At 39.9% G+C, this 57,671-nt stretch carries 50 protein-coding genes and 1 pseudogene (2 of these 51 cut by a window edge); 19 read left to right on the forward strand and 32 right to left on the reverse strand.

The genetic code is table 11. From position 1 onward, the window contains the following. The 5 genes from M472_RS39780 to M472_RS44655 all read left to right on the forward strand — a co-directional run. Positions 1-829: the final stretch of a DEAD/DEAH box helicase gene (locus tag M472_RS39780; protein ID WP_021071589.1), read on the forward strand. Its footprint begins 1,388 nt before the window's first position; only the last 829 of its 2,217 coding nucleotides appear in the window; its start codon lies beyond the left edge, outside the window; the stop codon is at positions 827-829. Between the two features lie 213 nt (positions 830-1,042). Beyond that, positions 1,043-1,888, forward strand: coding sequence for an AAA family ATPase (locus M472_RS39785; RefSeq protein WP_021071590.1), 846 nt, complete (start codon positions 1,043-1,045; stop codon positions 1,886-1,888). Between the two features lie 4 nt (positions 1,889-1,892). Then, positions 1,893-2,915: a DUF3871 family protein gene (locus tag M472_RS39790; RefSeq protein ID WP_021071591.1), complete on the forward strand. Its 1,023-nt coding sequence runs from the start codon at positions 1,893-1,895 to the stop codon at positions 2,913-2,915. A 207-nt stretch (positions 2,916-3,122) separates the two neighbouring features. Then, complete coding sequence (locus M472_RS39795) at positions 3,123-3,482, forward strand: hypothetical protein (RefSeq protein ID WP_021071592.1); 360 nt, start codon at positions 3,123-3,125, stop codon at positions 3,480-3,482. A gap of 253 nt (positions 3,483-3,735) precedes the next feature. After that, on the forward strand, positions 3,736-4,800 hold the full coding sequence (locus tag M472_RS44655; RefSeq protein WP_021071593.1) for a hypothetical protein: 1,065 nt from the start codon (positions 3,736-3,738) through the stop codon (positions 4,798-4,800). Positions 4,801-4,869: 69 nt separating this feature from the next. Here the strand turns inward: M472_RS44655 and M472_RS46010 are convergent, their stop codons facing one another. Next, positions 4,870-5,091, reverse strand: a complete 222-nt coding sequence (locus M472_RS46010; protein WP_021071594.1) for a helix-turn-helix domain-containing protein — start codon at positions 5,089-5,091, stop codon at positions 4,870-4,872. 255 nt (positions 5,092-5,346) lie between these two features. Between M472_RS46010 and M472_RS39805 the strand changes: the two genes are divergently transcribed. After that, positions 5,347-5,742 carry a hypothetical protein gene (locus M472_RS39805; protein WP_021071595.1) on the forward strand — a complete coding sequence of 132 codons (396 nt, stop codon included), beginning with the start codon at positions 5,347-5,349 and terminating at the stop codon, positions 5,740-5,742. A 421-nt stretch (positions 5,743-6,163) separates the two neighbouring features. Here M472_RS39805 and M472_RS0123015 read toward each other — a convergent pair whose 3' ends face one another. Then, positions 6,164-6,775, reverse strand: coding sequence for a hypothetical protein (locus M472_RS0123015; RefSeq protein WP_021071597.1), 612 nt, complete (start codon positions 6,773-6,775; stop codon positions 6,164-6,166). A 242-nt stretch (positions 6,776-7,017) separates the two neighbouring features. On the opposite strand from M472_RS0123015, the gene M472_RS39810 reads away from it, so the two are divergent. After that, the gene (locus M472_RS39810; protein ID WP_021071599.1) at positions 7,018-7,521 is read left to right on the forward strand and encodes an SRPBCC family protein; all 504 of its coding nucleotides are present in this window, start codon (positions 7,018-7,020) and stop codon (positions 7,519-7,521) included. Positions 7,522-7,633: 112 nt separating this feature from the next. Continuing rightward, entirely contained in the window at positions 7,634-8,167 is a 534-nt protein-coding gene (locus M472_RS39815) for a hypothetical protein (RefSeq protein WP_021071600.1), read from the forward strand. Positions 8,168-8,177: 10 nt separating this feature from the next. Here M472_RS39815 and M472_RS39820 read toward each other — a convergent pair whose 3' ends face one another. The 6 genes from M472_RS39820 to M472_RS39845 form a co-directional block, all read right to left on the reverse strand. Next, positions 8,178-8,873, reverse strand: a complete 696-nt coding sequence (locus M472_RS39820) for a hypothetical protein (RefSeq protein ID WP_144062764.1) — start codon at positions 8,871-8,873, stop codon at positions 8,178-8,180. 199 nt (positions 8,874-9,072) lie between these two features. Further along, positions 9,073-9,819, reverse strand: coding sequence for a 6-phosphogluconolactonase (locus tag M472_RS39825; RefSeq protein WP_021071602.1), 747 nt, complete (start codon positions 9,817-9,819; stop codon positions 9,073-9,075). A gap of 55 nt (positions 9,820-9,874) precedes the next feature. After that, positions 9,875-10,621 carry a glycoside hydrolase family 16 protein gene (locus tag M472_RS39830; protein ID WP_021071603.1) on the reverse strand — a complete coding sequence of 249 codons (747 nt, stop codon included), beginning with the start codon at positions 10,619-10,621 and terminating at the stop codon, positions 9,875-9,877. 1 nt (position 10,622) lies between these two features. After that, the gene (locus tag M472_RS39835) at positions 10,623-12,065 is read right to left on the reverse strand and encodes a CBM96 family carbohydrate-binding protein (RefSeq protein WP_235049526.1); all 1,443 of its coding nucleotides are present in this window, start codon (positions 12,063-12,065) and stop codon (positions 10,623-10,625) included. 4 nt (positions 12,066-12,069) lie between these two features. Beyond that, positions 12,070-13,437: a RagB/SusD family nutrient uptake outer membrane protein gene (locus M472_RS39840; protein ID WP_021071605.1), complete on the reverse strand. Its 1,368-nt coding sequence runs from the start codon at positions 13,435-13,437 to the stop codon at positions 12,070-12,072. A gap of 9 nt (positions 13,438-13,446) precedes the next feature. Beyond that, entirely contained in the window at positions 13,447-16,542 is a 3,096-nt protein-coding gene (locus M472_RS39845) for a SusC/RagA family TonB-linked outer membrane protein (RefSeq protein ID WP_031301933.1), read from the reverse strand. A 224-nt stretch (positions 16,543-16,766) separates the two neighbouring features. On the opposite strand from M472_RS39845, the gene M472_RS39850 reads away from it, so the two are divergent. After that, the gene (locus M472_RS39850) at positions 16,767-17,804 is read left to right on the forward strand and encodes a LacI family DNA-binding transcriptional regulator (RefSeq protein WP_021071607.1); all 1,038 of its coding nucleotides are present in this window, start codon (positions 16,767-16,769) and stop codon (positions 17,802-17,804) included. A gap of 94 nt (positions 17,805-17,898) precedes the next feature. Here M472_RS39850 and M472_RS39855 read toward each other — a convergent pair whose 3' ends face one another. The 6 genes from M472_RS39855 to M472_RS39880 all read right to left on the reverse strand — a co-directional run bounded on the left by M472_RS39855 (position 17,899) and on the right by M472_RS39880 (position 26,854). Then, the gene (locus M472_RS39855) at positions 17,899-20,448 is read right to left on the reverse strand and encodes a family 20 glycosylhydrolase (protein WP_021071608.1); all 2,550 of its coding nucleotides are present in this window, start codon (positions 20,446-20,448) and stop codon (positions 17,899-17,901) included. Between the two features lie 24 nt (positions 20,449-20,472). Next, positions 20,473-22,011, reverse strand: a complete 1,539-nt coding sequence (locus M472_RS39860; RefSeq protein ID WP_021071609.1) for a beta-N-acetylhexosaminidase — start codon at positions 22,009-22,011, stop codon at positions 20,473-20,475. Between the two features lie 52 nt (positions 22,012-22,063). Further along, on the reverse strand, positions 22,064-23,260 hold the full coding sequence (nagA, locus tag M472_RS39865; RefSeq protein ID WP_021071610.1) for an N-acetylglucosamine-6-phosphate deacetylase: 1,197 nt from the start codon (positions 23,258-23,260) through the stop codon (positions 22,064-22,066). 265 nt (positions 23,261-23,525) lie between these two features. Continuing rightward, positions 23,526-24,746 (reverse strand): TCR/Tet family MFS transporter, encoded by a 1,221-nt coding sequence (locus M472_RS39870; protein ID WP_021071611.1) that lies wholly within the window; start codon positions 24,744-24,746, stop codon positions 23,526-23,528. Between the two features lie 319 nt (positions 24,747-25,065). Then, a complete protein-coding gene (locus M472_RS39875) occupies positions 25,066-25,941 on the reverse strand; it encodes an ATP-grasp domain-containing protein (protein ID WP_021071612.1) in 876 nt (291 codons plus the stop codon). Positions 25,942-25,963: 22 nt separating this feature from the next. Then, on the reverse strand, positions 25,964-26,854 hold the full coding sequence (locus tag M472_RS39880) for a DMT family transporter (protein WP_051146154.1): 891 nt from the start codon (positions 26,852-26,854) through the stop codon (positions 25,964-25,966). A gap of 95 nt (positions 26,855-26,949) precedes the next feature. Here M472_RS39880 and M472_RS39885 point away from each other — a divergent pair, with 95 nt between their 5' ends. Then, on the forward strand, positions 26,950-28,386 hold the full coding sequence (locus M472_RS39885) for an aminotransferase-like domain-containing protein (protein ID WP_021071614.1): 1,437 nt from the start codon (positions 26,950-26,952) through the stop codon (positions 28,384-28,386). On the opposite strand, the gene M472_RS39890 is transcribed toward M472_RS39885, so the two are convergent. Beyond that, a complete protein-coding gene (locus tag M472_RS39890; RefSeq protein WP_021071615.1) occupies positions 28,370-29,563 on the reverse strand; it encodes a CynX/NimT family MFS transporter in 1,194 nt (397 codons plus the stop codon). The two genes, M472_RS39885 and M472_RS39890, sit on opposite strands and share 17 nt — an antisense overlap. A gap of 119 nt (positions 29,564-29,682) precedes the next feature. Here M472_RS39890 and M472_RS39895 point away from each other — a divergent pair, with 119 nt between their 5' ends. Beyond that, complete coding sequence (locus M472_RS39895) at positions 29,683-30,456, forward strand: helix-turn-helix transcriptional regulator (RefSeq protein WP_021071616.1); 774 nt, start codon at positions 29,683-29,685, stop codon at positions 30,454-30,456. A 444-nt stretch (positions 30,457-30,900) separates the two neighbouring features. On the opposite strand, the pseudogene M472_RS45025 reads toward M472_RS39895, so the two are convergent. Then, positions 30,901-31,083: pseudogene (locus tag M472_RS45025) on the reverse strand (CatA-like O-acetyltransferase); the annotation flags it as partial. 200 nt (positions 31,084-31,283) lie between these two features. Here M472_RS45025 and M472_RS39900 point away from each other — a divergent pair. The 4 genes from M472_RS39900 to M472_RS39910 all read left to right on the forward strand — a co-directional run bounded on the left by M472_RS39900 (position 31,284) and on the right by M472_RS39910 (position 33,937). Further along, complete coding sequence (locus tag M472_RS39900; protein WP_021071617.1) at positions 31,284-31,511, forward strand: DUF6965 family protein; 228 nt, start codon at positions 31,284-31,286, stop codon at positions 31,509-31,511. A gap of 122 nt (positions 31,512-31,633) precedes the next feature. Continuing rightward, entirely contained in the window at positions 31,634-32,488 is an 855-nt protein-coding gene (locus tag M472_RS44660; RefSeq protein ID WP_021071618.1) for a hypothetical protein, read from the forward strand. Positions 32,489-32,543: 55 nt separating this feature from the next. Next, complete coding sequence (locus M472_RS39905) at positions 32,544-33,242, forward strand: porin family protein (RefSeq protein WP_144062765.1); 699 nt, start codon at positions 32,544-32,546, stop codon at positions 33,240-33,242. A 5-nt stretch (positions 33,243-33,247) separates the two neighbouring features. Next, complete coding sequence (locus M472_RS39910; RefSeq protein ID WP_021071620.1) at positions 33,248-33,937, forward strand: outer membrane beta-barrel protein; 690 nt, start codon at positions 33,248-33,250, stop codon at positions 33,935-33,937. Positions 33,938-33,944: 7 nt separating this feature from the next. Here M472_RS39910 and M472_RS39915 read toward each other — a convergent pair whose 3' ends face one another. The 5 genes from M472_RS39915 to M472_RS39935 form a co-directional block, all read right to left on the reverse strand. Then, positions 33,945-35,183 carry a TolC family protein gene (locus M472_RS39915; protein WP_158499930.1) on the reverse strand — a complete coding sequence of 413 codons (1,239 nt, stop codon included), beginning with the start codon at positions 35,181-35,183 and terminating at the stop codon, positions 33,945-33,947. Between the two features lie 31 nt (positions 35,184-35,214). Then, positions 35,215-36,348 (reverse strand): ABC transporter permease, encoded by a 1,134-nt coding sequence (locus M472_RS39920; RefSeq protein ID WP_021071622.1) that lies wholly within the window; start codon positions 36,346-36,348, stop codon positions 35,215-35,217. Continuing rightward, positions 36,348-37,304 (reverse strand): HlyD family secretion protein, encoded by a 957-nt coding sequence (locus M472_RS39925; RefSeq protein ID WP_021071623.1) that lies wholly within the window; start codon positions 37,302-37,304, stop codon positions 36,348-36,350. Before M472_RS39925 ends, M472_RS39920 begins: the two co-directional genes overlap by 1 nt. Then, the gene (locus M472_RS39930) at positions 37,285-37,986 is read right to left on the reverse strand and encodes an ABC transporter ATP-binding protein (protein ID WP_021071624.1); all 702 of its coding nucleotides are present in this window, start codon (positions 37,984-37,986) and stop codon (positions 37,285-37,287) included. Before M472_RS39930 ends, M472_RS39925 begins: the two co-directional genes overlap by 20 nt. A gap of 145 nt (positions 37,987-38,131) precedes the next feature. Continuing rightward, a complete protein-coding gene (locus M472_RS39935; protein ID WP_021071625.1) occupies positions 38,132-39,391 on the reverse strand; it encodes a hypothetical protein in 1,260 nt (419 codons plus the stop codon). A gap of 264 nt (positions 39,392-39,655) precedes the next feature. On the opposite strand from M472_RS39935, the gene M472_RS39940 reads away from it, so the two are divergent. From M472_RS39940 to M472_RS39950, 3 genes are all read left to right on the forward strand, one after another. Further along, on the forward strand, positions 39,656-40,303 hold the full coding sequence (locus tag M472_RS39940; RefSeq protein ID WP_021071626.1) for a hypothetical protein: 648 nt from the start codon (positions 39,656-39,658) through the stop codon (positions 40,301-40,303). A 138-nt stretch (positions 40,304-40,441) separates the two neighbouring features. Beyond that, positions 40,442-41,839 carry a DUF1800 domain-containing protein gene (locus M472_RS39945; protein ID WP_021071627.1) on the forward strand — a complete coding sequence of 466 codons (1,398 nt, stop codon included), beginning with the start codon at positions 40,442-40,444 and terminating at the stop codon, positions 41,837-41,839. Positions 41,840-41,850: 11 nt separating this feature from the next. Then, complete coding sequence (locus M472_RS39950; protein ID WP_022829428.1) at positions 41,851-43,044, forward strand: DUF1501 domain-containing protein; 1,194 nt, start codon at positions 41,851-41,853, stop codon at positions 43,042-43,044. Positions 43,045-43,123: 79 nt separating this feature from the next. Here the strand turns inward: M472_RS39950 and aspA are convergent, their stop codons facing one another. Together aspA and M472_RS39960 are read right to left on the reverse strand one after the other, a co-directional pair. Next, entirely contained in the window at positions 43,124-44,533 is a 1,410-nt protein-coding gene (gene aspA, locus M472_RS39955) for an aspartate ammonia-lyase (protein ID WP_022829429.1), read from the reverse strand. A 527-nt stretch (positions 44,534-45,060) separates the two neighbouring features. Continuing rightward, the gene (locus M472_RS39960) at positions 45,061-45,264 is read right to left on the reverse strand and encodes a Sec-independent protein translocase subunit TatA/TatB (protein WP_021071630.1); all 204 of its coding nucleotides are present in this window, start codon (positions 45,262-45,264) and stop codon (positions 45,061-45,063) included. A gap of 278 nt (positions 45,265-45,542) precedes the next feature. Here M472_RS39960 and M472_RS39965 point away from each other — a divergent pair, with 278 nt between their 5' ends. Continuing rightward, positions 45,543-45,968, forward strand: a complete 426-nt coding sequence (locus M472_RS39965) for a nuclear transport factor 2 family protein (RefSeq protein ID WP_021071631.1) — start codon at positions 45,543-45,545, stop codon at positions 45,966-45,968. A 123-nt stretch (positions 45,969-46,091) separates the two neighbouring features. Here M472_RS39965 and M472_RS44665 read toward each other — a convergent pair whose 3' ends face one another. The 9 genes from M472_RS44665 to M472_RS40000 form a co-directional block, all read right to left on the reverse strand. Continuing rightward, on the reverse strand, positions 46,092-47,246 hold the full coding sequence (locus M472_RS44665) for a TlpA family protein disulfide reductase (RefSeq protein WP_021071632.1): 1,155 nt from the start codon (positions 47,244-47,246) through the stop codon (positions 46,092-46,094). Beyond that, positions 47,236-48,333, reverse strand: a complete 1,098-nt coding sequence (locus tag M472_RS44670) for a TlpA disulfide reductase family protein (protein WP_021071633.1) — start codon at positions 48,331-48,333, stop codon at positions 47,236-47,238. Before M472_RS44670 ends, M472_RS44665 begins: the two co-directional genes overlap by 11 nt. Positions 48,334-48,399: 66 nt before the next feature. After that, entirely contained in the window at positions 48,400-49,773 is a 1,374-nt protein-coding gene (locus M472_RS39975; RefSeq protein WP_021071634.1) for a RagB/SusD family nutrient uptake outer membrane protein, read from the reverse strand. 10 nt (positions 49,774-49,783) lie between these two features. After that, positions 49,784-53,284, reverse strand: coding sequence for a SusC/RagA family TonB-linked outer membrane protein (locus M472_RS39980; protein WP_021071635.1), 3,501 nt, complete (start codon positions 53,282-53,284; stop codon positions 49,784-49,786). A gap of 26 nt (positions 53,285-53,310) precedes the next feature. Beyond that, positions 53,311-54,468 carry a FecR family protein gene (locus M472_RS44675; RefSeq protein ID WP_021071636.1) on the reverse strand — a complete coding sequence of 386 codons (1,158 nt, stop codon included), beginning with the start codon at positions 54,466-54,468 and terminating at the stop codon, positions 53,311-53,313. Positions 54,469-54,542: 74 nt separating this feature from the next. Further along, positions 54,543-55,112: an RNA polymerase sigma factor gene (locus M472_RS39985; RefSeq protein ID WP_021071637.1), complete on the reverse strand. Its 570-nt coding sequence runs from the start codon at positions 55,110-55,112 to the stop codon at positions 54,543-54,545. Positions 55,113-55,243: 131 nt separating this feature from the next. Next, entirely contained in the window at positions 55,244-56,368 is a 1,125-nt protein-coding gene (locus tag M472_RS39990; protein ID WP_021071638.1) for a discoidin domain-containing protein, read from the reverse strand. 1 nt (position 56,369) lies between these two features. Then, the gene (locus M472_RS39995) at positions 56,370-57,482 is read right to left on the reverse strand and encodes a SusE domain-containing protein (RefSeq protein WP_158499931.1); all 1,113 of its coding nucleotides are present in this window, start codon (positions 57,480-57,482) and stop codon (positions 56,370-56,372) included. Positions 57,483-57,498: 16 nt separating this feature from the next. Continuing rightward, positions 57,499-57,671, reverse strand: partial view of an endonuclease/exonuclease/phosphatase family protein gene (locus M472_RS40000; RefSeq protein WP_022829430.1) — the end only. 739 nt of this gene lie beyond the right edge of the window; the window shows 173 of its 912 coding nt (coding positions 740-912); its start codon lies off the right edge, out of view; the stop codon is at positions 57,499-57,501.

Below are 57,671 nucleotides of genomic sequence, written 5' to 3' on the forward strand. Positions count from 1 at the left end.
AGACGTCGTTCATTTTGAGAAATTCTCATTTGAATACGGAGACAAATATTTACAGGATAATTTTTTTTGTGGTAGCATTGGAACATTTGTTTTATGGGCTGCTCTTTTTAATCAGTTTACCACATGTAGTTTAGTTGACATCAACACATATGAACAAATCTACAGAGGCTTAAAGTCCCCATCTGATATTCAAAAGTGTATTCAGATATCGATAGATAAAGTTAAAACACAAAACTCAGGCAAAGTTTTAAGTGATAAAGAACTAGTTGAAAAAACAAAGTTAGCCCTTTGTGATACTTCATTTTATATAGAGGATAAAAAATTATCTACAACGAAGCTGAACAATTTAATTGAAGATTGTATTGCTAATTCAACTTTAAACTTATCAAAGCCAAAACTAAAAGAGCTAATAAAAAACAATATAGCAAAGGATCTGCAAGACTCTAAAACACGTAAAATAGAGATGGTAACGGGAGAAGATCAGGATAATTCACTGGTAAAAGAGTTTGAAGAGCAGGAAAAAGGTAAAAAAATTCTACTAGAACTAGAGAAAATGTTATTGGCAACATCAGAAGTGTGGGATAAAGGATTGAACTCACTTGATATTATACAACAAAAAGTTATTAATGAACCACATATTTCATCATTTATAAATAACAACTTAAGTGTAATAAAGAAATATCTATTAGGCCAAGAGCCAAGAGTTAATCGACTAGATGATACCCAACTTCCAAAGCTCATAATAGAACTTCTTCTAGTAGACAAGAATGGCTTTAAAAAAGATGAAATCGGAGCAAAAAAAAACCAAGTTTACTCCAGAAGAAGGTGAGAAAAAATAAATACTACTATAAGGTAAATAAAAAAAAATCTCACCTCATACAATCCCTACATATCCTGTGTAGGGATTTTTTATTTTATCAAACTAACCAAGAAGACGAGAATTATTAGATTATTATAACTCCATTTCACTCCTGGTACATCTAGATCTACGAACTAGTACATCTTAAAAAATCTAAACATTTATATTAAAAAAAATTAAGTTATGATGATAAGAAAAGCAGAAAGGAAATCAACCAAAATAAAACTTGCTTTACAAGGTACTGCAGGTAGTGGCAAAACATTTTCAAGTATCTTAATTGCAAAAGGTCTATCACAAAACAACCTGTCTAAAGTATGCATCATTGATACAGAAAATGGGAGTGCAGACTTATACTCCCATCTTGGTGACTACAATGTTATATCTTTATCTCCTCCGTTCACACCTGAAAAATACATAGAAGCTATAAAAGTTTGTGAGCATTCAGACCAAGAGGTGATAATTATTGATAGTATATCCCCTTGTTGGGATGAATTATTAGAATTTCACGCTACATTACTTGGCAACTCTTTCACAAATTGGAATAAAGTAACTCCAAGACATAAAAAATTTATTGATTATATATTACAATCTCCTACTCACATCATAGTTACCATGAGAACTAAACAGGACTATGTGATCAATCAAAAAGATGGAAAAAACATACCTGAAAAAATTGGATTAAAAGCTATCCAAAGAGAAGGAATAGACTACGAGTTCACGATTGTGTTAGAACTTAACTCCAACCATAGAGCAACAGCCAGTAAAGATAGAACAGGATTATTTAATGATAAATCAAACCTATTATTAGATGCATCAATTGGTAACAAAATAATAGAATGGTGTTGTATTAATACAGGTATTAAAACAGAGAATATAGCTTTACAGGATTTATACAATCAGATTCAAAGTTGCAGTAGTATACAAAATTTATACGAGCTGTATAAAACTTACCCAAATACATCACAAGATTTACTAGCAGACTATGAAATCAGAAAGAAACAACTAACTAAAAACACTATAATCAATTAATAGTATGAATTTATTACAAAATAGAGTGATAGAACAGAGTTTTCTACCCACAATAGCATCATTAGACAATAACTTCAACCAAAATCAACTCGACGTAAGAATTAAATCAAATCATAAGCCATTTATTGAAGCTAACACCATAGAGATAGCTATGGATCACCTACAAAATGAATGTATCATCCCTGTATTTTCAAAAGACAATGAGAGATTGATCTCACATAGTGAATTTATTGATACAACATTTGACGTAATATCAAGGTGTTTTGGAAATTTAAGCATTAATGATCCTGAAATAAGGGTATCCCACGAAATAAAAGGAAGAACACCAGATGCAATTCACAAGAACACCAAAGATTTATTAAATCACGAAAAAACCATCTACTATGAAAGAATGGCATTTATTATAAACATTCCCGATGTTAAAGAGGTTATCAATGGTAACGAAATTCAACTATCAATTGGGGGAGTTAGGAATTATAGTAGCGAAAACCTACACAGCAAGAAAACTCTTCAAAAGTTTAAAATATTTATTGGCTTTCAAAACAAAGTATGTTGCAACATGTGTGTCTCATCTGATGGATTTATAAACGAGTTAAAAATCAATAATCTGTTTGAGCTAGAGGCCTCCATAATGAAAATGATAGATAATTATGATGCTTTTAGACATTTCAATTCCATGAAAAACCTATTAGATGATTATTTAACAGAGCACCAGTTCTCAACTTTAATTGGTAGAAGTAAATTATACCAATATTTACCAAGAGAAGAAAAAAGAGAATTACCAGACCTTCTAATCAACGACAATATAATAAACTCTATTTCAAAAGATTACTACAAAGATGAAAGTTTTTGCAAAGATTCCAATGGCAATATAAATTTATGGAATGTCTATAATCTACTTACCCAAGCTAATAAAAGCAACTATATAGACACTTTCTTTGACAGAAACTTAAACTCATTTGATTTTATTCAGGGAGTACAACAGGCACTAAATGGTAATAGCAAATATCATTGGTTTTTGAGTTAAAAAAGCCCTCCTGAAATGGAGGGCAACTATTTTTCTTAAAAAAATTTTTACGTCAATCACCTAGAACAAGTACCCCCACCCATTAAAAAAAGAAAACATCCCCCCTTTCTTCAGATTACGAAAATAAATTTCCGGCCTCCATAGTAAATATTGATGAATTCTATTGGAGTATCATATATAAATTTTTCAAACTCAAAAACTAAAAAAATGGTAACAATTATCAACTACAAAAAACTTACAACTGACACAGGCAAAGACTTTTGTTTGTTAGAAATCCAAGGTGGGATTGAAATGGTAAGAAGTCAATCTACAGGATTATTTTATGCCACTGCAAAGAAATGCTTCATCTCATCCACTTTTGATGAATTAACCTCCCAAGCACTAGTAGGTTCTCAACTCAATGGTTCTGTTGTAAAAATTGACTGTGAAGAATATGAATACACTATCAAAGAGACAGGAGAAATAGTTACACTTGCTCACAAATATGTTTATACAGAAGAAGAAATTCCTACTGGCAAACAATTTGCCAATATCATAGAAAATCAAATTCAAGCAAGCTCCTATTAGCTAGATAAAGGTGAATAATTCATATCAAAGACTTATTCACCTATTATAAAATTATTTGCTCTTGGTGAATTTTGATATTAAAAATATCAAGAAGAGGAATGCTCACCAATGCATCTAATATCTGAAACAGTATTTTTTAAATATTTACTAGCTTATTCATTAAGTAAATAGCCTTTATCACAACAAATGCAACCTTGCAAAGAACAATTATCGTCAATTTTAATATTGATTTTTGTATTTTGCATTATACATCATGTTGAATATAAAAGAAAGGCTAGAAAAAGCACCAATATTTGATTATCCTGTAACAAACATAGTTGATGATCATCTATTGTATTTTGGAGAAAGTACTTGGGTCAAAGAGAATGCTAATAATATAAGGTTATTAGCTAAGAAAGCTAATTTAAAATTCATACTGCTAAATAGTGATTACGAATTGGATCCTGACATAAGATCATATTATTTTCCAAATACAGCTAATTTTCAATCTCACTACACATCATTTTTAGATACAATCCTTCTTTACTTTAACCTACCTTTGCATCTAAAAAGTGGGTTCATTGCAGTCAAAAAGAAATATTCAGAAGAGGAAGTTTGTTATTTTAGTGAAGATCACGATTTTGAATTCTTATCTAATTTTCTACTAAGCTATTCGGAAAAAAAATCTCTATTATTTGCAAAGACAACACTAGAGTGCATTTATCTAAGTGAAACTAGATCTCAAATACTTTATTCCCCAAGAATAGTTAATAACCACGATGATACACCTTTAGAACATGAAACAGAAGAGCATATAAAGGTAATTAATGAAAAACTACTTTTACTTCAAGAGCAAGGTAAACTCTTTACTATCCTTCCATTGTTACAACAATATATACAAATCAACAATGGTTTCGAAATTGTTAGTAGGTTGGAAATCCAACATGACAACAGAATAGTGTTGACAGACTTTAATAATACTGAAATCAAGCTAAGTCATCTAACAAAATCCATCTACTTTCTATTCCTATTACATCCAGAAGGCATTGAGCTAAACAATATAAATAAATATGAAACTGAACTTCTAGGCATTTATAAAAATATTTCTAATCAAAACAATTGGGATAAAATAAGAGAGACAGTTCTACAAGTTGTTAATAACAAAGATGCTCTGTATGTTCACTTTTCAAGAATAAAATCAACCTTTTATAAGCATTTTCACAAGTCCATTGCTGAGCAATATTGTGTTACAGGCCTGAAAAATGAGAAAAAGCTGATCTCTCTTGATAGGAATCAAACTAACATTAAGGATTTTAAAATTAAGCTATTTATAGAATAAAAAAACAAGTTGCAAGGTTGCAGCTTTAGAATTTACATTGATTGATACCATAAATTTGATAAAAAAAAATCAAATGTTTAGGTCAATTAACTCAATCAGTGGCACATTTAAGTTTTCAGCTATTATATATAGTGTAAAAATAGTAGGGTTAGTATTTCCAGCTTCTAACCTATTCATATTAGATTTTTCAAAATTGCACAATGAAGCTAACTCAATCTGGGACATATTCTTAGATTCCCGCAATTGTTTTATACGTTTTCCAATAAGTATTTGAAGCTCATTTTTGTCCATTGCACACACCAATGAACAAAGGTTACCATATTTGACAACTACTTGGTTATCATAAAAGATAACTTCCTATATTTGCACAATATATATAAACTTGTCATGATTCAAACATTGCTGAACAACAAAACATGATTTACTGACAACATGAAAAACAAGTAAATCACATTGAATGATATATGAAGCAGTAAGGACAACAGCTTCACATTATTGCCTTATGTTTATAATTTTTATTTATTTTACACCAACTAATATTTAATCATGTATTTAATCCTTACCTTAATTTCACTTTGGACAGTAACAGCAAGTATAAATGGCCTAACACAAGGATATTATATCCTTAAACACACAAACTTAAAATCTACTTCATTTGATGAAGTAAATAGAGGTCATTTGCAAATGATAAAATTCTTATTTATTATTTGCACTATTCTCTTGTTTTCAGTGACTTTCTTTGGGGTTTCAATTTATTGGTGGGCAAGATTAGGCTTATTTATAATACTAATCATTCTAGGAGTTTCAAGTGGTATATATAAAATTAAATCAGACATATACAACAAAAAAGTTCAGTGGAATACTAAAGTTGATGATTACTATCCAATTGGATTCATCATAGTTTCATTGACAACACTTATTGTAGCATTATTTTTAAAATAGCTGATTATCAAATGTAATCAGGATAACAATCAAATTTTCAAAATCTTACTTACTTCCTGGTCATTAATAAACCCAGATGGCATCTTTTCATTCATTGAATTTATCAATATAGGCTGTATAGAAAAAAAGGCTCTAGTGGATATTTGTTTCTTTACTCCAGACTGGACTTCTATAGTAGAAAAGGCATACAAATAGGTGTACATTTTTTGAAAACAAAAATATAACACTGATAATAAAGAGGTTAAATATAGGGTTCGAATCCCACTCTCTCCGCAAAGACCGAAAAAGTTCAACGAAAGTTGGACTTTTTTTCGTTTATAGCAATGCCGTCGAATACAGCTCTTACTATACTTATTTCGTAGGACCAAGGGATGAGAACCCACAACGCCCCCCCTTCTACATTAAGAATGTAAAAACAATTTTACAGGGGTTTAAGCCTTCCAGTCTCCAGCACCAAAAATACGTTCTCTTCATGCGTAGGCACTTCATTCATATAGTTCCAGCTTTGAACGCTGATCCGGTCTTTCTCAAACTTACCGACTTTGCTAAACGCAGATTCGGCAACCTCGTCATAAGCAATATCCAACTGATCAATAATATGCCCATCTTTATCTAAGGTGACTAAGGTCGTAATGAGTTCATGCTCCCCATCCCTATAGGTAATAACGATGGCGCTGAAATTTTTGGAAAAAGGCACGCTATATCTTATTCTGAAATGCGCAGCACTGCTATTGGACGTTTGGAACTTTATCTTTTTGATAAAAGCATCGTCCGAGACACCTTCTTCCTGATAATTATCAAAATTAGTTGAATCAATGATAACAAAATTTTTCACCGGGAGACTCTTGATGATGTTGGCCTCTTCGACTCTATGGTGTCCACTTACGGTCGGCTCCTGAATTCCTTCGTCAGTTTCGGTTCTGCCTATCTTTTCGCTCACTTCTTTTGTCGCGACAGCTTGTTTTCCGGTATTGCTACAGGATAAAGTGACTACGCCACCTATTATCGTCAATAGTATTAATATTACTTTCATACGTAAATTGTGATTCATATTACTTTCTGTGGTGAATTATGGCGCCCATTGTTCCCCACTTTTGATGATCTGTATAGCAATTCCTATACCAAGGTATAGGCTGGGCATCCCTACTGCTACCATTTGGAATCTTGTCCTAAGACAAGTAATTCTCTCTAATTTGCAAAGCATGACGATGGCACTTAACTTTATTACGAGAATGGAACCTGATGAAGGTGGGCAATTTATTAAACAGTAGAAACATGAAAAACAACTTACTATTTGACTACACAGTCAATAAAGAAGAAAAAACAATCCGTATGGTCCGTGAATTCAGAGCAGACCTCCAGCTCGTATGGAATGCATGGACAACATCTGAGTTATTGGATCAATGGTGGGGACCAAAGCCATGGCGTGCGGAAACAAAAGTGATGGATTTTCAACCTGGTGGTCATTGGCTCTATGCTATGGTGAGCCCCGAAGGTGAAAAACATTGGAGCAAAGCGGACTTCATCTCGATCGAAAACAATAAATCATTTACGATGAAAGGCGGCTTTTCGGACGAAAACGGTATACTGAACCCAGACTTCCCCCAAAATGAATGGAAGAATACTTTTGTCCTGAAAGAAGATAGGGTAAGCGTAGAAATCCTACTCACCTATAATTCGGCTGAAGACCTAGAAACAGAAATCAAAATGGGCTTTTTAGAAGGCATGACCGTAGACTTTGAACAGTTGGATACTTTACTTTCGAATCTAAAAATTTAGCGCACCTAAAGCACATACATGACCCCATGTACATTCTGCTATGATTTGAGAGGATAAACATGTCTTTTTTGGAACACAGTTTGCTAAATTGAATAATGCAAAAAGCTTGTTCATGAAAAAAAAGTCACTGACATTATTGCAAAAAGTATTGTTAACTCTGATCACAGGTATGCTTCTGATCATGTTCGGTGACTTGTTATTGCGTTATTTCTTTGATATCAGTCTAGCGATTGAACTTTTGACGCTCCCCTTTGCAGCAATAGGCTTTCTTGGTCTCTTTATGCTATTCCCTCAAAAAAACCTCTTTTTTGGAATACTGCTCGCATTGGTCGGTGGCGCTGTACTGATTTTTTACAAAGTGACAAAAGATGGTCTATCTGGGACCGCTTTGATAAGCAACAGCAAATATGTCATTCGGGTCACGCCACATAATTACTGGATAGTCAGACACTATCCTTTTGCAGAGAAAGTAATCGCAAGGAAAAGAACAGATGCATTTTTTGATCCAAATTCAAAGATGGGATTTGATCGGGGCTATCAGATAGGATTGCTCAAAGAAACCTCCGACAGCCTCTATCTGGAAATCAACTCCAACACGCATCGGCTTGACACAGTCAAAAAGAGAGGTCTGTGGGAGAAGATCTAGACATCCAGGATCATTTTTCTATCACAACGGGCTTTTCATCCCTACATTCTACTGGCTTTATTGAAAATACACTATTAGACGAGGTTTTATTACAATTTAGATTCTCCGAAGCAGCTTTCCGCATCTTCATTAAATTATAAATATCTATTCTCTCAAGCATTTCCTCATGACGATCAGTTTTATGGACAGCAATAGCTTCCATTTTGCAATCTGAAAAGATATAATGACCAGTCCACTGGCTCGCATCCGTACACCTAACGTCTTTATAGAAAGCTTTTATTTCTTTATACCGAACTGGTAATTCGGAATCTATTTCTTCCATAGAAAGATCTTTGACATATATAAGTTTCGCTTTCCCACTATCACATACTTTACGAAGAGGATGATTGGGTATCCTCGGTCCAATATCGCTCAGCATCCCTTCTCTACTCGATGCAATATTCCTTTCCTGTTGGAGCTGTTCCAACTCGACCTGAAGTCTATCGAATTGCTTTCTTACCGAAAAGTGAACAGGATAATAACCATTCCTTTTTATAATTTCAAACGCTTCAATATCTGTACAGGGGACAGACTGGACTAAGGCATTTATTTCTTCATACTTTTCGGAGACTAGATTGTTCCAGTATTCATATGATTTTGGTTCAGACTTAGAACAGGCAATAAAAAGTATCACCATACATAGGTGAAACAAAGTACTTCTTTTCATTTTCAAGTTATTCATTGATCCATGGTATAAATATAATCAAAACCACATAATAATATATGATTCGATTAATAGCTAGGTTTACAAGATCAGTATTAAAGTTTTACCTCTCTTGGATCACTAACAAGTATGCTTTCTTAGAAAAAAATGCACAGTCTCGACGAACTATGCATTTAACTTAAAACAGATCTAAACTAGAAACTCATACTTTAGGACAGGCCGCTTCGTCAAAAAAGAATTGACAATCGACGTGTTCCCGCAATATCGTAGATGGCCAAAGCGTACTTATTTCGGAATACAAGGTATGCTTCACCGCCTCAGCCTTATGCTCGCCCACGACTACACAGTACAGACTAGAAGCCTTCATAATAGTAGGTATAGTCAATGTCAATGCATGAGTCGGCACCTCTTTGATGTCAGCAAAACAACCATCAATAACTTGCTGCATCCGGCACACCTGATCAAGCTCGACTTCTTTGATAACCTGCTGATCGTCAAAGTCTGCTACGGGTGGATCATTGAAAGCAATATGTCCATTCTGACCGATCCCCAGACATACTACATCAATAGGCTTCTCAGTTATAAGTGCCGTAACACGTACTAACTCCTCATCAACTGTACCAGAAGGGTTAATAAAGTACTTAGCCTTAGGTGTCACGAACTTAAAAATTGTATCCTCCAGATAATTTGAAAATGCCTGCTCAGCACCATTGGGCAAACCGATATATTCATCCATATTAAAGGCTACGATCTTAGACCAATCAATCTCTTTGGACTGAGTTAGATAACCCAATATATAATCCTGCGAAGGAGCAGCCGCAAAAATAATACGTATCTCATCCTGCGACGCCTGCAATTCCAATAATTTAGCTTCGACGGCTCTTCCTGCCTTCTCACCTGCTTCACGAGCTGTCTCGGAAATATCAACTCTCAAATTTTCTAAATGCATATTTATACTTATTTATCAAAAAGAACAACAACAATAAAACACCTTAAAACAGTACCTAAGCAGCTGCAAAATGCACACTGTCAATCACAATTTCCTGCTCCTTTAGATCAGCAGGCATCTGTCCCTTAAAAAGCCACAAATTTAACTTCAGCTTCTCATTGTTCTTTTTGGGAACATGATTTCCCTTGTAGATCCACTCATAGATACTCTCTTCATGGCCTTTATCATTCATGAAACTGCTTGAAAAAGCTATCTCCTCCTCGCTCCAATCAAAGGAATGTACCGTCGGCCCCAGGTTGGGAAGAATATCAAAACGCTCCTTATTGCCAGTCACTGTCGAAGGTTGTGATACAAATTGTGCATTGAAATTTTCGTCGATCGACCATTTTGAAAACTCGATATCGATTTCATGATCATCATCTAAATAGGTAAAAAGTCCTACAACTACATTCTTATCCAATTTCGTAATGTCCGAATTGACATAGAACGTATACTTGCCATAACCAAGAGAACGCCTAGCTGTTACTCCTGAACAATACCAATAGCCCGCTTCCTCTCTTATCTTGAGATGTAAGCGTCCTTCGGTATCCACCCACACATTTTTATCAGAGGCCGAAAATAAATTCGGCCCTGGTCCTTCCTTTTTATCTTTGGTAGCACGTACGACCCAATCTATACCAGAAAATTGAATAACCCGATCTGTAACAACGGGAGGTACCTCTACTTCGGGAATAGAATTACTGCAATTCGCAAAAAACAGCCCTCCAATAACAATACATACGAGCCAACACCAATTTATCATGCTACTTCGCTGAAATGTTAAGCTCAATATTATCCAATATAGCCCCAGCTTTATCTCGTGCTGTTAAAACTAAAAGACCAGTACCTAATGTCTCCCCATCATGGATAAACACCATATTTTTAAGATCTAAGTCAAGTTGGCTAAAACGACTGCCTTTCTTTAACACCTCGGCTCCCTTTATCAACCAGCCAAAGGTTGGCACCTCTTCAACAGTATAGATGATATCTCCAGCCGAAGCTCCACTCACGAGAAGATTATCATTAGACAGCACATACATCCCTCCATTCTCTACATCAAAATCTTTCTTACCTTCTAATACAAGTTCCGAATCGCCACTTGCCAAGGTTGCAATAATCATCGGTGGTGCTAGTGTAGGGTGCTCTTTGGATGCAATATCATCTGTTTCATCAGATTTTGCCTGCCCATCCAACATAAAAGATTTTAGACCGTTAGGACTTTTCTCCTTATAATAATCGGTTAAATCAAACTTAAAATTAGTTCCTTTACTCGTTTTGATAGAAGCGATACGTGGTGTCGTCGGAAACACAGCATTACTAAAATTAAGTGAGCTTTCGCTCCAACTGGTGCTAGGTGTTTCAAACAGATCCAAATCAACACCTTTGGCTGCCGTAAAAGACACCGCCAGTTGCATCTTAATTTCGGTAATCACGCCTTCCTTCTTAAAATCATCAAAATCGAACATCAAAAAAGCCTTGCGGTCGTAATCACCATTCCCTGCTACATTTTTGATTCTCAACAGCGGATCAGTTCCGAAATTTTTCGTCGACTCTGCCCCACCATTGACATAAGCATCCTGTTTCACGAATATTGTATCCTGCACCAAGTTAGGGTTTTCAGCATTAGCATCACCTGTGGGAGCGGAGTAGAAAACTACAAAATTCACCACATGCATCACTCCATTCGTCGGAACTAGATTTGAAGTTCTGATCTGCCATTGCCTATTGGTACCTTCATTAATCAATCCTACATAGGTACTGGTATGAGACAGGTACATCGTCTGTCCATTTTCTGTTTCATAAGCAATAGGCCTATTGCTGGGTGCTAGATCTGGGTCATTAAAATTGACCTCATCTTTTACCGTATGATAACGCAGTATATTCTTTAAAATCGGAAGAGGAATAGCAGCTATAGAAGAATATTTATTTTCCTTTAGATAAGCACGAAATGCTTCATTATTAGGAGCAATAAAAGTCAGACCTGTCTTTTCGGCATACATCTCCTGAAACTGTGCCCGCTCTATAGCTTCATTAAGCATGGAAAGTGAATCATTACTCTTAATATATGCTAGAGCTGACATATTCAGCTTCGTATTATCTGGAGCTGGGTCGTAATTAAAACTTTCTTGTATCTCGCAGCTAAAGAGCAAGATTAGTATACTAATCCCCATTAGGAGATGAGTAATTATATTTTTTACCTCTCTCATAACCTTACTTATAAAATTCATTTTGCTTCATGTTCGTATTCCTCAAGGTTGCACTTTCATGTAATGGCCACAATAGGTTCCCTTTATTCGATAGTCCATTAATAGGTTGCATGGTCGAAATTGCAGTACCGGTACGTACCAGATCAAACCAGCGGTGACCTTCAAAGCAAAGCTCTACCGAACGTTCGTGCAGTATCGCATCTATCACGCTTTTGTATTCATTATTTGCGGTTGCTTCATCCATGACGTCCAGACCAGCACGTTTTCGTATACGATTCAGCAGTTCCAACGCTTCGGCCGACTGATTAAGGTTCGCGTGAGCTTCTGCTTTCAGTAAGATAATATCCGCAAGTCTAGTTAAAACAATGTTGTTGGAAGACGGTTCAGGACTCTCATCTTTAAACCCCTGTCCAAAGAATTTCCATATTTTACGAGGTTGGACTTCCGCCACATCATAGATCCGTGGTTGACGCAGGTCGCCTTTCTCCAAAGAGGCTATAAATTTGGTACTGGGAACATAATCACTATCCGAACCTAGTGCATAAAGAGTACGCAATGCATTGGTCTGCACCTCATTGTACCCTATTTCAAAGATACTCTCTGTACTCACGCCTTTTACAAATATATCGTTCCAGTCATTCATCGCCACTAAGGTGTATTGCGAATCCCCAATGACCTTTTCTGCAGCAGCTATCGCCTTATCATATCTTTTCTGCCACATATACAGTTGGGTAAGAAAGGCATATGCTGCTCCTTTTGTAAAGAGCACACGGTTTTTAGCACCTGAATAACTAGCAGAACAGTTCTCTACAGCAAACAATAGATCTTCTTCCACCTTTGCCAATACTTCGTCCGTGCCGTTTCTTTTGACAAAGACGTCCTGATCTACACTCTCATAAGGTTCGGTTATTAAAGGCACCTCTCCCCAGATACGTGTCAGATAGAAATAGGCGACGGCCCGTAGTCCGTGCGCTTGACCGAGCAATTCTCTCTTAAGCGCACTTTCGCCTTCTCCAAATACCTGAGGTGTATATTTTATAGCATAGTTAGCACGAGATATAAGGGTATAAAATCCATCCCATTTCGCAGAATTAATGATTGGCGTCAGGTCATTGCTCTGAAGTGCCCTAGGGTCTCCAGCATGCTTGGTCGTCACGTTGTCTGCACGTCCCTCCCCCCAATATGCAAAATTCAAACGAAAAACCGACTGCATGCTATTGTATATCCCAGTGACACCAGCTTGTGCATCACTAGGTTTTTTATAAAATCCTTGTCCAGAAAAATTACTGATCGGCTCTTTATCCAAATCCGAACAGGAGACAACAAGCAGCATCAAAGCACTGCCTAATATATATTTAAATGATCTCTTCATGGTTATTAATTAAAGTCCGAATGTTAAACCAAACATGAATGTACGACTCTGTGGATAAGATCCTTCATCCAAGCCTACACGAAGCCCAGAGTATGAATTTACGTCAGGATCAAATCCTGTATACTTGGTCCAGGTAATTAGATTCGTAGCAGTTACAAAAGCATCGAGCTTACGTAAGCCTATACGTTTAACCCATTCCGGATTAAGCGAATATCTGAGGTTAACATTCTTTAATTTTATATACGAACCGTCCTCTACCCACCTACTCTGCACGCGGCTATCCGATTGTTTCGGGTCATCACGGATCAGTCGAGGAAAGTTGGTTACATCCCCTTGCTCACGCCATCTCGTCAAAGCATCTGTAGACAAATTGTTATAACGCACTATTGAATTGCGCTGATGATTTAATTCGCTATAAATATCTCCTCCTACGGAGTATTGGAAAAACACATTCAAATTGAAATTCTTATAGCTGAAATCGTTAGAAACACCTCCGAAATACTTAGGCTCGGCGTAACCGATAATCTGTCTATCATCTTCATTAATGATACCATCTCCATTCAAATCACGCCAGATCGGATCACCACCTACGAAAGCAGGACCATTGGCACCATTCGTAACTCCTTTTACATTATCTTCATCACGGGCATATACACCATCAAACTGCCATCCGTAGAAAACACCAATAGGCAGTCCTACTTGAAGAATATGGACATCACCGTTTCGGATATAACCATTAGTCAATACATTCTCTGGTAGGGAGGTTACTTTGTTGCGATTCAAACTGAGGTTGATATTGGTGCTCCAACCGAAGGCTCCCTGTAAGTTTCGCGTTTGCAAACTAAACTCTAGCCCCTTGTTTTCTATTGAACCTATATTACGTGTCACATACTCAAATCCCGTAGTGCTCGGCAATGGGACATTGTACAACAAGTCTTTTGTTTTTTTCAAATAGGCATCCGTAGAGAATAAAATCCGATTATTCAAAAAACCTAATTCTAATCCCAGATTGTACTGATGCGTTGTTTCCCAAGTCAGACTTGCATTAGGCATCACTGTGGGTGCTGCACCAGAAAAGTCAAGGTAATTCGTACCTAAGGTAAATTCTCCTCGAGAAGTATAATCTCCTATCGCTTCATTACCTGTACTACCTAAACTGAAACGAAGCTTACCGTCGCTCAACCAGTTAAGATTGCTCAACGCTTCTTCTTCTACGAAACGCCAACCTGCAGAAGCCGAAGGGAAGAAACCGAAGCGCTTATCCCGTCCAAACCTTGACGAGCCGTCCGCACGCATGTTGAACTCCAAAAGGTATTTACCTAAATAATCATACGTAAGACGTCCAAAATACGAGCGCATAGCATGCTCGGAAGCAACGTTTACATCTTGACCAGAGATAACAGAAGCTCCATTTAGGGTGCGGATATCATCGCTAGCAAAATAAGAGCCATTCAGGCCGGTACGGTCATACCGCCATCTTTGAAAACTAATCCCTGCAACGGCACCTATATTATGTGTATTGTCGATACTTTTATTATAAGTAAAATAGCTTTCATTGCCCCAAGTTAGGTTTCCTGATGAACGAACAGCCCCCGTATTATAACCTTCACGATAATCTAGAATAGAAGGCATAAACTCATCTTCCTTCATCGCAATATAGTCCAAGTTAAAGTTACTTCTGAACTTTAAGTCTTTAAGAATATCTATCTCTACATATTGGCTTCCAATAATTCGGTTGCTTTTGTTGAGATTGGTAGCATAAAGCGCCATTCCTACAGGATTACGCTGTCCGATCATATAGCCATTGAGTGATCCGTCCGGAAGATACATAGACATATTGGGCGGCCTGACCAAGAGACTGCGTATTATACTAAGATTACCAGACCCGGCTGCATTCGTACGGTTATTGACGGCATTCGTATAGGATACACTCTGTCCTATGCGTACACGTTCCGATATATTAAAGTCAACGTTCAGACGGGAAGTAAAACGCTTATAATTCGAATTCAAAATCACACCATCCTGATCTAGATAAGATGAACTCCAGGCATATTTTGTACCTTGATTACCACCTCGTACCGAAAGATCGAGTTTATATTGCGGAGCGACCCGCATTAGTTCATCCTGCCAATCTACATCACCATTATTCATCGGATTTAGCGAGTCAATAATCGTGTAATAAGGTTCTTCTGGATTAGACAATGCGTGATAAGAATCCAATACTGCTTCTCGATACTGACGCGCGTTCAAGACGCTAAGCTTCCTGGTCAAGGAACTAATACCGGTAGTAGCATTAAGTAAAACTTCAGCCTTTCCTTCAGCCCCACGTTTTGTAGTAATCATCACCACCCCATTGGCTGCACGAGAACCATAAATCGCTGTTGAAGCAGCATCCTTTAAAATTTCCATAGACGCGATATCATTGGGATTTATATCCGCCAACGGGTTTAAACCCGATCCTTCTGTACCATTCAGGGCGGATATAGAGTTGGACTCGATAGGGATACCATCCACAACGAACAACGGATTATTACCCGAATTTAAAGAAGAATTACCTCTTACACGAATGGTCATTTCGCCCCCAGGAGCACCGGAATTAGAAGAGACTTGCACACCGGCGGCTCTTCCTTGCAAGATTGAAATCGGATCCTGTTGGGTAGTTTTTTCAATATCGGCCGAACCTACGGAAACGACAGAACCTGTTAGATTTCTCTTTTTCTGACGGCCATACCCGACCACTACAGTTTCTTCTATTTCGGTTGCAAGATTTAATAATTCAATCGTATAATTTGTCGAAGCACCTATCTTCAATGTTTTACTGCTGTATCCTAAAAATGAGAAAACAATAGACTGGCCCTCTGACAAATCTTTAAAAGTAAATACACCTTCATTATTGGTGCTTACACCAGTATTTTGGCCCATGAGTTTAACACTCACGCCCGGCAGGGGCTCTTTGGTACTGGCATCGATCACTTTACCTGTCACTTCTTTCTGTTGCCCAAAGACACTTGTTGGAGCGATCAATAGGGTAGATAAAAGTGAAAAAGCAAAGAAAAACGCACATGTACTCCATTTTAACTTACAATGGTTTGTCGTAAATATCATAATGCAGATCTTGAGTTTATATCGTCTGTTACTTGTCAGTGCCAAGGTAAACAAAAAATAAAACCAACGCAAACATTTGCACAAAAAAAACAAAACAGAAGCAAAATTACGACTCAAAACACATTTTAATCAATGCAAACATTTGCATAAAACGTTAAAATATTATTATTTGAATTCATGAAAAATTGAATTAACTTCGACTAATCTAAATAGGAAATTTCATTATGAAAAAAGAGGAGGCATCACGTATCACCATAAAAGATATTGCAAAGTCTTTAAATCTTTCTACGTCAACTATATCTCGTGTGCTTTCCAACCACCCGGCCATAAGTGAGAACACGAAAAAGATCGTCAAAGAGAAAGTTAAAGAGATGGGCTTTCACCTAGATCCCATAGCTTCTAGTTTTAGAAGCAAAAAGACAAAATCGATTGGTGTTATATGTCCGCGGATTGACATTGAATTTCACTCTAAGGTGATTAGTGGTATTGAGGAATATGCTTACCACCGAGGCTATCAGATCACTATATTTCAATCTCAGGATTCCTACCATAGAGAGAGAGAAATCCTCCATATGCTGGAAACATCATTTGCGGCAGGCGTAATAATCTGTCCGGCGCTCGAGACAAAACGATATGATCACTTAAAAAAAATAAGTAAATCCAACACTCCACTAGTGGTGTATGACCGCGCTAGCGAACAGCTAAAAGCCAGCAAAGTTATTATCAATGATTTTGAGGCTTCTTTCAAAGCAACATCCCATCTGATACAGCAGGGATGCAAAAACATTGCGCACATAGCCGGAAATCAAAGTACCGAAATTTTTAAATCAAGACTGGAAGGATTCAAAAAAGCGCTAACACAGTATCACCTCCCGGTACATGAACATTTGATAAAAGAAACGAAAAACCTAAGTTATGAAGAAGGTAAAGTTGTTGCTCAAGCTCTGCTCGAAAGCACACCACTACCAGATGGAATCGTATGTGCCAATGACTATACCGCTGCTGCGGCGTTAAAAGTATTTCGAAACAACAATATAGACATCCCCACTCAAACAGCAATCATCGGTTTTAGTAACTACCCAATCTCTTCCATTCTCGAACCACAGATATCAACCGTCGATGACAGTGCATACGAAATGGGACTGGTTGCCGCTAAAATACTCATTCAACAGATTGAAGATAAAGATATGCGAGCACTGGAGTACCAGGAAGTGATACTTAAGACCAAACTGATCATACGCGGTTCGTCAAATAGAAACTAGATATTGATTTATAAAAGTAAAAAAGTAGGCCGCCAATCGGCGATCTACTTTTTTTTAATATTAATACGGTCAATCGATGAGAAATATCGATACATTAATTCCTATCTAAACTAACTGGAAGACTAGAATCCCCTTCACTGTTGAATGCTCGAAATACCAATCCTTTTTTATAAACAATAGGTCCCTTATACAAGGCGCTTGTTACAGTCGGGATTGCCCCATCCTCCGTGTAACGCACATCAAACCCAGGGAGCTCCATATTAACATGAACCTGGTTTTGTAACACCTTAACACCCGGTGTCGGAATCCGATAAGAAACCCCACCGTGCAAATAAGACAACCGTTGCAGTTCACGTTGACCTACAACAGCAAAAAAATGCTTTAAAGACTTTTGATATTCGGTGGAATCAGCACCTTCCTCCCACTTACCCGGAGCAGCCCAGGCACGTTCACAAAAAGCCAAAAGTCTTGGAAATAACATTTGTTCCATTTGAGTTTCGGACTTAATAGTCTCTGACCAAAGGAGCGCCTGTAATCCAACAATATTCTCCCTTCCTTTTGGAGAAAGTTTTTCAGCCCCTGTTAATATTTTAGCAGACAATGGCCGCCCCAACCAATCCTCTTGCTGGTTCAGTAGATAGTCATAAGGAATAAAGCTAAAAGGCTTCTCCAGGTCTATAAACCCGCCCCAATAAAAACCCTGCTCTCTAAAACTCTTGTAATAAGCCATATCCAAGTAAAAATTACTAACAAAGGAAAGCTTAACTTTATAGCCTGCATTAGCCAAACGATAGGCAAGATCTTCGTTTCCACCAAGGTTATTCCAGACGTTGAGATAGACACCACTATCCTGTAGGCCTTCAAAAGGAATCCATTTCTTCTTGCCATCAACCATCACTTTTTGCATCCCGACTTCTTCCCATCCAGAAAGGTGAAGTCCTCGTTTAGCTAACATATTATACAAAATATCGAAATGTCGGATCCACAAATCATTGGTTTCCTTAATACTGCTATCTTCCTTTTTAAACTTAGCAAAAGCGGGCGAATGCTCCCATACCCCATTAGGCACTTCATCTCCTCCAAAATGGATTGTCTCCAATGAAACTCCAGCCTCTTGGTACATGGCAACAATATCATCAGTCACCTGCTCCAAAAAGGTATAAACCGAAGGCAGTGATACATCCATAACATTGTCATTCCATTTTTGAACAGATCTATAAACTGAGGAATCACCAGGTGACTGCAACAAATATTTGACTGCTCCGGCATGATCTCCCTGTGCTACGAGTCTTCGATAGCGCACATTCATCGCTTGGATAGCTGCGCGGGCATGTCCAGGAGTTTCCACTTCAGGTATCACCTGAATATGCCGTTTTTGAGCATATTTCAGTATTTCTATAAAATCATCCTTACTGTAGTAACCGCTAGCACGAGGGTTGTCAAGGAATGGACCGGAACCATAAGACGGTGGCAACCAATCGTTATCTTTACCATTCTCCCAATGTCCCCTGCGCGCACCAATTTCTGTCAATTCAGGAATAGACGGAATCTCCAGACGCCAACCTTCATCATCATTCAAATGAAAATGTAAGGTATTTAACTTATAGAGTGCCATTAAATCCAGCATCTTTATAATTTGTTCCTTCGATTGGAAATTACGCGCTACATCGAGCATTAAGCTACGGCTGCCAAAGCGAGGTTCATCCACTATTTTACCTGTCGGTAGAGTTATTGGTTTTACATTCTTAGCATGATAGAATTGTGGGTCGATCAATAGTTTGAGCGACTGAATAGCGTAGAAAATCCCTGCCCCTGCCGATGCCGAAAGACGAATCTCATTCTTCGTTATCTCTAAATTATAGGCTTCTTTTGCTAACGATTTATCTTCTACTAATTGAATTCCTCCCTTTGCTTTGCTTCCCGCCGAACCCGTACGGCTTGACAGATGAAACAATTCCTTTAACTCGGATGCCAACAATTCTCCTTCCGTACGGAACACAGGATCGTAGTATAAAGCAACATCATCCCGTAACACATAATTACCTTTCCCCAGCTGAGAAGAAACAGGAGTGGGCAGAATCATACCAGAAGTATTTATTGCAGCATTTTGGTAGCGCAAATTCTTATCATATATCTTCTTCGCATCCATCTCAGCATCACCACCTACTCTGTAGAATGGTTTCTCTTCAGGCGGAAGAAGGGTATTTACTGCTTTTAAGGGCTGCATCTGTCCCCCGCCCCAATCAAGGTAAAATCCTTGTGGAGCATCGTTATAATTGACAACCCATGATTTAGAAATCAACGTATATTTCACGGAGTCTCCTGGCATCAGTACACTTCCATTACGATTCGGTTGGAAATAGAAATAGTCTCCATTAATATGATGTACATCCAATGGCTGTAACGAATCTACAGGCTCGGCTAGTCGAATAAAATTAAAATATAATTTCCATCCTTCCCAAGGAAAAGGCTTTTCCCCTTCATTTTTAATGATCAGTTCAGAAAGAGCCTGTTCCTTCCCGTCATAATTGTTCAACAAGGGCTGCCAACTCACCGCCAGTGGAGCTTCCTCTTGGGACTGTGCTTTACTATTATTAAACTGCCCTATAAGACAGCATGTGATTAACAATAACCTTAACTTCATTTTTACTCTCCCTATATTTCTTTTCTATTGTTTACCTAAACGATCAAGGCGCGCCTCTAACAGTTGTATCTTACTATTACGCAGTTCATTTTCCTGCTCAATCTCGGCAGTATACATCCAATCTCTATTTAACTTCTCGAATTCTTTGTTCCAGTTTTTTCGACGCAACTCTCTCAGAGTCTTCATCATTCCCGGAAGCTCATCCTTATTAAAATCGGGCGCATTCAACCGCATTTCAATCTCCATATATTTCAGATACCGCCATCTTATTTGTGACATCAAAACATAATGTGCATATTCTGTTTTATGCTGCTTGGGCCTGAGAGCCTCGAACTCCTTAAGCACCCATTCGGCGCTATCCTTCATTGTAGTAACGGACACAGATTGTGAACTGATCGTACCTTGATTAATCTCATAAGGATTAGCTTTAAGAGCATTCCAGAAACGTCTTGACTCGTCAGAACTAAAACCATAACGATTCGCAGCATATGCGGACACAAAAGCAGTTATATCCAAAGCTTCATCGGACTTCAATGATTCGAAATACGCTTCGATTAATATGTTGAATCCGGCAAGAGGATACACTCTCCGAACTGGATATAATTCTATGATATCCTTTGGACTTTCCCACGCAGTACCGTAAAGACCAGACGTAGACCAGGATGTCATGATCATCCCCTTGTATCCAAACTGTCTTGCTAACGGAACAAAATCATGGATATTTTTAAAATGTTTTTCCCATTGCGTCAAAAAATAATTATCAGGATGACTGCGTAATGAGGGTGCCCCCCAGATCTCAAACCCCGCATTCAATAAATTACTGTGCTTACCGAACATATCGATATCCCATCCATAGTTCCAGTCAATAAAGACCGCTTCTTCTGGCAAGCCCTCTAATGCATCCGGATATTTCATAGCAATATCAGCCCACAGAACTGGTCTCTTGCCCAAGCTGACGACGATATCGCACAACAACTTAATATAGTCGCCATAAAGACGTCCCTTACCTACGGCAGCGACTTTTGCCTGAGACTCTTTAGAATGCCCCAATAGATAAGTTTCGTCCCCTCCTATATGAATATAGTCGGATTGATGTGTACTGATCATATCTTTATAGAGATCAGTAAAAAGTTCTTTAGCAAGCTCCTCCCGTAATGGATTTATCTGCGAATAGTCTTTCTGATCCTCACGTAAATCTTTATAGCGATAGTGCCTTAAAATATACTCGACATGCCCAAAGCTCTGTTGTAGCGGAATCACATCGATACCTAGATCTTCACAGTATTGAACAAATTCTTTGACCTCATCCCTTGTATAGGCAAACTGGTTCGGGATTAGGTGATGATTTTCAAACGGATATGTAGCTTCCCATTCCATGATTAATGTATTCACTCCCCCATCGTGCAATTGTTTTGCAAACTTCTTCAGGGCGGGCATCTTCATAACCTGTACCCGAAGGTCCAAGTGAAATCCACGAACTGCAAATTCCTGTGCAACCAAGTGTTGTAGTGAAGATAAATGGATCAACACCAACACGAAAGCCACTATTACATATTTCCTCATAATCACAATATTTTAAAATCTATTATTCTGGGTGTTATTTAATTATTTGTTATTAGTTTTCCTCCCTAGCTATGTACCTCACATCTCCCTCAACAATGGTCATATAAACCTGGATATCGGAATCAAATACAACTACATCAGCATCTTTATGCCGTGCCAAGCTTCCCTTGGTACTGTCTACCCCCATTATTCGGGCTGGAGTCTCGGTCATCATACGTACCGCTTCGACCAAAGAGATATCTGCCAATTGCATATAATTCCGAACCAACCTATTGGCAGTGGACACACTGCCCGCAAAAGCAGATCTATCTGGTAATTTAGCAACCCCCTCTTCAATGAGTACCTGCAGGCCGTCTTCCTGTCTTCCGAGTACACTTAACCCCTCAGGCATGGCTGCGCCCCGCATCGCATCAGTAACCAAGGCGATACGCTCCGCACCTTTAATTTTGTATATCAATTTCATTAATGGTGCCGGCACATGAATACCATCAGCAATAATCTCTACATCCATCCCATCTAAGTAGTACCCTGCCTCTATAGCTCCTGCATAACGCTTAGCATCTTTACGAATAATGGTCGACATTGCAGAATAAAAATGGGTTGCTAATCGGAAACCGGCATCATAACCGGCTACGACCTCATCAAACAGTGCATCTGTATGAGCAATCGCTGGAAGGATACCACGTTCTTTCAAATAGCCCCCAAATTCCAAGGCTCCTGGCAATTCTGGTGCTGCACTCCAACGCACGATATCATCGGAATACGCCAAAATACGACGGTATTCTTCTACATCAGGATCACGTATATATTTTGGATCCTGTGCTCCCCGTTGAGCCATCGCCAAATAAGGACCTTCTAAATGCATCCCCAACCAGGCCGACCCTTTTTTATTTTGAGGAAACGCTTCTTTATAGACGTCGAGCACGGTGTAGATATGCTCTCCCTCGGCGGTAAGCGTCGTTGGACACAAGGCCGTCGTACCAAAACGTACATGCGTTTCGGAGACCCCTAAAAAAGCCGCTACAGTTCCGTCCATAAAATCAAAACCACCACCACCATGCACATGTATGTCAATAAAGCCAGGTGAAATATATCTTCCTTTTACATCAATACGTTCTACATGCGATCCTACATCCAGTTTTCCCTGACCAATTTGAATAATCTTTTTATCCTCTATATACAGATATCCATTTTCAAGGATTTGGTGCGGAAAAATAAGAACACCATTTTCTAACAACAACTTGCCCATCTATCTAAAATTTACTCGTAACACAATCGTTTACGTACACAATGATATAAAAAACATTATCAAAGACAAAATAGCCGGTCTATTTTAATCTTTAAACTCTCAAAAAACACCTCCATAAAATATTGTAATCTCTATAAAAAAGACTGATCGAGACACATAATCATAGATTTATTGGCAACAGGCGATACTGTGTACCAATAGTGCTACACAACTAAACAAAATTATAATGAAAAAAGAAGCTACGGTCCTCAGCTTAGCCTTAGCGCTACACGCTCTTATTTCGTTGAAATGCTATATATACGATCACAACACTAATCGCCATCAATACAAAACCTAGAAAAAAGGGCGCTCCTGAAAACTGAAATGGCGCCTCCTCGTGCGTAAAGTAATAAAATAGATTCGTCATCAAGGGTGGCCCAACTATCGAGGTCGCACTTATTAAGCTTGTAAGGGCTCCTTGAAGCGCTCCTTGCTCATTGGATGGTACATTTCTCGAAATCACGGATTGAAGGGCAGGCCCACATATACCGCCAAGACAGTAAGGAACGAGAAACACAAACATCATCCAGCCTTGATTTGCAAAAGCGAATAGCAATAAACCAAGTGCATAGAAAATCAATCCATAGTAGATGTTTTTTTCTTCTCCAAATTTTGGCGTGGTCCAACGGATCAATATTCCTTGCACCAGTCCCACGACCAAACCAAGTACTCCCAGTGATATTCCCACCATCTTTTCGGTCCATCCAAACTCATACATAGTAAAAAAACTCCAGTTACTCTGCACAGCATGTGCTCCTATATTGACTAAAATCAATGCTACAATCAGACCTGATATTTCTGGATGCTTTCCCAAAAACTTAAATGAACCAATGGGATTGGCCCTCTTCCAACTGAACTCACGTCGCCTATCTTTACTGAGACTCTCTGGCAGGATAAAATAACCGTATATAAAGTTGAGTATACATAGTACTGCTGCTGCGTAAAAAGGCACTCGTGCTCCATATTCTCCCAGTATTCCACCAATGACTGGACCGATAATAAAGCCTAATCCAAATGCAGCACCAATCATCCCGAAATTCTTTGCTCGGTCCTCATCTGTGGATATATCCGCAATGTAAGCACTGGCAGTTGAAATACTAGCTCCTGTCAACCCCGCTATAATCCGACCGACAAACAGCCAAGAGATAGTAGGTGCTAACGCCAAAAAAATATAATCGACTCCAAAAGCGAAAAGTGAGATTAATATAATCGGACGTCTTCCATATTTATCACTCAGATTACCTACCACAGGGGAAAACAAAAACTGTGTCGATGCATAGGCAAAGCCCAACCAACCGCCATACTTAGCAGCCTCGCTGATATCACTATGTATCAGCTCTTCGATCAGCTTAGGGACTACGGGGATAATAATCCCCCATCCGGTAATATCGATCAATAAGGTAATGAATATAAAGCCTATAGCAGCTTTTTTTGTTGATTTCTTCATCTTCTAAAAATACAATCAATGTAACTAAGCAGGATCTTTCATTACTCATGTATTTCCGGCCACAGAATTAAAAAGGTCACTAATCTAAGCAAATCGCTTGATAAAAGAAGAACCAAAATGATAAAATATAAAAAAACAGCTTTAAAAAGCTCCGGCTGTCAAAATACGTATCAACAACCGGAACCGAGGAAATTGTAAAACAGGTTATTTCCGGAAATCGGGAATAACCCAAAATTATAGACAATACAAAACTAGCCCGTCAGTATTAAAAAAAATGTCACATATGAAAGCAAAACAAACACATTTCAAATATGAATTACTATTTCTGAACGACAAAAGCCAACAGTGCATCATAATAATTTTGCATAAGCGACTCCTCCCCATTGAAGAACAGATAAGGCTCTATCAATTCGAGTTCCATCAATCGGAATTCTCCATTTACGATCACACCGTCCACACGAGCATATAAGATCTGTTGCTCTAGATCATCGATGTATCTTTTTGCTTCCGCGATATGTATAGGATCGGGAGTCGGATAGCTAATGTGACCGCCATGATAGTGCTGTACCCTAAAATCTCCGGACTTAGGGGTTTTCAAAACACAATGGCTATATGCACCATTGAAAAACAAGAAAGACCATTCGCCCGCTTTAATTTCGTCCACGAAGGGTTGTGCTATAATATCGTCTTTGTTCAACAACAGATCAATACCATCACGGCAATGCTCATAATTTGAGCGATCGATCACTATAGTGTCCTGAGCCCCTGCACTTACACAGGGCTTTAGCACCAGTCGATCGCTACACAAGTCATCGAACAATTGTTCATTAAAGTTTTCTCCTTTCTGTAGGTATTTCGAAACAATGACTGGCAAGCCTCTTGATGCGATTTCCTGTAGATACTTTTTATGACTATTCCAACGAATCACCTCCACAGGATTCAGCACGCGAATCCCCATAGCCTCCAAAGAGTCCAACCACCCTAAAAAATCAGGTAAATGATTATGATAATCCCATGGCGATTTGATTACAACGACATTGAATGCAGCCCAATCGACTCCATGGTCATTCCAGACTGCTGTCACCACCTCCAAGCCCTTACTTTCAAGAAACAGCAACAAATCCGTATCCTCATCCCTGTCCACACCCTGCGCAAACTTTTCTTGTTTTTGATAACCTACTAATGCTATTCTCATGATATGATATGAATAAAAGTCCCTATTTAGCAAATCTTTTGGTCCCTATAACACACAGGATAACTCCCGCTGTCACCCCAAGCATCCCGATACTGACGGTTTCATGAAGTAACCATGCCGCCAACACCAACGCAAGAAAAGGTTGAAGCAATTGCAACTGCCCAACCGTAGCAATCCCACCTTGTGCCAGTCCATTGTACCAAAATATAAATCCCAGAAACATACTGAATAAAGCCACGTATGCCAAACTCCCCCAGGCCGCAATGCTGATTCCTTCAAAAGAAGCAGGCGTATAGATAAAAAATAATGGCAACATAACTGGAAGCGAAATAACAAGTGCCCAAGAAATAACTTGCCAACCCCCTAGGGATTTTGTCAACTTGCCCCCCTCTGCATAACCAAGCCCACAAAGAACAATTGCACCTAACATCAACAGTGTGCCTATAGGCGATGTTGTGCCACCTTGGGCGATTGCATAGCCTACAACAAGAAGACTGCCAATAGCAGAGAACATCCAAAATATTGGCTTAGGCCGTTCGCCTCCGCGGACAATCGCAAATACAGCTGTAGACACGGGTAACACCCCTAAAAAAACAATAGAGTATGCAGAAGTGATGTGTTGTAATGCCAAAGCGCTCAACAACGGAAATCCGAAAACGACTCCCAATGCAACAATAATCAAAGAACGGAACTGCTCTTTCGACGGTCTCTTCTCTTTGAACACCAATAACGCTACTAGAGCTAATATACCTGCAATAGTAGCCCGTGCAAGGGTGACAAACATAGGGTCAAATTCTAACACAGCGCAACGTGTTGCAGGCAACGATCCGCTAAATAGCACCACTCCGATTAAGCCGTTTATCCAGCCCTGCATCGCTTTACTTTTTACTTTATCTATATATAATTCTGCCATACTCATTTGCTTTGTCACAAAGCTCGACATTCAAGACCAACAAACACAGTCACAGTTTTTGATATTCAAGTAGACACAGTTATATTTGGAGCTATATGAAAAAGAACTTCCTCTACCTCGAAATAGCAGGCAACATTGCCGACAAAATAAAATCAGGCACACTTAGACCCGGAGACAAACTTCCTTCAGTAAGAATGTTAAGCAGTCAGCATGGCATCAGTATCAATACCGCCAAACGTGTCTTTATTGAACTAGAAAGCCAATATCTTATACAATCCCGACCACAGTCGGGGTATTTCGTCAATTCTCTGCAGCAGTTTAGGCTCCCCCTGCCTGAAGTAAGCACACCTATTCCATTCGCAAAGAATAAGGCTCCTGAGGAACTGATGAATGATGTCTACGCTACTATGGGCCGAGATGACCTGACCTTATTTTCTATAGGTGTACCTTCGGGAAACCTGTTGCCTCTGGCAAAATTAAAAAAAGAAACTATCCTCGCTACACGAGCACTAAAAGAGGGAGGTACAGAATACGAACCCCTGCAAGGCAATGTAAAACTACGCCGCATGATAGCGGCCCGATCACTGGTCTGGGAAGGTAATCTTAAAGAAACCGATATCATCACGACCAACGGCTGTATGAATGCAATAGCACTTTGTCTGATGGCCTTAACGAGCCCTGGAGATACTATTGCTCTAGAAAGCCCATGCTATCCAGGAACGCTTCAACTCGCTGCCAGTCTTGGGCTCCAAGTCTTGGAAATAGCTACGCATCCTTTATACGGGATCGATATCGACACATTAGAAACGCTATTACCACAAATAAATATCTGTCTACTAGTACCCAACTACAATACCCCATTGGGATATTGTATGCCAGATTCCCATAAACAAAAGGTGGTAAAATTGCTAGCTGCACATAACATACCACTTATTGAAGATGACACCTATGGCGATCTCCATTTCGAGGCACAGCGTCCAAGATGCTGTAAATCATTTGATAAAGAGGGCAATGTGCTCTGGTGCAGCTCTGTATCCAAAACATTAGCCCCTGGATATCGTGTCGGATGGGTCGCTCCTGGAAAATACAAAGAGAAGCTCCTAAAGCTTAAATTAGTACACGCCATCTCCTCACCAACGATCGTCAATGAAGCTGTCGGAAACTTTTTGATGACAGGGAGATACGAAAACCACCTCCGACAATTGCGAAGGGCTCTCCACGAAAACTACCTCCGCTATACATTAGCTATTTCAGAGTTTTTCCCCGAGGGCACAAAGGTTAGTCGACCGCAAGGGGGCCTTACACTTTGGGTAGAACTTCCTGGCGCCACAGATACGCAAGTCTTATACCATTATGCATTGAAAAAAGGAATAAGTATATCCCCAGGAAGGATATTCACCCTACAGGATCAATTTCACAACTGCCTCCGTCTTTGTATTGGTCTCCCTTGGACAGAACAACTTCGATTAAGCCTCAAGCAGATTGGTAGTCTCGCCAAGAGTATACAACAACAGCCTAGTGTTCTTCAATAAAACGCGGCTTGGCTGCCTCTCTGCCAAAGAAAACCATAATGATAATCATAAGCAACAGAAAATAAAACGAACTTTGCCACGAAACGTCCCAATCATGTAACAGCCCAAATATAGGAGGGCCAAATGCTGCTATCAGATAGCCTACCGATTGGGCCTTGCCCGATATCTTAATAGTACCCTCCATTGTCTTGCTTTTGAGTGAGAAAAACAATATGGAAAGGCTAAAGGCTAATCCACTAGATATGCCTATCATAACGGCAGCAGTATAAACAAACTGTGATTTTAGCAACATCAGCATCGTGATACCTCCAAACATCAGTACCCCCACTCCATAAATCATCCATTTTTGATCTTTCAACCGTGTAGCTATTATAGGACTGATAAACAAAACGGGCAACATGGCCAATTGAATAATCAACAGGACAATGCCTGTTTGCTCTTTGGCCATCCCATAATCAATCAACACGACAGGGAGCAGAGCGACCAAACAGTAATAGACAAGAGACTGTATCCCCATGAATATACTGATATACCAGGCCTGTCTGGAGCGGAACACATTAAAATTCTGCGGGGACTCCCTAACAACATGCACCTTCTCTGTCTTATTTTTACTCCCTAAAAAGGCTTCTATAACAACCGCCAACAAAGCCAATAATACCCAAAACATCCATATTCCAAGGGAACCTCTCCATCCCATTTCACTCCACTCACCTATGCCTATACTTAATCCAGAAGCTAATGCTGCTATAAAATTCATCCCTACCGAAAATATTCCCGTCATCACACCGATCCTATCAGGAAAAAACGTCTTGATATAAGCAGGAGTAGTTACATTACCAATACAGATCCCCAAGCCAATAAGGAAAGACCCAATGAATAGTGTAGCCATATTGCCATAGACCCTAACGTAGAGACCGGCCAACAATAGTATAAGCGAGAAAATCAAACTATAGTGAATATTGAACCGCACAGCAATTTTACTGACGAGTACAGAACAACTCGCAAATACGATTAATGGGATTGATGTTAACAGACTGCCCTCAATATTATTGAGTTGCAATGCGGCTATTATCTCCGTTAATACTGGACTAACCGCTGTAATTGGAGCTCGTAGACCTCCCCCTATCAGTATAATTACTGCTATACTAAGTGATAGTAAACCTATGTTATGTTTCATTCGCATATCTAATTTTGTGCCCGCCTATTAATCATTAAGCCAGGGAAAGCAAAATTACCAATGACATTTTTATTAACTTTGCCAAAAAGTATATCTAAAACGACAAGATTGATTACGATTTGACAAAGAACTGGAAAGCACTCGGGGTCGATGCTATACCCATTGACGCTTATGTCTGGTACGAAGGTAATTGGGAGCATGACAAATATAAGCATAGCCACCTAAGGTACCAACTCACCTATGTGGAGGATGGTTATCAGTATTTCCATATTGGCAAGAATGTATATTTAGTTCCGCAAAATCACGTTATTTGGATCCCTTCTGAAAAAGAGCATCGTACCACATCTGATGCCCAAACTGTGAACTTAATGCTAATACTGTTCAAAACGGTACCTAAGGATTCATTCTACGAAGATGTACATGTATTTCCAGCACCGGCTGTACTCAAAGAAATGCTTCACTATGCTAGAAAATGGAATCAACTCCTACTTCAAGACCAAGAACATACGTCTTTCTTAAATGCATTACTACACAGTCTCCCTCATTTCTGCCAAGAAAACGACTTTTTACAAATCCCTGTTCCTAGCGATAGCAGGTTAGCCCCTGTATGTGCGTATATTAATATAAATTACAAGTACAATTACGATATAACAATACTAGCAGATCTAGCAACGATGTCAATCCGTAGCTTGCAACGAATCTTTAAACAAGAGACTGGTATTACTATCCAAAAGTACACCCAATTGATCCGCATACTAAAAAGCGTTGAACTTATTGACACCAAACAATATACCCTTAGCCAAATAGCTTTGATGGTCGGATACAAAAGCCTTTCAGCATTTACGGCCTCCTATCGAGAGATCATGCAGAGCAAACCCAAAATAAAAAGATGATTTCCAAACCGGGGATACAACAATACTCAAAACTGTAAACGCTATAATGACAGAAGCCGCTATCTGTTCGAAAGCGACTTCTATACCTCCCCAAGTTGAGTTTTAGAATAGCATACCTATTCTGGCAGTGTATTCCTCTACTTTGTTGACGTCATGCATACTACCGCAAATACGCACCGGCCATAAAGCATCCTCATAAAAAATTAAATTAAATCTCAGTTTAACAGTTCTTCATAGCAATCTCTTTTAGATAGACTAACTACAATAACAGAACATCTATCTAATGAAATTGTTTTCACTTTTTTAAATTTATTTTTAACTATTATTATTTTACATTTTCTCAGCAGGGATTTCTCCATGAGCCATCCAAAACAATGTATTGCAATAAAAAAGTGCACTCCGTTTGAAGTGCACTCCTGATTACAACCAGCTTCCTGAGATCCTTTAAATACGGTGTATACTGTCACAGTACTCCTGAAGGGATTGAATAAATTTTGCGACATGAATCCCGTCACATACCGCATGATGCACCTGTATAGCCAAAGGCAATAACACTTCTGCCCCTGCTTGTTTGTATTTCCCCATAGTAAAACTTGGCGAGAAATAATCCGTAAAGTCAGCTCTGTTTTTTTAAATTCACCCTGTAGTTAATGTTATGATTGACGTCAACAGCAAGACTTAACACTGTTTCTAGCTGACGCACTAAGGTAACATTTATTTCACCTCAACATTAACTTTATATTATCTAGATCGCTTTTTTCTTACAAACAAGATACTTTACATGTGCTTCCTTTTTTCAATTCAAAAAGGAAACAATATCTTTGGGCATGAGTATAGATGAGTTAAAAGAAGCGTTATTAAATAAGGAATATCCAGAGCGCGTAAAGATCAGTAGCGACCAGGTAGTAGTTGATGTTCAAAAATTTCTAGAGATTCAGTTTCTCGAATGTGAATTATGGAAAAAAAAAGATATCACTAAATGTCCTGGCCATCTAAGATTGGTTAAGTTCTATCAAGCTACAAATCCAACTAACCAGAATACGGAACAGGCATAGTGCTAGACTTCACAATAAAGCATACCTTACTACACAGGAATGCTTTATTGTACAACAGCTATCTCCCCCGATCAAACGGCATAATATTTGTCATTAGCTGCTAAACCAAGCATGTTAGAGTTTTGATCAATAAAAATATATTACTCGTCCTTTTTATAATTAGTTGTTCGTTTTTTGTCTCTTGCATATCGAGACTGTCTCGCCCTGCTATAACAGGTTATATATACGACTATGACAACTCGCCTATAGTCGATTGTAGTGTAGGTGAAACCAAGACCGACGCTCAGGGAAAGTTCTATTTGGAGGAGCGTCGTACAAATCGCTTTCTGCTGACCGAAATGTTGACCCTAGAAGCGCCCCCCGTCTTCTTCACGCTAGACATCAACAAAGAAGGTTATCTTCCCTATCATTTTGATTTTTTCCAAAGACATGGGGGTGGACGTCAAAAAGGAGCGACTGATGCGCTCGACACGATTTATATCAGACGTATCGACCAAGAAATAATACTCCAAGACTATATCTATGACCGTTGGATATTTTCTGCCAGCAAGAATCTAGACACCCTCTATGGCACGAATAAAAACTATAGATCAACCAATATAATCAACAGAGAATCAGATTTTCAAGACCATTACAATTGGGGATTGGTTTATAAGTACAAAAACAAATCTCCTATCGATAGCAGCTGGAGCGTCGAATCATACGACCTGGCAACCTCCTGCACGATCAATCTATCTCGGGATGGGTCTTATGAAGGTAAGAAAATAAAAACGTACCTTAATCCGTGGCGTCATCGAAAAGAATACGACAGAACCTATCGCGAGTCGTACCAGATCCCCAATGAGGAAAGCGACAGTAATGGCAAGTTTTCAGTATTGGGAAACACGTTGCACTTTGACAAAGCTTTAGTCGGTGTTCCGGTAACCTATCAGATCGATTCCATAGATAGAGATATCCTTATATTAATACAGAAATAGTTTTTTCTAAATAAGTTGAAAATAACTATCTTCGAGACAGTTATTAATCCAATTTATGAAAAAAGTATTTGCATTGCTATGCCTTCTTATGGGCTCGCTTATGATGTACGCCCAAGAGCGAAAATTTATATTTGAACTGGGTGGAGCATTCAACAAAACGACGTTAGAATCGTCCTCCCCTTTAGGGAAAAATGAAATCAAAAATCCCAGGCTCAACCTACAAACTGGGTATCGTTTATTTTCACGATCCTATCTGGGTATAAGTTATCAGTTTTTAACGGACATAGAAAAAAAAGCCGCTACCTCGACCTATCATCAGTATCACACTTCGTCCGCGAGCGAATCTACTGAAAGAACCAACGCCTACGGTATATTCTATCGTTTTTATATCTGGCCTCCTAGCACCAGCCGTTGGAATGCTTTTGCCGAAGTCAGTCCGAGTATACAATTTCATAGAAGCAAAACTTCGTTTAGTTCAGAAACGCGATATGGAGAAAACTTCTCCGAGATTGCTGCAGTCGAAAGATTAGAGGGCAGATCAGATAGAAAAGCGATCGATACCGACCTAAAGATCGGAGGCTCCTATAACGTTACGTCGTACCTCGCTGTACAATTATCACTTCGATCGATAGCAAATATACATGCTGACTTTTCGGATTCGCAAAAGCTGTTTGAAGAAAAAAACAATACCAGTTACCGCCTATTCGACTCACCATTAAAACACACTCACCTCTCTGTCCTCTTCACCTTATAACGAATATGAAAAATCATTACTTACTATTATTATTTGCACTATTATTAATCTCGGAAAAGAGTCAATCTCAACAAAAAAGACTAACACTGTCGACACACTTCGGAATGAACAAAGATGGAGATAGATCTGATGAGGCTAATATCAGTAGTAAAGCTATTGTCGGTACCCCACGGCTGTCTTATAGAATCAACAAAGTATGGGCTTTGGGCGTAATGTATCAATACAGCAGACACAAGTATGATGAAAACTATACATCACCCAACAGGACACCCCTGGAATCAGGTATAACCAACTCCACAACACACAACATCGATTACAATGAACTAAAACGATCCCAAAAGACAAACCAACAGGATGTGGGTGTTTTTATACAGTCTTACCTCTACGACAATGGCAGACTTGCTGCCTTTTTAGAATGGAGTGGAGCAAAGGGCTGGTCTAAAACGACCCTATATCTTCCGCAACACCTTAATGACGCAATACCTACTCAAGTGGAAACCAAGTATGATAGCTTCTCCTCAGGTCTTCACGCTGGAGTTCGCTACACTTTTTATAAGGGATTGGGGGCTGAATTCAGATTAAATGGATTAGCAGAGTATGTAAAAACAAGTAACAATGACGGCAATGCTAAAGAATTTCAGTTCCTAAATAATATATGGCAGAATTCTTCGATTGGTATAGCGTATCAATTCTAGGTATCTACTAGTCCAGTATAATCCGAATCAAATCATAGGAGGCTTGCCATTCGTCTCTTTTTGCTTCATTAACTTGGCTGATCGATTGGTTTAAATCAGAGAGCAACAGTCGTCCTTCTTTATAAATCAGATGCTGTTGTTCCCGTGCTTTTTCTGTTAGACCGACAATAACCTTGAGGCTAGCCAATTTTGACCTCGCTGTACTGATCTTTAATTCCCTTTGCTGCATACGTACACGGTCATTATTGGTTTCTTCTCGGAGTTTCAGCATGCTGATATCATACGCTGCGACCACCCTCTTTAGAGTCGGTTCTATGGTAAAAAAAGCGGACAAGGGCAGTCTAAGACTTAAGCTGACATAACTGCTGCCATACCACTCCTTGCCTCTATCCAACCGAAATTGATTGCTATAATATTGCTCTCCCAAGTAAGCATTGGCTTTGAAGGAGGGATACAAGCTCCTTTTTACCATTCTTTTTTCCAGTTCTTGGTTTTTCATTTCTAATCCTAATGAAATCAGATTAAGATTGTCTGTTTGATACGGATCAATAAAAGAAAGGATATCAGAAACACTTGAACTTAGAGTCTTAATGCTATCCAAATCCATATACTTCTCCATCTCTAGATCGGCATCACAAAGCACTGCCCAAGCTTCGTGTAGTTTTATACGTTTTCTTTCGAACTCTTGCTGAGCTATCAAATAACTAAAAGAATTGTCCCGACCTTCCTCATAGCGCGCCTTCGCTACCTCTAGGATCTCCCAATAGGTGACAGAGTCGGCTTGAGCTAATGCATATTGTTCGGTTGCCAATACGACGGCTGCGTAAGCCAATGTAGCACCACGCCTCCAATCTACCTGTTGTTGTTCCCGTTCCAACTCCGCCTTTCTTATGTTTAATGATTGCCGCTCTTCCTCCAAACTCTGACGAGGATCAAACACATCCCACTCTACTTGTACTCCAGCTTTCGAAGACCACTTCGTCGCAAACTTCAGTGGAATAATAGCACCATCTGTTGCATTCGGATCAAAGGCTATCGCTGGCACTGGAGTCGTGGGCACTATGAGGTTACGCTGCAGATTAGCATCGAAATAGAATACCGGTATACGATTTACCTTTAACTCTCGAAGTTGCTCCTTCTTAAGCCGAATTTCCAGACTGTGTTGAAGATGTGCAATAGCTTGCTCTTCTTGCTTCCAAAGTTCCTCAATACTCACCGACTGTCCCTGCACAAAGCAAGGAATCAAAATCAATACTATGTAATAAAAGACACGCATATCAAAAAACAGAAGCTGGTTCCAAACCACTAATCTTACGAACGGCAAACAATGAGCCTCCCACAGAAATCAATACTGTAATAACGAATAAAAACAATGAAAATCCTGCGGAAAGATCAATAATAAGTCCAGAATTACGAACGCCAAACTTAAATCCGATCAAAAGTAATAAGGCCAATACATAACCTATCACAGCATATAAAAAAGCTTGTAAAACAATCAATTTATTTACATAACCATTACTTGCACCGATTGCTTTAAGCGTACCGTAATCCCTAATACGATCCAAAGCTGAGGAATACAACGTAAGCCCAATAATAAAAAAACCACTAATCATAGCAAACAGCACCAACGTTCCAAAACTCATCCCCATATTCGAAGTTATCAAAATCTCTTTTACAGTAGATTTTTTCAGTTGCTGAGCATCCCAAGCTTGTAAGTTCGGAAATAACCGATGTATAGCTGTCTGCATATCAACTTTATCCGCATTGGAATTCAACTTGACAATAATAAGATGGATATCCGAAGGCGAGAGGTTAGCGAATGAACGTGCATTTTCCAATGTAGTATACATTAAGCTCGCACCGAAAGCTTGTGCCCCCTTTGTCAACACACCTATCTTAGCAGCCTTACCATTGATCTCTATGGGCTTGTCAATCGAAAGCTGGGTATTCCAACTTTTTTCACTATAGATTTCCGCGGATACGACATTAGGATTAATCAAAGAATGTATAGAACCTTCAGCTATCTTCTGGCTATCCGGTCCCATCACAAAATAAGGCGCCTCTGCTCCCACCAATGTAACACCAGCAGTCTTACCATCCAAGAAAGTCGCCTGAGCCGACGATAGCACGACGGGGTAGGCAACATCTACACCGTCCAAACTTCCTATTTGTTGTACAAGTCGCTGGTCTAATCGATTTACCGCATTAATATTCTTACTTTGTCCTTCGATAACCCACAGCTCATTATCCCCGACTGGAGCATTTCCAATAAGGTTTCCCATCAAGCCCATTAAAAAAAACAACAAGCCAAGCTGTTGCCCTATTAAAAAAATACTAATAACCACAGCAGTGATTATGCCGACACTTTTTGCCTTGTCATATTTAATAAATTTAAAAGCGACCTTTAGCATTACTTTACTTTTATCACGCAGTTTACTTTTGTGTTAATCACCAAGCCACTTTCTCCTGCTACTCGAATCTTGACACGACGGACGCGACGGTCTTGTGCCTCATTGGCGGTCTCATAAAAAATCGATTTATTGGAAAGCATTGGGCTTACATAAATTAATTCTCCTTTTACAGCAGCTGCTTGATCGACCATCGTATAGACGGAGACTTCCTGTCCCACGTGTACGCTATTGGCAAAAAGTTCATCCACCTCAGCTTCTATTATAGGATTACTGACGGTCACAATATGTCCCAACTTTTCATGTAAACCGACAGATTGCCCCAAATGGGCATCAAAATTGTCTATCACACCGTCACTGGTGGCGGTAATACGTAACTCTGCACGCTGCTTACCAGACCTTTTCACATTAACCCGTTGTTCATCCAATCCTACACGCTGTGCTTCTAATTGCTGTTGTAAAGCTTTTAAAGTGGCCCTTTGCTGAACCAAATTGGAGTAATCCGCAGCAAGCACTTCCTTAGTCTCGGCATCTCGATCTACCAAACGTTTGGATACTTCATATTTACGCGTTCGTTCTTCTAACACGAGAACAGCTTTAGTGATATCCTCTTCTGTAGCGCGCATGCCCAGCCTCAATCTTTCCAATTCCAACGCCGCTTGTTCTACGTCTAAGCTCGCTTGGGCCACATCCAATTGAAGCAGAACATCTCCTTTACGTACAAAATCTCCTTCGTTAACAAATACTTCCTCTATTTGTCCCGAAGCAGTACTTGATATCATTGCATCTGGCACCGAAGGGGTCACCTTACCTATCGCTTGAATATCCTTGACTTCTTTCAGTATTTCTCCACCACTTCTAGCAGACACGCTCTCTTTATTCTCTGAAGAGGAACAGCCATAGCTTAATAGCGCAACAAGCCCAACGAAAAACAGGGGTTTATTTATAATATTGTTCATTTTTCAATTCCTTAGATACAACGCCCTCTTCAACATAGACGGTATTGTCTGCGAATTTACGTAATCGCAGATCATGTGTCACAACAATTACAGCCTTCCCTGCCCTAGCCAGTTCTTTCAACTCATTCATAATAATTTCCGCAGTATAAGCATCCAGTGACGCCGTAGGTTCATCACAAAGTATCATCGAAGGATTTCCGACCAATGCACGTGCCACTGCTACCCGCTGCTTCTGTCCACCACTCAATTTTCGAGGAAGACTCATTAAGCGATCTTTCAGACCGACTTTTTCGAGCGCAACTTTCGCTTTATTTCGGGCCTTCGAAAGAGAGTCTCCCTGCAGGACCAGAGGGTGCATTACATTTTCTAATGCGTTAAGAGGTTCTATTAAATTAAACTGCTGAAATATGAATCCCACATCGTGCAAACGCAACTTCGCCAACTCCTTTTCTTTCAACTTGGTCACATCACGCCCCTGATAATATACACTTCCCTGTGTTGGATATATAATACACCCCAATATAGACAAAAGTGTAGTCTTACCACTCCCAGAAGGCCCCATAATCAATGTCAGCTTCCCAGCTTCGAAACTGATATCTGTTGTTGCCAAAGCTGTAATACTACTTTCTCCTGTATTATAGATTTTATTTACACCTACTAATTTGACAATCTCTCGTTGCATATTCTATAGCAGTCAATTTCGATAAAAAAAACCGTATAAAAGAAAATCATTTGAAATAGCGACCAACTTACTCCGTCTGTCTATATTCTATACCATAAAAAAAGGCTCGTAGTGTACGAGCCTTTTCTAACGATCATTGTTGTTTCTATTTCTCCCCTTCCTCCCTAAAAAGAACCTCTCCATCCATCGTCCATAACATTGTCCCCGATTCAGAATTTCTATTGTACACGCCCCCTCCATTAAAAGATGCCCCAAAAGGAGTGGCCGTATTTCCATTTATCTCATTATCATGCCAGCCCATTGTTCCCGCATTGCGGTTGAATATCCCACCTCCATAAGACAATGCAACGGAATTGGCATTATTATAACCTATAATATTAGCGGTCCATATCATCATACCTTCATTGACATTATAAACCCCTCCTCCATAGGCTAATGATGTCGATATCGCAATATTGTTTTCAATGACATTGTCCGTCCATATCATCGTGCCTCCCGAGGAATTATTATTGTAGACTCCTCCCCCGAACGCCGCAGCAGCTCCAGAATGACATGAGACCGTATTATGCATTATAGTATTATTAATCCATCGGATAACCCCATCCCCCTTACTCTCGCTATATACCCCTCCTCCATAAGCATAGGACGACGATGACGAAGCCATATTATTGACAATTTCCAGATTCTGAAATGTCAATACTCCACCTGTTGTCATATTATATACCCCACCACCATAAGCTCTAGAGAATGATTCACTACTTACCCTAATAAAAGTACCTGCATTTTCGCTTCCTCCCCCCATAATGGTAAAACCATCCAATAGCGTCTTCTCTCCCATATCCCCCACAGACATGATGATATGAAATGCATTTTCAGTTCTATTGGTAAGCGTCAAATACCTTCCATGCCCTTCACAATTATCATCCTCATTATAATCTCCGCTCAAAATACTAGCGCTGCCACCTTTCTCTTTCAACACCCGATCTTTCATGCCGGGGTCTCCAGAAGTTGGAAAACCTCCATACAATTGTACATTTTTCACTAAGAGAAAGACCCTATCCCTCAAATCTTCGGGCTCTGCGTTAAATTCCTTCCCATATTCAGGAGTATACATAGGTTTATATACTCCAGAGGCCACCCAGATCTGCAACGGGTTATCATCAGACCAAATATTTTTATCTTTGTTTTCGTACGCCCATTTCAGTGCATCCCCCAATTCTGGGATTGCATTATGCCAATCGGATCCACTTGCATTCCCCCCCTCTATACTTTGATTTACATAAAGTATATTATTGGTGGGTGAAAAACAAAGCAGTTTTCTCGCGTCCTGAAACTCATAAGCGCCGACATTGGCAACCTCCTTAAATACATAAGGGCTGCCACTCAAATCTTGAATTGCTTTCAAATCTGTTGTTACTATAATGGTATGCAGTGGTAATTTAGTGAGTTTTTAGCAATAAACCTATTTATTTGAACTAAAACATTCTATCGGTCAGGCTAAAACCTCATTTTTCAAGACAAAAATTAATGATAATCCCTTGTATCTGGACGAATTGTAAATGAGACATAGCGGTTTATAAATAGCAGCACATTTATTGCAACACTATAATTACTTTTGGATTCGTAAAATAATTCAAGCAATCTATATTAAAAGGTAAAAATCATAAAAATGACGACAACAAGCAATGCAAAAAATATCGCTGAAAAAATTCAATCCTTTGCCATGGGGTTTATTGGCTCTATGTTTATCGCTCTTGGGTTCAGCTATTTCAGCGAACAAGCATCCTACCGTATCCCTAGGATATTACTCCCTATCTATAATCTTTTGGGTAATGTAGGCTTAGCAATCGGGCTTCTAATCCTAGGAGCAATACTTCTATTTGCTTCTTATTCAAAGTTTAAGCGCAATGCCCGCCGTCCAACAGCTATACTGATTATACTTCCATTATTTGTAATATTTTCATTGGTGATGACGCATTTATTTGAAAACAAAGGAAAAAACGATACTGGACAATTAAATCCCACCAATCAAAAATCACATAATACGGACAGCATAAAAGAAGAGACACGTCCAACACTAGATAATGTCCAAGCAAACGAATATTTAGACCAGGTCGAACGGATAGTACAAGAAATGAGCAAATCAAAAGCTCAAAAAGACGACAAAGCTTTCGAACAACTGGAATCACAACACTTCGAACTGACAAGTAAACTCAGTAACATCATCCCTGACTTAAGCAAAACAGACAAATATCCAGCCTTTGCACATTACAATGCTTACCTAGCTAATAAGATAAACAAAATGCGAGGACTTTAAGTCTTCGCATTTTGTTCTTCACGACAGTATTTCTCTTTTCAAAAAAATAATTCGCAACCGATTGAACCTTTTACCATTACAACTGTCTAAGCTGCATATTATATAGTATGTAACCAACTCTTACTAGTAGACCTTGTCATGGAAAAAAACAAAAACCTTCACCTATTATGGCGCAGTGGATTTGGTCCCGATCTTTCTGATATTCGCGATGTAGACGAACTAACTACGCAGCAATTATGGAAAAAAATCAAGGACAACGCTTCAGCCACACTACCGGTCATTAGCCCCTCCTCTTCTTTCGTTCGCGACAATTATGACAACACGGGCAGAAGTGAACTAAGTAAAGAACAAAAAGAAGAATGGAACAGAAAAATAAGACAACAAAGCAATAAGGATATAAAAGAACTCAACAACCGGTGGATACAGTCCATGATCAACAACGATAATCAACTGGGTGAAAAAATGAGTTTTTTTTGGCACAATCATTTCGCTATACGTCAAAACAACAGCCTTTTACAAGAAGATGCCTTCCAAACCATCCGAAAGCACAGCGTAGGAAATTTTGCAGATCTGCTACGAGAAGTAAGCAAGTCTGGAGCAATGGTGCTATCCCTCAACAACCAGCAGAATCGAAAGCGCTCACCGAATGAAAACTTTGCCCGCGAAATCATGGAGCTCTTTACCATGGGGGTAGGTAACTACACCGAAAAGGACGTCAAAGAGGCGGCCCGAGCTTTTACAGGATGGGGAGTAAACCAAGCAGGACAGTTTACATTCAACGCTAAAGTTCATGACAATGGCACGAAAGAAATACTGGGACGCCGCGGCAACTTTGACGGAGATGATGTCATCGATATCATCCTACAACAACCACAGACCTCTATCTTTATCGTTACCAAAATATACAGTTACTTTGTAAATGAAACTATAGATACCGATAAGGTGGCGGCATTGGCAATCTCTTTTAGAGAAGACTACAATATCCTACGACTATTGGAGGTTATTTTTACAAGCGACTGGTTCTACCAACCGCAAAACAGATCCAATAGGATAAAACCCCCCGTCGAACTTCTAGTTGGCCTACAACGATTCTCTCCGATAATGGCCATGGAAGAAGCCTTGCAATACCGAATCCAGCGCTTGTTGGGACAGGCTCTGTTTTATCCTCCCAGTATTGCTGGTTGGCCATCTGGCAAGGCTTGGTTAGACAGCAATACCCTTATAGTAAGGCTGCAACTGCCCCAAATTATAGCAGGTATTGCTACTGTGCAGTTACAAGCAAAAAGCGATGATGATCTGAATATGGGACTCAGCAATTCCGACGACTTAATACGTCTCCAAAAACGGGGTAAGGTCACTGCCAATACTGCCTGGGATTCTTGGCTATCACAGACCAGCGAAACCGATATTACGACCACCATTAGCCTGCCCAATATCGACAAGCAAACCTTAATACTTTTACAAACTAAAAGTAGAGGAGACAAGAATAACTACGCCCACAACCTCATGAACTTACCTGAATATCAACTCTGTTAAAAAATCATGCTATGTTAATAAAAAGAAGAGAGTTTTTACAAACTACGGCCTTAGCAACAGCTAGCCTTTTTGTTCCTAAGTTTCTAAATGCCATGGCTGGCCGTACCTTACCTAATGGCAGACAGAGAGTACTGATAGTGATACAATTGACTGGTGGAAACGATGGTTTAAACACCATTATTCCTTATACCAATGATATTTACTATCAGAGTCGTCCAGAAATAGCAATCAGCAAACAGCAAGCGCTACGTTTGAATGACGATGCAGGCCTTAACCCCAATCTTCCTGTACTCAGAGAATTATATGATGAAGGACACCTTTCCATTATCAACAATGTAGGTTACCCTGAGCCCAATCGTTCACATTTCAGAAGCATGGACATCTGGCATACGGCCAGTCAGTCGGACGAATATTTGAAGACAGGATGGCTGGGACGCTATCTCGACAAACAATGTGATGACTGCCATCTCCCCACCCAACTTATAGAAACGGATGATATATTGAGTTTGGCTTTAAAGGGCCACAATCACCAAGGCATTACTTTTCGCGATCCGCGCATGGTATATACTAAAGCCCAGGAACAATTCTACAAGAACATTGGAGAGACACATCAGCACGAGCACGAGATGGCCGACTATCTATACAAGATGTTGGGAGAAACGATCAACAGTACCAATTATATATTAGAAAAATCAAAAACTAATCCTACTACGGCAGAATATCCCGCTACCGCATTTGGCAATCACTTAAAACATATAGCGTCGCTGATACGTAGCGATATCAATACCAGTGTGTACTACGTTTCTTTAGGCAGCTTTGACACGCACGTCAGACAACTTTCTAGGCAAACAGAACTATTCAAAGAACTTAATTCAGGTCTAAAAGTATTTACGGATGATTTGAAAAAAGCAAACCGATTCAATGATGTCATGATCATGACATTCTCCGAATTTGGCAGACGTGTAGCTCAAAATGGCAGTGCTGGAACAGATCACGGTACAGCAAACAATATGTTTTTTATAAGTGGCGCATTACGCCAAAAGGGCATCATTAACGAATTACCAGATCTATCCAATCTAAGCAATGGAGATCTAACCCATACCGTAGATTTTAAGAATATATACGCTACTATCCTCGACAAATGGCTAGACAGCAGTGTACCTGCTATCCTAGGGAAAGACTTCAAAACCTTGGGCTTTATTTAGGTCTAACGCCATATTTCGTTAAAACATTCCCCGGGTCTATAGTCGAGAATAGGACAAACCCGGGGAAGTCTATGTTTTATTATTGTGCAATAAATTTAGGATGGATCAAGTTCTCTACAGAATAGATCTCGTCCCATTTCATCTGGTCGATCAGCTTTCGCTCGATCACCACGATTTCGTATATGGATTTACCAGTCGCCAATGCCTCTTTTGCGATGGAGGAGCATTCTTCATAGCCAAGAATCGGGTTCAGCTGAGTTACAATACCTATGCTTTGCATCACCATATTTTTACTATGTTCAGCATTGGCCGTAATACCTACAACGCATTTTTCTCGAAGCGTATCGCAGGCTTTTGTCAAGTATTGTAGAGAAGTGAAAAGTGCCATTCCCATCACAGGCTCCATAACATTAAGTTGTAACTGCCCTGCCTCAGCCGCCATAGTCACCGTCACATCAGCCCCCATTACATAAAAGCAGGTCTGATTCATCAACTCAGGTATCACTGGATTAACTTTACCAGGCATAATCGATGATCCGGGCTGCATAGCAGGCAGATTGATTTCGCTGAGACCGCAGCGTGGACCACTACTCAACAACCGCAAATCGTTACAGATTTTACTCAGCTTTATTGCACTCTGCTTCAAAGTTCCACTCAGCTGTACCAGTGCACTGGTGTCATACGTGGCCTCGATAAGATCAGCAGCCAAAGTTACGGGTACCCCACTGATAGAAGCCAGGTATTTAACACATAGTTCTGCATACCCTTCAGGTGCGTTGACCCCTGTACCGATAGCAGTAGCCCCCATATTCACTTCGGTCATCATTTGAACGGCAGATTGCACATTCAATACATCCTTACCCAGCGCAGTAGCAAATGCGTTAAACTCCTCCCCCAATGTCATCGGTACCGCATCTTGTAATTGCGTACGTCCCATCTTCAGCACCCCTTCAAATTCCTTTCCTTTCGTATGGAATGCCTTCTGCAGTTCTTCCAAGGCTGTTATAAAGGAAGCCGATTTAAGATAAAGTGCTATTCGAAAAGCGGATGGATACGCATCATTGGTGCTTTGAGACAAATTGACGTCATTGTTCGGGTGTAGGTATTTATATTCCCCTTTTTGATAGCCCAGATATTCCAGTCCCAAGTTGGCTATAACCTCATTCGCATTCATATTCGTAGAAGTCCCTGCACCTCCTTGGATCAGATCACTTACAAATTGGTCTGTAAATTCACCAGCGATTAGACGGTCACAAGCGTATGCAATTGCGTCCGCCTTTTTTGCATCAAGCACGCCCAGATCCCTATTAGCCCATGCTGCCGCTTTCTTAACATGACCAAAAGCCTTAATAAAAAGGGGTTCACTACCGATAGATATACCTGTAATGTCAAAATTCTCTTTGGCACGCATCGTCTGTACGCCATAATAACAGTCGTTACTGATTTCTTTTTCACCTAAGAAATCGTGTTCGATTCTAAAAGTTGTCATCTTTATTGTTTGTTTACGTTGATTGTCTTCACTTGTCGATGTTTTAAAGCCAATGCTATCTTTTGTTCACTTGATGCGAATTTGAATGGTGCCAAAGACCACAAGAAACATTAAGGAAAGCTGCACCCAATACCGTAAAATCCAGCCCACTTGTCGTGACTGGAACAGAAAAATACGATCCCAGGGTAAATTCTTAGCATTAATAATCGATTTCTGTCAAATTTAGTAAAACTTCCATCATAACGAAGTCTTATTTTTCCAAAACCATTATCCGCCGTATGCTACACGGCTGCGCGAACAACTGTTAAGTTTACTGGAATAATACCTAGCCTATGAAAGACACCAAGAGTCTTTCTAAAAAGCTTGATTTTCTCGTCTTTGCGAGGAAGTATGACGACCGCCGAAGGCAGATGCGCAGTAAACCAATCTGTGTTTTAAATAAGTTAGATTGCCACACCATCGTTCCTCAGGTTCGCAATGACGACGATTTGTTGCTTTTTAGACAGAGTCTTTTGTAAACACGCAGATCAATCCTCCTTTTCTTCAGGGCTCATCTGCTTCTTTATCTCTTCTTTCACCCCGTCCTGTGCACTTTTAAACTCTCTGATCCCTTGTCCCAATCCACGAGCCAGCTCGGGCAGTTTTTTACCCCCAAACAGAAATAAAGTCACGACAAGGATAAGCATGACCTCGCTGCCACCCAAATTAAACACACCACATAAAAAGCCCATATTCTTTTATTTTTTAAGTTTTCCGATGTAAATATAGACTACGTATCAATGTGTTAATACTTTATTAAAAAAATCTAATGTAGTCTAAGAATTAGATTAGAAACCAGACCCCGATTCCTCCGCTGTCAATTTTCACCGAAACAATCTCCGATTTTACCGAAAAATAAAATTCATTGGTCGAAAGTCAATTTCCCAGGAACCTATCTGTGCTTACTTTTGAATCAACAAATACGACAAGCGTTTATTCAAAAAATAACAACAACTAGAAAGAAATTAACATGAAAACAACAATCGCAACAATCGCAACCCTTTTTACCTTAGCATTTGGATTCCATGCATCAGCCAAAGAAACAGCCAACCCGCTTAAGAAATTAGACAGCAAGGCTATTGCTTTGACCTACCTTCAGACCATATCTACGGGCAATGTCCTATACAACAAGCACCTCTATACCAACGATTTTGAATATCGCAACAGCTCCAATGACCAGGTATCCAACAAGACACAGTATCTGCGCTTTTTAAAGGAGAATAAAGGATTACAATATGACTGCAAAACCAGTTATGAAATACTGGACGAAGCAGGCAACACAGCTGTAGGCAAAGCAACCATGACATTCAAGAATTTCACGCGCATCGACTACATTACAATGCTACAGACAGCGGATGGATGGAAAGTCAGTAAAGTAGTAACCACCTACCCTTAATCGAAAATTGATTTTTACTATAGTTTTTATGTTTAGGCCCACAGTAATGTGGGCTTTTTCATTCATAAAAAAACCGTAGGCGACACACCTACGGTTTTTCAACATATTATTGTCCTGCAGCAACTACAGGATAGAACTCAAAAACTTCGACAGTTCCTCACCACGTAGATTCTTAGCTATTATCTTTCCATTCGGATCAATCAGAAAGTTAGTTGGAATAGCCTGTACCATATACAATAGTCGCGGACTCTCCTCTCCCTTCTTATTGTCCAACACATGGACAAACGGCATACTATCTTCCTTCAAAGCTTTCTCCCAAGCAGGTCTGTTCGAGTCAATAGATACTGCGAAAACCTCAAATTTTTTGTCTTTAAACTGATCGTAAGCAGCCTTCACGTGCGGCATCTCTCTTCGACAGGGGCCACACCAGGAAGCCCAAAAATCCAAGAGTACATATTTACCCTTGAATGCTTCCAAAGTCACCGTCTTACCATCTAACTGAGCGAGCTCAAAATTAGGTGCTACCTGTCCTACATCCGTCTGATTATAGCGCTTCAGATGCGTTTGAAAATTCTGCAGGTAATAGCTTTCCTTTCTGACTTCATCGCTAAAGAGTGACAGGAACGCCGTCAATCCCTCTTTATTCGATTCAGGAGGGCAATATTGCGAAGCCAATGTGGCCCAGGTCAACGAATTTCTATTGGCCGCTACCTTTTGCATAATTTCTTCGCGCTGCAACCCGTAACATGAATCCAATATGCGTCCTTCCTCTTTCAATACCTTCATGTTTTCTTCTGTCTGCGATACCGTATTGTAAGCGTGGAAGGCATCGTTATACCGTTTTCCGGCAGCTTCAATCGCCTCGTTTGTCACAAGACTTTTCTGACTGTTGTCGAAATCATCCATGCCCTTCGAGCCGCTGATCTTTTCGTCTCGCAAACTCCCATCGGCGATAACCGCATGGATTTGGATCGGATCCTCCCCAGCGATAAAAGAAATAGCAGGACGTTTCATAGATGGTCCCAGATCTCCCAAAGACGGTACATGCAGGGTATAGAAGCGCTGATCGCTAACATTGATGTTCGCGTCGAACGAAAAACTATCCTGCACAGCAGCAACCTTTGCCACCTCTCCTTTGACAGGATCTATAAATCTGACCTCTTGATTTCCCAGACCATCGATTCGCCCGCTTATCGTGACCGACTTTTCCTGTGCTTGCACAAAAGAAAATCCACAGAGTACGGCGAGACCGCTTAAAATAATCTTTCTACTGTTCATATCGTGTTTTTAAATACGTAAGTAATTCTTCGTGATCTATATTCTGATGGATGACCTTTCCATTTTCGTCAATCAGAAATAAAGTAGGCAGCTGCGTTACCGAGTAAGCTTTAGCAATAGAACTTCCCTTGATACCCACGAGATCGGACACCTGCATCCAAGGAATCCCATCTTTCTTAATAGCATCCTTCCAGAGATTCTCCTTATCGTCCATCGATATCGATACAATCTCAAATCCCTGGGATCTATATTTCTCATAGGTTGGTACGAGCTTCCGGTTTGCTACACGACATGGAGCACACCAGGAGGCCCAAAAATCCACCAATACCACATTGCCTTTTAGACTAGCAAGGTCAAATGGTTTTCCATCCACTGTTTTTGTCTTAACGGCAGGAGCCTGCTGTCCGACTAAATATTCAGACTTTTTCTGTTCGTAGTACTTGTCCAATTCCTGATAAACATACGAATAGCTCAGGCTTGGGTCGAACAAGCGCTTCATACGGTCCAGTTTGAGGTAGTTCAAAACCGCAAAGTAAGGTCTGTTGATATCGATTATAGCCAGTGAACTCGGATAGTTCTCAATATATCGATAACGTGTCGAGTCCAATTGCTCGCTCCATTCTTCCATCAGGAGACTCAGCTTTACTTTTCCTTCAGCATCAGCATGCTCATACTTCTGCCCCAACACCATCATCGTATCCTGTATTCGCTTGTTTTCAGCCTCGTACCCTTTAGCTATCGCATTCTGAACCCCACCGATCACAGGACTCGGCTTCGCCCAGTCTTCCTCTATACGGGTATAAAAGGTAGCAGGCTCCAGGTAAAACGACACACTTCGCCGTATACCCTTCACTGCGACACTCGCCGAATAAGCCTTATCCACCGAACCCACAAATTCAAACTGATTATCCACGACAGGTACCGAATCCAGCAGCTTCCGGCCGTTTTCCATCTTGTACAGATAGGCCCATGTCAGCGACTTATCCGTGACGACCTCTCCTTTAATTTTAAAATCGCCCTGTGCGTAGACCCCGCCGATAGAGCACATAAAGGCAAACAGTAAACTATATAGTAAGTTTTTTCGCATATAAATTGTGTGTAAAAAACAACATAGAGGAGGCAACAAATCCTCCTCCACGAGTATGGTATAATATTACCTTGGGTTAGGCAGAATATTAGGATTAAGCAGCATTACCTTAGCTGGAATCTGACTTACGAAATTCGGAGAACCTTTTTCCAGTTTAAACTCCTGATAGGTATTTGCTCGTGTATACGTCTTCGCAAACATTGGATCTTTATCCAAACGTTTCATATCATACCAACGTAGACCTTTACCGAACAACTCAATCCTGCGCTCGTTGATCACCAATTTCAGCGCTTCATCTTTATTGGCAGCAGCCAGATCTTTATAATCTGAAGGTGCAAAGCGTTTCTTACGCAATGTATTCAACTGTGCCAGGGCCTGGTCCACACGACCTGCACGCGCATGATCTTCTGCGACAATCAGCATCATCTCAGGAACGGCGATATTGTAGTTAATGTCTGCAGTAATATAAATTGGATAAAGCTCTTCAACAGGAGTTCCGTCTCGGTAGGTAGGACTCCAACCAAACTTCAATCTCAAATCCTTTGCATCGATTACCTCAAGCAAATCTGGCGATATGTGCGAATTGGTTAATATTGAAGTAAATGAAGACGCAAAATAAGATAACATTTCTGGATGTTCATATAGCCTTGGTACTACCTTCCATCCTAGTGCAGGTTTAGTTGGATCCTTAAAAGTCAATGTATTGTAATCAAATAGCGTCGTATTATATTTTAATGCTTCTGTTGCATTCGCAGCTGCCTTCTCATAGTTGCCCATATTAAGATACAATCTTGCCAAAATCCCGTAGGCACCTGCCTTGTTATTTCGGTACACATTCTTCCCCACCTCTGGCAACAAAGGCAGTGCCTCTGTCAAATCTGACAAAATTAAATCATAAACTTCTTTCACAGATACACGCTTCGGTTTTGCTTCCAAATCAGGCGCTGTTATCAATGGCACCCCTAGATCTGTATCAGCCGTTGTCGCGTCATAGTAAGGCGCATACAGCAATATTAGATTCAGATAGGCGTACGCCCGATTGCATAAGGCATTTCCTTTTACGATGTTTTTACGTTCTGTAGTACCATCAGGTATATTGTCCAAGGCTTGCAAAATAATATTTGCATTATAGATATTATTATAATTGCCATCCCAAGCTCCGTCGGATTCGGTATCTAGATAATATTCTGGTGCCCAAATATAAGTTTTAGAAAAAGAACTACTCATTGCAGCACGAACCGAAGCATCAGGTACAAAAACACCATCTGACATTCGTTCCAAATACCCGTTACCGTTACTTTTATAGGAAGGGTTTGAGGATAACTCCTCGTAATCCTGCATCATCTTGGGCATAAACAATCCTTTAGGCCGAATTTCCAAATAGTCTTGGCAACTGGAAAAAGATGTTGCTAATAATATGGCGAAAAATATTTTTTTCATTTCAATCTAATTAAAGGGTAAAGTTCAATCCAAAGGTTACCACCTTCGGTTGTGGCAATTGATAAGTAGCTCCAGATACGGCTTCGGGATCGATACCTGACTTATTGGCCTTCCAGAGATATACATTGTTAATCTGCGCTACAGCGCGGATGCTTTTAAAAGGCAATTGTCGTAATATCTTGCGGTCCGAAACTGTATAACCCAGTTGTATTTCACGGATCCGTAGGAAAGAAGCGTCAAAAACTGAATTGCTTGACAATGTCGCCAAACGCATAATACTTTGCCCATATTCATCAAAATCATCCTGCGATACCAACGCTGGGATATCAGTCTTTTGCTCATCCCCAGCCTGCTTCCATCGATTCGCTATTTTATTATTGTAGGCACTATTTGTAGCATAGCCATCCATACTAGGCATTTCCATACGCGCTTTTTGCCCTGCATTAAATACAGTAAAGATTGATAGGTTGAACCCTTTATACATAAATTCATTGTTCCATGAACCACTATAAAGCGGACGACTCGTTCCGTTGAGTTCCAAAGAAGCTAAGACAGGTTCTAACACCTTATCACCATTTTCATCATACGTCTGGGGTCTCCCCTGTTCATCCAATCCAGCCCATCTATAGCTCCATAATGACTCTCGCTCATAACCTTCCAGATAAGGCACCACATTGCGCGGTCTATTAATTACCGGATTCGTATCTGTAATTCTATTGTATAGGACGTTACTTTTATTATAAGCAAAATTGACACGGGTATCCCAACTAAACTCTTTATTACGAATAATACCAGCTGTCAAGCCTAGCTCGAGCCCTTTGTTGGACAATTCGGCTGCATTGATAGAAGCATTCGTTAATCCCACTGTTGGATCCAATGTTTGACTGCCCAGTAAGTCATAGCTATATTTATCGTAATAGTCCAAAGACAACGTAAATCTATTATGCAACACCCCTACATCAACACCTGCATTAACTGTTCTTGTACTTTCCCATCTTAATTTATCATTAGGAGGTGTTTGTAAGCGTGCGACAAAACTGTCAGCAATAGTATTAAAGAAACGAGTAGCGGTAAGGTAAGTTGTTGTTTGTCCATCACGATCAAAATTACCCGTAACACCGACAGTTGTTCGAAAACTCAATTCTGAGATAAAATCAGTATTAAAGAATGCTTCATTATGTGCCAACCACTTTCCACCAACACTCCACAATGGCGTCTTTCTCAACTTAGGATCAGCACCGAATAGGTTGGAGTAGTCATTCCTAAAACTTCCAGATATAGTATACCGTCGATCATAAGTATAGGCTAGCGTCGAATAAAACGAGTACTCCCTGTTTTCTTTGAATCTCATCTGGTTATAAGAAGAAGCATAATACGATTGTAGCTTATTTTCCCAATCTCTGATTCCCTTAGCCAGCACTTTAGCATCGATGTCCTGTGAACTATTCAATTCATCATTATACCCCAATAATCGCTGTTGCGTGTCATCGGTAATATATTTACTGATATCAAAACCAACTAGTACATTGATGTAATGTTTATCTAGTAGAGTCTTTTGATAATTAGCTTGATTTCTCGATGCTATTCGTCTACTGCTACTATTGGTAACATCCAAAACGTCACCTATGGGAATCATTTTTTCATACTTCTTTGTAGTAGCATCATAGGTTGTAAACCGATTAATAAGATTACGAGTAAAAAGACTTTGCTCATCATTAAGATTACGTTGCCTTCCTCCCAAACGCTCATACACAAAGTCATTAGACACCGTCAATCCATCGATGATTTTCCAATCTAATCCGAAGATACTGCGGACACCAAAACCTGAAGTCCGGTTGTTGGCAAGATTAGTCTCCTGAACTAGGTTCATCCCGTAGTCCAAATATCCCAATCCCAATAAACGATCGTTCTCTATTTTGTTATAACCGAAGTAATTATTCACTAAGTTTCCATTCTCATCCTTTAGCATCTGATAAGGTTGCAGCTTTCTAATTTCTTCCATCAATGAGCTATATCCTTGATTACCCCAACCATACTCCATCGCGATATTACTACGCAGACTAACAAAATCGGCAAGCTTATAGGTCATCCGATTCGTCAAGACCATATTCTTATCCTGTGTTCCTCTAGTACCTGCAACACTATAGTCAAAATTGGCTCCGGTATAGTAACTAAAGCGATCCGATCCTCCAGAAATAGAAAGGAAGTGCTTTTGATTAACTGCATTCCTTAACAACAGATCGTCAACCTGTGACTGATTATCCATTTCTGCCAATAATCCCAACTGTCGATCTCGTTCTGCAAGGTCGATCTCGTTGCGATCATACGCATTAATAATACCTATAGATTGAGAATACCCAGCAGAAGTACCTCTAAAGCGACTTGAATTGATATAACCTTTATCATACTGTTCCTTTTCATAATCGATAACCTGAGCTGCATTCGCACGTTGCAACGCGGAATAATCAGGACGCATCTGTACACGTAAATTTCCAGCGTACTGAATAACTGGGCCACCTATTTTTCCTTTCTTTGTGGTAATAACAATAACCCCATTGGAAGCCTGCGATCCCCAGATAGCTGCTGCTGCTGCGTCTTTCAATACCCTAATATCTGTTATTTCGTTTACATCAGGCATAATTGTTGCAGGAAAGCCATCTACAACCATTAATGGAGCTGTACCCGCTCGTAAGGAACTTCCTCCTCTTACTCGCATATCTGCTTTTCCATCAGGCGTCGTATAACTATTTAGTCCTGGTACCGAATTTTCTAAAATATTGTCCAAGGAACTGTTGTTTCGACGCTCAATTTCCTCTTCTTTCACCCCAGCGCTAGCCCCTGTCGTATTCTCTCTAGATATACTCTGATATCCCGTGTAGACAATATCCACATCCTCGATCTGGGTCTCCGCAACACGCAACTGTACCAATACGGGCTGATTAGCCGCTTCGACCACATAGTCCTGTGGCTTGTAGCCCAGATAGCTGATCTGTAAATGCACCGGAAACTTGGCTGCCGTTATCCTGAAACTTCCTTTAGCATCCGTTACTACTGTCGCATACTTGCCCGAGCTGCTGTATTTAATAATAGCTCCAGCAATAGCCTCTCCCTTTTCATCAATAATACGCCCTACTACATCCTGTTTTACCGCTTTCCGCATATTATTTGGGTTAGACTTAATGATCACGGTTTTCTTGTGCAGGGTATAGTCCAAGGGTAATCCTTCAAAAAGGGCATCCAGCACCTCTTTGATATCTCCTTTGACCGATACATCCACACGTGTACCCGAAAAATCGCCTCCCTCCCAGAAAAAATGATAACCACTGTCCTTTTTTAAGGATTCAAAAATCTGGCTCAGACTTTTCTGTTTGGCCTCTACATTCAACGTTTGTGCATACGAAAATCCGGGTGTACTCTGCATGAGATACAGACAGAATAAAGCTGTACCAACCTGTTTTACTACAGGAATACCGCTCCATCTCCAGTTTTTTCTAAAAGTAAACTGCTTCATAAAATACGATTAGATTAGAATTATTATTATTGTGTTAGTTTTACAACCATTTGATTGTCTCTGTTATAAACGCGGTACTTCATCTTATCCTGTATCAGGATATCCAACACCTCATTGAGTGTATATGATTTCGGGATATCACCATGATACTCTCCCTTAGGAATTCCCTGCTCTATCTCAAAGCGTATAGGATACCATCGTGCCAGCTGTTGACATACCTCTTCCAGTGAGGCCCCATGGAAACTAAAGTAACCGTCACGCCAAGTCTGCGGCTCAGACTCGCTGATATTTTTGAAATCAAGGAGATTATTTTCCCGGTTAAACAGACCTTGTTGCCCCGGTTTGAGCAACACTGTTTTGTCCGTTCGATCCGAAGCATTCAGCGTCTGTAATTTGACCGATCCCTCGTAAAGACTCGTACTCGAGACCGGTTCGTCTACGTAGCTCTTAATCCGAAACTTAGTTCCTAATACCTCAACTACCTGTTTCTCTGAATGCACTTGAAATGTAGCGAAATGATGGGCATCGATGGGTTGTTTGGCCACCTCAAAGTATGCCTCTCCCTGCAAAAATACAGTTCTGTCCTTACTGCCCAATTGCTTCGCAAATGTCAGTTCCGAAGCTGCATTCAACCAGACCTTCGAACCATCCGGCAATAATATTTTACTCTCCGTACCTATTGGTGTACGTACCGTATGCTTAGCATTCACCTCCTCGGCTACGCCCTCTCGGTATTCATAGGCGATATAACCATCCTCGGTTTTATAGAGCAGCAAGTCCTCCGACAGCAAGGTATCACCAACTGCTATCGTGTTGATCGAAATAGACTTATTATCAGCCGTAATAAACTGAGCAGATGCGGCTGTATCCACTTTCACAATCAGTGGCTCTTCTTTCGATTGCTCCGGTTCCATACGAAGTACTGCCGTACCTATTCCCACCAACAGCACTACTGCCGCTGCCGCCCATTTGTACCAAGGCTTGATAACAGAAATACGCTTCTCGCTTACTTCTGGTAATTGACGACCAATACGATCCAATCGAAACTGCATTTCCGCTTCGTCGATAAAAGCAGGCTCCTGGGCACGGTTATTATACCAGCGGTATAGTGCATACCGTTCCTCCTCGGAGATATCTCCGCTATTATATTTCGCTATTAATTTCTGTACTTCTTCAGGTATCATGGTCAATGATAAAAATTGCTTATATAGATAAAACAATTTTAACGACCAAAGGATATATAAGAGTTTGAGAATTATTAACCAACAACCATTAAAGTAATGATTACCAGTATATTATTTTTCAATATTTTTAAAGCTTTGGACACTTGTAGTTTCGATGTTCCTTCGGTGATCTGCAAAAGAGCAGCTATTTCCTTATGGCTAAGGCCTTCTTTTCTGCTCAGCAGAAAGATTTCTTGCATACGCTGGGGCAGCTTCTTGATTTCGGTCTCGATGATCGTCGCAAGTTCCTTTTCTAACACCCACTGATCCGAAGCCTCCACATCTATTTTTTGCTGATAAACTGCATGTTCCAGATACTTCTCGATTACTTTATCATGCTTCAACTTGTTGAGCACCCTATTGCGCGTCATACTATAGAGGTACCCCGAGATACCGATACCATCAGGAATAAGCGCTCTTTTTTCCCAAAGATCGGTATACACCTCCTGTATCACATCTTCCGTATCATCCATATCTCGCAATATGGCATAGGCATGCCTGAACAGCAATTCCCGATATTGTTTGAAAGCCATATCAAATGCCAAACCGTTCCCCTCTTTAATGAGTTGACCCAAGTTCTCTTCTTTGATAACAGGAGATTTCATATCGCTCAGGATAAGTTTTGGATTAGTAATAAATGCATATAAAGTGCCAAACTTAGTAAATGAGCGAAGAAAATACAAGAAAGCCGCACTTCTTTCGAAATACGGCTTTCTGACACAACTTAATAAACTACTTACTCGCCATAAATATGGATATCTCCAAACACGGCATAAGTTTTACTAGCCCTTAACATGTCTATACGAATATATCTTGCGGTATGAACGTAAGGCAATAGATACATTTGTTCGCCCTCTACTGTACGATTAAACTCAACCTGGAAAATCGGATTGGGGTCTTTACTTGCATTTGCGTATACATACTTATCAGCAAAAGTGACACCATCGGTACTCAAAGAAATATTATTGTCCCAAGAAGAATAATCCTCATCTCCAAATTTTCGACTAAGACTCAAGCCCTGTATCTTATGTTCACGTTTCAGATCGATAATGACATAATGAGGATATTTGACCGCCGTTCCAGAAACCTTGGTCCTCCAGTACGTTCTCGGATTACCATCCAGCAGATTTGTGGCTGGAGCCTGCTCCGATACCGTCTCTTCCGAGGACGCCACAATCGTCCAACCATCATTCTCTATCCTTTTAAATCCTAGTGCAGGTCTCACAGTAAAAGTTTTTACCCTCGTATTTATATTGTTATCATATTTTACCTGAACTAACATTGTATAATTATTATTCATGTCGAGATTCGGTATCGTGTATTCCCTAATGAGGCGATCCGCTTCCAACTCTAGGGACTTATCATCATATTTAATCTCAATAATTGCGGATAGATCCTTAGAGTTTTCCCATACGACACGCGCACCACCTCCGCCCCCATAAATTTGGATACCATTCAGCAGTTTCTCTAACTCATCACTAGGAGCGAGCTCCACGAGCTTACGGCCTTTTACACTCATCTCCTCGGCAAACTCATTAGATACAGAAGAAAAAGCTCTTACAAAAAACTTATAGACAGCATCGCTCTTTAAATTGACCGCTATCGACGAATACTTCTCTGAAATTGGTTCTACAATGATAATCTTTTCACCTCCTTCCAAATAACTGACTTCCACCTTATCATAAGTCCTATCACTAGGGTTCTCCCATATCAACCGTACTCCGGTATCAGCAGATTCGGCCATCAGGCCTATAACTCCCAATAACCTATTATCTATAGATTCCTCCTCTTTATCTTTACAGCTAAATAAACTGATTCCGATCAACAAGATCAAGAATCGTATTGCATAAGTCTGTTTCATTTTAGTTTATTTTAACAAATTTCACTTTCATACTTTCTACATCCAGCTCCACATCATAGCGTCCTGTCTGTTCCGCTGTTACTCGCCACTTCCAATCTTTCAACATACTCACCATCACATCCAAATCTCTATCAATAGAACCATCTGGTTTCATCGGACGAAGCTGCAAAGTACCTGAAGAGAAGTTGGCCTCTGTTGAAAACTTAAGTTCACCTGCCACTAAATTCGTTGTTGTTCGACAAATATGAGGACGATTAGGATCCCATGTCATCAACACAGGATTAGTCCATAGCGTAGGTGTAGCCGACCCTCCAAAATATATATTTGCATAAGGCACCTCTTGAATCGCAATACGCAGATTAGTTCTGTCAAACAGCACAGCATAGATTCCGTCCTTAGGTATTTCAAACCGATCAACACCTTCACCATTGTCCTCATTTACTTCTATCACGCTACCTCCTTCCCCTTTACCAAAAGATGGGAACTCCACATCCATTACTTTAGCAATCAAAAACTCTCCTTTTTGCAGCTTTCCTCGCCAAGAATAAAGCTCTCCTGGCACAACTTCATTCATTTCGGAACTAGTACCTGCCGATATTACATCTCCATAGATGAATAAAGGCTTCGATTCTACATCAAACGGTTTAATAATTACATCACGTGTAGAATAGAGCGGTTTGATAAATTTATCATCCGAACTCACCTGTGCAATCACCCTTATACTGACTGACACCTCACCTGTACCTTGTACTTTCCACTTCTCTCGCAGTATACGCTCCAGCTCTTCATGCGTAAAGCTTATAAAAAACTGTTCTTTAGCCACTTCTATAGTAGGAATGGCTGTTGTAAATCCATTTTCAGTTACATCCATCTTAAACAGATATTTAACCGGATACAATGCTTCAATGTCTTTTAGGGGTTCCCATGTTACCAACAAGGCCTGCACCCTACGTTTCGTAGGATCCAACTCGATTTTCTTTGCAGACACCTCCAGTACAATAGCGTCATCCACTCGATATTGACTGACCAAGTCTTCAAATGGTTCGAAAAGATTTGCTTCCTCTTTACAACCAAAGAAAAGCAGGACGATAACGAATAAATATATTTTCTTCATCAGTTTCATCATAAAATTAAAACTCAATATCAACACTTACAGGCAGGTGATCTGAAGCAATATTACCTGTTGTAAAGTCATCATCGATAACTTTATAACCGAGCACCTTTATAGACTTATTCACTAAAACATAGTCAATTCTCGACGTTGGCACCTTAGTAAGGTCATAGTCATAAAACGTACCTACAG

The sequence above is a fragment of the Sphingobacterium paucimobilis HER1398 genome, assembly GCF_000416985.1.
GTDB lineage: Bacteria > Bacteroidota > Bacteroidia > Sphingobacteriales > Sphingobacteriaceae > Sphingobacterium > Sphingobacterium paucimobilis.

Excerpts from the sequence above, each read along its gene's own strand:
- M472_RS39890 (WP_021071615.1), bottom strand. The coding sequence starts at position 29,563 with ATGAAACATAACATAGGTTTACTATCACTTAGTATAGCAGTAATTATA.
- M472_RS39910 (WP_021071620.1), top strand. The coding sequence starts at position 33,248 with ATGAAAAATCATTACTTACTATTATTATTTGCACTATTATTAATCTCG.
- M472_RS44675 (WP_021071636.1), bottom strand. The coding sequence starts at position 54,468 with ATGATACCTGAAGAAGTACAGAAATTAATAGCGAAATATAATAGCGGA.
- M472_RS39790 (WP_021071591.1), top strand. The coding sequence starts at position 1,893 with ATGAATTTATTACAAAATAGAGTGATAGAACAGAGTTTTCTACCCACA.
- M472_RS39805 (WP_021071595.1), top strand. The coding sequence starts at position 5,347 with ATGTATTTAATCCTTACCTTAATTTCACTTTGGACAGTAACAGCAAGT.
- M472_RS39985 (WP_021071637.1), bottom strand. The coding sequence starts at position 55,112 with ATGAAATCTCCTGTTATCAAAGAAGAGAACTTGGGTCAACTCATTAAA.
- M472_RS44665 (WP_021071632.1), bottom strand. The coding sequence starts at position 47,246 with ATGAACAGTAGAAAGATTATTTTAAGCGGTCTCGCCGTACTCTGTGGA.
- M472_RS39900 (WP_021071617.1), top strand. The coding sequence starts at position 31,284 with ATGAGTATAGATGAGTTAAAAGAAGCGTTATTAAATAAGGAATATCCA.
- nagA (WP_021071610.1), bottom strand. The coding sequence starts at position 23,260 with ATGGGCAAGTTGTTGTTAGAAAATGGTGTTCTTATTTTTCCGCACCAA.
- M472_RS39920 (WP_021071622.1), bottom strand. The coding sequence starts at position 36,348 with ATGCTAAAGGTCGCTTTTAAATTTATTAAATATGACAAGGCAAAAAGT.
- M472_RS39840 (WP_021071605.1), bottom strand. The coding sequence starts at position 13,437 with ATGAAGAGATCATTTAAATATATATTAGGCAGTGCTTTGATGCTGCTT.
- M472_RS39795 (WP_021071592.1), top strand. The coding sequence starts at position 3,123 with ATGGTAACAATTATCAACTACAAAAAACTTACAACTGACACAGGCAAA.
- M472_RS44655 (WP_021071593.1), top strand. The coding sequence starts at position 3,736 with ATGTTGAATATAAAAGAAAGGCTAGAAAAAGCACCAATATTTGATTAT.
- M472_RS39835 (WP_235049526.1), bottom strand. The coding sequence starts at position 12,065 with ATGAGAGAGGTAAAAAATATAATTACTCATCTCCTAATGGGGATTAGT.
- M472_RS39925 (WP_021071623.1), bottom strand. The coding sequence starts at position 37,304 with ATGAACAATATTATAAATAAACCCCTGTTTTTCGTTGGGCTTGTTGCG.
- M472_RS39820 (WP_144062764.1), bottom strand. The coding sequence starts at position 8,873 with ATGAAAAGAAGTACTTTGTTTCACCTATGTATGGTGATACTTTTTATT.
- aspA (WP_022829429.1), bottom strand. The coding sequence starts at position 44,533 with ATGACAACTTTTAGAATCGAACACGATTTCTTAGGTGAAAAAGAAATC.
- M472_RS39950 (WP_022829428.1), top strand. The coding sequence starts at position 41,851 with ATGTTAATAAAAAGAAGAGAGTTTTTACAAACTACGGCCTTAGCAACA.
- M472_RS39975 (WP_021071634.1), bottom strand. The coding sequence starts at position 49,773 with ATGAAAAAAATATTTTTCGCCATATTATTAGCAACATCTTTTTCCAGT.
- M472_RS39870 (WP_021071611.1), bottom strand. The coding sequence starts at position 24,746 with ATGAAGAAATCAACAAAAAAAGCTGCTATAGGCTTTATATTCATTACC.
- M472_RS39815 (WP_021071600.1), top strand. The coding sequence starts at position 7,634 with ATGAAAAAAAAGTCACTGACATTATTGCAAAAAGTATTGTTAACTCTG.
- M472_RS44670 (WP_021071633.1), bottom strand. The coding sequence starts at position 48,333 with ATGCGAAAAAACTTACTATATAGTTTACTGTTTGCCTTTATGTGCTCT.
- M472_RS39785 (WP_021071590.1), top strand. The coding sequence starts at position 1,043 with ATGATGATAAGAAAAGCAGAAAGGAAATCAACCAAAATAAAACTTGCT.
- M472_RS39850 (WP_021071607.1), top strand. The coding sequence starts at position 16,767 with ATGAAAAAAGAGGAGGCATCACGTATCACCATAAAAGATATTGCAAAG.
- M472_RS39960 (WP_021071630.1), bottom strand. The coding sequence starts at position 45,264 with ATGGGCTTTTTATGTGGTGTGTTTAATTTGGGTGGCAGCGAGGTCATG.
- M472_RS39825 (WP_021071602.1), bottom strand. The coding sequence starts at position 9,819 with ATGCATTTAGAAAATTTGAGAGTTGATATTTCCGAGACAGCTCGTGAA.
- M472_RS46010 (WP_021071594.1), bottom strand. The coding sequence starts at position 5,091 with ATGGACAAAAATGAGCTTCAAATACTTATTGGAAAACGTATAAAACAA.
- M472_RS39830 (WP_021071603.1), bottom strand. The coding sequence starts at position 10,621 with ATGATAAATTGGTGTTGGCTCGTATGTATTGTTATTGGAGGGCTGTTT.
- M472_RS39940 (WP_021071626.1), top strand. The coding sequence starts at position 39,656 with ATGACGACAACAAGCAATGCAAAAAATATCGCTGAAAAAATTCAATCC.
- M472_RS39945 (WP_021071627.1), top strand. The coding sequence starts at position 40,442 with ATGGAAAAAAACAAAAACCTTCACCTATTATGGCGCAGTGGATTTGGT.
- M472_RS39855 (WP_021071608.1), bottom strand. The coding sequence starts at position 20,448 with ATGAAGTTAAGGTTATTGTTAATCACATGCTGTCTTATAGGGCAGTTT.
- M472_RS39880 (WP_051146154.1), bottom strand. The coding sequence starts at position 26,854 with ATGGCAGAATTATATATAGATAAAGTAAAAAGTAAAGCGATGCAGGGC.
- M472_RS39905 (WP_144062765.1), top strand. The coding sequence starts at position 32,544 with ATGAAAAAAGTATTTGCATTGCTATGCCTTCTTATGGGCTCGCTTATG.
- M472_RS39860 (WP_021071609.1), bottom strand. The coding sequence starts at position 22,011 with ATGAGGAAATATGTAATAGTGGCTTTCGTGTTGGTGTTGATCCATTTA.
- M472_RS39885 (WP_021071614.1), top strand. The coding sequence starts at position 26,950 with ATGAAAAAGAACTTCCTCTACCTCGAAATAGCAGGCAACATTGCCGAC.
- M472_RS0123015 (WP_021071597.1), bottom strand. The coding sequence starts at position 6,775 with ATGAAAGTAATATTAATACTATTGACGATAATAGGTGGCGTAGTCACT.
- M472_RS39980 (WP_021071635.1), bottom strand. The coding sequence starts at position 53,284 with ATGAAGCAGTTTACTTTTAGAAAAAACTGGAGATGGAGCGGTATTCCT.
- M472_RS39875 (WP_021071612.1), bottom strand. The coding sequence starts at position 25,941 with ATGAGAATAGCATTAGTAGGTTATCAAAAACAAGAAAAGTTTGCGCAG.
- M472_RS39990 (WP_021071638.1), bottom strand. The coding sequence starts at position 56,368 with ATGAAACAGACTTATGCAATACGATTCTTGATCTTGTTGATCGGAATC.
- M472_RS39810 (WP_021071599.1), top strand. The coding sequence starts at position 7,018 with ATGAAAAACAACTTACTATTTGACTACACAGTCAATAAAGAAGAAAAA.
- M472_RS39965 (WP_021071631.1), top strand. The coding sequence starts at position 45,543 with ATGAAAACAACAATCGCAACAATCGCAACCCTTTTTACCTTAGCATTT.
- M472_RS39995 (WP_158499931.1), bottom strand. The coding sequence starts at position 57,482 with ATGAAGAAAATATATTTATTCGTTATCGTCCTGCTTTTCTTTGGTTGT.
- M472_RS39845 (WP_031301933.1), bottom strand. The coding sequence starts at position 16,542 with ATGATATTTACGACAAACCATTGTAAGTTAAAATGGAGTACATGTGCG.
- M472_RS39930 (WP_021071624.1), bottom strand. The coding sequence starts at position 37,986 with ATGCAACGAGAGATTGTCAAATTAGTAGGTGTAAATAAAATCTATAAT.